The sequence below is a fragment of the Allobosea sp. MMO-172 genome (genome assembly GCF_037147855.1).
Taxonomy (GTDB): domain Bacteria; phylum Pseudomonadota; class Alphaproteobacteria; order Rhizobiales; family Beijerinckiaceae; genus Allobosea.
Window position 1 is genome coordinate 1 of sequence record NZ_JBBCUM010000020.1, and the last position, 57,202, is coordinate 57,202.

The following is a 57,202-nucleotide window of genomic DNA, read 5'->3' on the forward strand; positions in this document are numbered from 1 at the left end:
CCCCTTCAGGACAAGATCAAAGGCCAAATCTCGACGCGGGGTGGAGCAGCCCGGTAGCTCGTCAGGCTCATAACCTGAAGGTCGTCAGTTCAAATCTGGCCCCCGCAACCACTGAGACAGACACTCCCGTGAGCACAGCTCCGGGAGTGTTTGTTTTTGTAGCCTTCCCAACGGCTTGCCTTTCCGTCCACTCCAGGATCGTGCCGAGCTCGCCGTGCAACGTCGCGAAGATCTCGCCACGTGTCGGCCCAGGCGTCAGCACGATCTTCTCGATCAGCATGCGCAGCGCTTCGGCGGCCTCGGGCCGCTCCTCCGGCTGGTTCAGGGCTTCGGTCAACTTCGCGATCTTGCTCGCGTAGATCGTGGCCGCACTCGGAAGAAGGTCGGGCGCGTCGACCGGGGCATCCGCGAGGAGGGCGGTCAGTTCCGCCTTGCGGGCTTCCAGCACGGTCATCTTCTGCTTCATCGACGGATGGTACATGCCGTCGGCGATCGCCTCGACGATTCCCGCGATCTGCTTCTCGACCTTGGCGAGTTCGGAGCGCCAGGCGTCGCCATTGGAGCGCCGCTCCCGGTTCAGCCGGTTGGTCTCCTGCGCATAGACGCGCATCGCCTCTTCGACCACCTCCGGCGACATCATCCGGTCCTTCAGGCCGGCAAGCACGCGCGCCTCGAGGTCGGGGCGGGGGATCGTGCGGCTGTTGTCGCAGGTGGCCTTCCCGACATGGTTGGAGCAGGCGAAACGGTCGGCGCCGCGCAGGGCGTAGGGGCCGCCGCAGCAGCCGCAGGCGATCAGGCCCGACAAGAGCGACTTCGGTCGCCTGGCGCCGTTGAGGCGGTTCTGCCGGTGATGTTCGCGGACGCCTTCCGTGACCTTCGCGAATTTATCCGCGATCTCGTTCTGGCGCGCGCGGGCAGCCTGCCAGAGTTCGTCGTCGAGGATGCGAAGCTCGGGGACGTCTTTGACGATCCAGTCCGTCTCCGGATTGAGCCGGGAGACACGTTTGCCGGTCGAGGGATCCTTGATGTAGCGCAGGCGGTTCCAGATGAGCCGGCCGATATAGAGCTCGTTGTTGACGATGCCAGTGCCGCGCTTCACATGGCCGCGGATGGTCGTGTCGCCCCACGGCTTGCCGCCGGGGCCGGGAACGCCTTCGGTGTTTAGCGTGCGGGCAATCGTGCGGGGCGCGACGCCGGCGGCGAACATCCGAAAGATCATCTGTACGATCCCGGCCTCGCGGGCGTCGATGGTGCGGTCGCCCCGGATCGGCTCGCCGCGCGCGTCGAACTGCTTCACCACCTTGTAACCGTAGCAGAGCCCGCCGCCGGACTTCCCGGCCTCCACGCGCCCGCTCATCCCCCGTCGCGTCTTCTCAGCGATCGCCTTGAGGGTGAGCGCGTTCATCGTGCCCGTCAGGCCGACATGCAGCTCGCTGATCTCGCCCTCGGACAATGTAACGATCGGTACGCCCGCGAACTTCAGGCGCTTGAACAGCGTCGCCACGTCGGCCTGGTCACGCGAGATCCGATCCAGCGCTTCCGCCAGGACGAGGTCGAAGCGACCGGCGGTCGCGTCCTGCAGCAGCGTCTGGATGCCCGGCCGCAGGATCATGCTGGCGCCGGAAATCCCCGCATCCTTGTAGGTGCTAGTGACTTCCCACCCCTCGCGCCCCACACGCTCCCGGCAGATCCGGAACTGGTCCTCGATCGACGCCGCGCGCTGGTTATCGGAGGAGTAACGGGCGTAGAGCGCGACGCGCATCGTCAGGACTCCTTCAAAGGGGGATTTGGGCTCAGCATGAAGCTGTGCCGCTGTTTCGACAAGATCGACATCGTCTGTAGATCATTCAAGGAGCTTCCTTCTTCCGATGGACCCCTGACAGCCTTGTCCCTCGCGCTCAAACCTCTCGCGGGCGATTTGCCGACCGACCAGGCGGGCAAGGCGAAGGATGACCTCTTCTGCCTCTGCCGAAGGCGTTTGTGCCGGGCCGGCGGCGGTCTCTATCTGCGCGGCGTCAACCCCGGCCAGTTGGCCGGGGGCGGCATCGTCTCGATCAGATCTCGGCCTCTTCGCCATGACGGCCTCCAACGGGGAGGCCCTTCAAGTTCACCATATCGGCTACGGTCGGTAGAAGTGAATCTGGGAACGCAGACAGCGACCCTCAGGCAAACAAGGTCGCCTGGAGCGCCCAATCCTCCTGATACCTCAGAAACTCGGAGTCCAAAGTCTTCTTGCCTTGGTCATCGACGACGACCTTGATCAGTCGCCCGCTGCGATGGGGAAAGCCATCGATCACCTCGTCGCAGACCTCATGGATCTTGCGGGAAAAGTCGGCCACATCACCGCAGACCCAGTGCAGCCAATGGAGGATCATGGTCGCCGGACCGGTGAAGTGGTTGATGTGCTCGAAGTTGCGTCGCCGCTGCTCCTCATAGAGCTCCGCCATCCAGACGGCGACATGCGTCGGGCGTCCCGCATCGAGATCGGCGATCGCCATCGACCAGTGCCCGAGGGGCACAGCCCAGCGCATGTCGTGCCAGACGAGAAACGGATTGAAACGCGCGTGCATCGAGAGGATCAGCAGCGGCTCGACGGCGAGATCGGTCAGCGCCTGGAACCGCGGCGAGCCGACGGCCTCGTGCCTGACGCGCTGGACGGTCCGGGTCTCCAACGTTGGATCATGCTTGTCCGGCTTGTGGAATTCGTCATGCGTGTCGAGGCGTTCGATCGACTTGCAGCCGATGCGCCAGTGCCTCGCCCGGAACAGCGCGCGCAGGGTCCATTCCAGCAATTCGAGATAGTGACGGCGCAGCACGTCCTTCTTCTCGGATTCTTTGACGGATTTTGGATTACGTGTCGCGCCGAAGAGAAGTAGCCGTTCAGACAAGGGCGCGTTCCATGACGGTCCCGCTTTCGCAAGGGCGCTTCGCGCCGCGCGCGCATATTCGTGCAACGCGTCGTCGACGAGCGCCTTTTGCTCTGGACATGCGAGCGATACTTCGTCGCCAGGCAACCCTAGGAATTCTCGCATCAGCAAGCGTAGGTCTTCGGTACCGCCCCAACGGCGCAGAAGTCTGGAGTCGTCGTACCATTGACGGGCGTTGTCGCGCTGGTCGTCGCAGAGCGCTTTCAGCAGCTTGGCGAACAGAATCAGCAGGCAGCTTTCCTGATGCCGCGGCGTCGAGGGCCCCGGCTTTGCCGGCTCCGGAAATGCATCGACGAGTCCCCGAGGCTGTAAGGCTCGCGACGCAAGCATCCTATGCGCATAGGCTCGCACCCCGCCGTCGCTCGACAACACGAGTGCATGGGCGCTCGGGTGCGTCATGCGGCCGCCTACGGCGGATCTCGCCTTTTCGACTCTCTTGCTGACGATTGCCATGCCCGGCTGCGTCACCTTCTTATCGATCGTCGCAATGGGAGGCTGAGGTAACGTCGCCATCCCGGAACGCAGTCGGTGCCTGCGCGTCCTAAGACCGATCGCCGGAGACGGACCACCGTTGCCGAGCTGTCGCGCCCAGGACGGCATGCCCCAGAAACGCGCCCGCGTTCTCGAGATGAAGATGACGGGCAGGGAGATGTTCTGGCGTTGGACACGGACGGCGCGTGCCTTGCCGTTGAGGATCTCGCAGGTCTTGGGGTCGAAGCCGTCCGGCTTGTCCCGACCCTCGTACACGACGATCAGCGGCTCGCCGCAGTCGTATAGGGAAAGCTGCGCGGCGTAGGGCCGATACCTGTCGACCTCGGCGCGGTCCATGCTCGCGACCAGCTGACGGGCCGGGACCATGGCCCGACCGATCTGATCGCAGTCTTCGCCGCTATTCAGAGCGCTCTGAATACGGCGACAAAGCCAACTGGTGTTGACGAGCGGTCCCGTACCGCGGTCAAGACGCTTGGTCTCATCCAACAGCGGGATCAGGGGCCTGAATTCAGGCAGGCATTCCTTCTTGATACTCGCTCGGATACGCATTTGATACACTCACATTTGGATATCGCTCGCGATATCGACCCGAATCAACTGTCATTGATTCTGGGTGAGCCTCCAACTTTACGTCAATCCATTCCGAGCGATAATTCCTGCACCGCCCCCGTGTCGCTATCCGACCGGAAACTGCTCCTGCATCTGGTCCTTGAGGACGGCGACGATGCCGTCGGCATCGCCCACCAGGTAGTATTCGTTGGTGATGAGTCCGGCTTCACAGTCGAGGACGGCCGACCACGCGTCGCCGCCCTCCGCTTGCAGCACGCGCGGTCCGTTATCCATCGCGAACACCGGGAGGGATTTCTCCTTCGAGAGCTGTTCAACGTCGTAGACCATCCCGAAGACGAGGACGGCGCGGCACTTGCCGTGGATCGCGCTCGCCACTTCCATCGGCCCAACGGCGGCATAGGGAAGGAGGTGACGGGCGTCGATGACGACGACGTGTTCGGCGCAGTTGCGCCGAAGGAGACGGTTGAGCGTCTGGCGGCCGTCGCTCACCTTGATGATCGTCGCAGGTCCCGCGAACGGCTTGACCTGCGTATAGTCGTACATCAGGGGCAGCTGGCGAGCCATCGGGCCGAACGCGGCACAGAGCTCGATCGTGGTGACGCGCTTCTCATCTGTCTTCGTCTGCATCGTGTGACTCCTGTCTCGAACATGCCGATGTGCATCCGCGAGACAGGCTTCCCGACGGCTCGATCTGACGCTAGCCCGGAATCTGGGAACGCAGTCCGTGCGCCCCAGATCCGCGCAGAACTATCAGATGCGGAAGGTCATCGTGCCGAAGCCTTGCGCCCTCGACTTCCAGGCGAGCGTCGGCGTCGTCTGTGGCAGGACGACGTGATCGTGGATGATGGCTTCGGCCAGGCGCAGAAGCCGATCGGCGTCGCGGCTCTTGGGGCGGAAGAAGTAGAACTCTTCGCCGTCACTGGAACGCTTGAGTTCGCCGAAGCCATAGGCCGTCCCCCGGGCAAGCTCCCTCGGAGCGATGCCCAGCAGTTGGCAGTGGGCTCGGCCCGCCACGGACTTTAGCCAGGGATTGAGGGCGGCATTGGTCATGCGGGCGTGCAGCTGCTTGTCGAACTCACGAACCGAGAGGCTCGCAGGCAGGCGAACCGTGAGGCAGCGATTGCCCATGGCGACCGGCGATCCCGCCAGGGGCGCGCCGTGCGCGAGGATATGCTGCAGCATCCAGTTGTCGTAACCGAGGTCGGAGCAGCAGAACCCGTCGGCACTCGTCGTCAGCGCGCCATACCGATCGGCGTTGAGCTCGCGCAGACGATCGCGGAGCTTGACCTGCGCCGTCACCGAGACCTTGTGGAGCGCAGCACAGAGGCGGCGCGACAGGCCGAGCAGACCCGTGGCCTGCTCCGGGTTCCGGTGATCTTCCCCGCAGCCGGCACAGTAGACGAACACCAGCCGCCCGGGTTCGTAGGCTTCGACGAAGGCGGGCTTCGTGAAGGCGTCGTCCGCCAGCGGGACGATATGGACGCCACCGATCCGCGGCCAACGGGTCGGATACCAGCGCGTCACGGCGCCTGCCGACCCTGCGGGCAGAAGGGGGCTGCCCATCTTCCGTTTGGAGAGAGGCTTCTGGTTGGTGGGCTTGGTCTTGGTCGTCATGGTCAAATTCTTTCGTGCTGGGCTTCCCGGGGGGCATTCCCGATCTCACCTCACTTTCCGCCTACCTCTCTCTCCCTGCTGGGGCGCATGAACCCGATCGGCGTGGGGCTGGCTTCGCGGGACGCGAGGGCATCCGCGGCGCTGATGTCCGCCGACTCGAGGACTTCTCGCCCCTCAGCTGCCGCGAACCCGAGCGCGAGGCGCAGCACGCGGCCGATCCGGCGCGGATTGCGCCGGGCAAGGACAACCAGGATGTCATCGCTCGGCATCGGCAGCCCGAGCGGCGTGAGGATCTTCGTCGCGATCTGCCGCGTCACCGCGATGAGGGCATCGCCGGTCGGCGCGGCGATCGGGATGATCAGGAACCGATCCTGAATGAAACTCGGCAGGACTGAGACATCGTTGGCAGTTCCGATAAAGATCGCGTGCGAGGCATCGAAGCGAACGCGCAGATACTCGTCGAGAAGGGCCTCGGCATTCTCCGGCTCGAGGACGTTGAGCAGGATGTTGAAAGGCTGCTCGTCGCGATGCGTCAGGAATTTGTCGATCGCGTCGAGAAGGAAGACCGGGCTTGCTGAGGACGAGGTCACGAGGGCTTCAGTCAGAAGGCCCATGCGGGCGCCACGCCATGTCGTTGGGTGGCCGGTGATCAGTTGCATCGCGTCGGAGTTCGTCGCGCAGGACCAGGCATGAATCGGGACACCGAGGACCTTGGCCAGAGCCTTCGAATAGTGCGTCTTGCCGGTCCCCGGCGGCCCCACAAGCAAGAGCGGCGGGATCGACAGCGGCGCTTCGGCCAATAGTGAAAGCGCGACAGTCCGATCGACAAGGTCAGTGACCGTGACGAAGGGCGGGCATGTGCTCCGGAGTTCGTCGAGCGCCTCGCGCATCTGAGCAGTGCCGAACAGCAGAGGCTTCCGGGACGGCTCCTCCGTCAGCCAGCAAAGCTTGCTGAAGCGAGCCGCCTCTTCATTCGAAAGATGGGTAGTGTCGCCGTTTTCGATCGCGAGAAGCCGGAGCTGGCGGCCGACGTCGGCATGATGGAAGATGTTCGCGGAGCTGCTACGCCCGCCGCAATCCGGCTCGGGAGGGCGCTGAGCGTCCGGTTCCAAGCTTTCGCTTTTGGGGAGCGCGACACTGTCCGACTCGAGGGGCATGCGCTCCGATCCCTGCATGGCCAGTTGTTCCAGCAGGATCCGCGCTTCGATGTCGTCGTGGCCGGTATCGTCCGGCATCCGGTTCTCAGGCGCATTCATGATCGTGGTCCGCGTGCCGCGGCGCATGCTGCCTTCCGCGGGGTCGACCGCTCCGGTCTCCCGCCCGCGGCAATCCCAACACGAAAAGGCGACGCCGGGTGGCGCCGCCTTCCTGTCGTCGCCATCGGATGATCGGCTCAGACGATCTCGATCCAGTCGACCTCGACCAGCGCCCCGTCGTGAAGACCGAGCCGGCGATGGACCCAGATCGCCTCGTCGACCATGTGCCGGACGATGGCCTGCATGTGGAGCGGGTCCGGGCGGCAGGCGCGATCGTTGATGATCCGCGCGACCGCGCGCTTCTCCTCCAGATCGGCCTTCGACCTCGCCGGCCAGATCAGCGCCTGGCAGGCGTTGATGTAGGCCAGGATCCGCGCGCCCTCCGCCGCGAGCCGCAGCTCGCGGCTCTTGTCACCCTCGTTCGCACGCGCGAGGTCGAACAGCCTCTCGGCGGTCTCGAACATCCTGACGACCCGCTCGCGCAGCCGGCCGAACTTGGGACCGCTGGAAGCGAAGGCGATCCACATATCGGGCGAGGTGGCGAGAACCGGCTCGCCGCCTCGGATCGGCAGGAGATCGCGCAGATCGTAACGCAGTCGCGGCCAGGAAGAGAGGTTGCTATCGGCGAGTCCCGGTGCGGCAGGAGCCGGCGGAACACTCAGCTGGCCGACATCGAACGCCGCCCGCATGATCCGGATCCGCCTGGCGGTCTTCGAGTCGAGCGATGCGATGTAGTCCGGCTCCTGGTCGGTACCGTACGGCCCCCGCCCGTCAGCGAGGGCAAGCTTAGCATCGACCTCGTCGAGGCTGTCGGCCGGCCAGGCGCAGACCAGGCTATCCAGGAGAAGAGCTGCGAGCTCCATGCTGGCGGCGATGGTGGCAGCATGAGGATGGCGATCATCGGCATATGCGACACGATGCGCTTCGTGGTCGAACTGCCGCGACATCCGTGCGGCCTCCTTGAGGTTAGGCCGGCCCTGCCTGAAAGCGATGAGCTCGCCGAGCGTAGGATCGTCAGCGAGGTTCGAGGTCAGCGCTTCCAGCGGGTCGCGGAAGCGCTCGTCCTCGCGAAGCGCGAGGCTGTGTTTCTCGGGCGGCGGCAGCCGGCCCTGGTCGTCGTTACTGGACATGATGTGTTTCCATTGGGGGTTACAGCCATCTCGACTGCGTCCCCTTCCGGTTCCTGGAATCGCAAAGGGGCGTCCCGGACGACGCCCCTTCGCAATCGGCTTCTTCTTACCCGTGGGAGCTCAGCGGCCCTGGACGGACAGGGCGGCGGCCCGAGCCGCATTTGCGAGCTCGCCGATGACGCCGCCGGTCAAGGCGGCGAAGGCGACGATGCTCTGAAGCCTTGCCTTCGCCAGGCGCGGAGCGAGAGCCAGCGCCCGATCCTTGGCGGCGGCGCCCGCCTCGACGAGGTCAGCATAGATGCAGGCGCGGGCGAGATCGGCCGTTGTCAGCAGCATCGCTCCCTGGTGAGCGCGCTCGAGCCTGTCCAGCGCCTCGTGGCCATGATCACCGTCGGCGATCCTGCAAGCGATGCGGTCCGCATCGTCGAGCTGAAGCGCGGCGCGCTCGACAAGGGCGGCGACCTCCGGCAGGTCCTGCATGAAGGCGACCAGGCTGAAGCCCTGCTCGACGCAGAACATGGCGGGTACGCCGGGCCGCATGGTCTCCACGGGGGCGGGCTCGGCGCTCGCCAGCATGAAGGTCCGGCACTGCCGCTCGCCGATGGCGATCGGGAGGGGGCCGATGTCGAAGGCCAGCGCCGCCGCCTCGACCATGGCGGGATCGCCGGACTCACGGAGTTTGGAATCGACGCTCTCGGCGATGAACTCGCGTGCCAGCATGTCCTCTCCGTTCTGAGGCGGCATGATCGCCAAGGCGATGACGCAAGCCGAGTTGAGCACCGTCAGAGCCGTCAGCATGTCGAGGCAGGCGACGACCTGAGGCTTTGCGGAGGTTTCGGCCAGAGCGAGAAAACGCTCTGTCTCCTCCGCGAAGCCGAGCGCGCGGCCGGCGGCGGCACTGATCAGGAATCGCTCGCTCACGAAGCCTGCGTAGGCGGCGTCGCGTTCGCCGGAGAGGGGAAGCTTGCGCGCGATCCCGTCGAGCTCGTCGGTGACGGGGCGGATGATGGCCTCGAACACGATGTCATCGAGCGAGGCGGCTGCGGGGATGTTGGTCTGCATGGACTTTCCAGAAGGTTTTTTGGGGTTACTGCCTCGTGGCAGCGCTTTCCCGTTTTCCTTCCAAACGGCCGGCGTTCTGGAGCGCCGGCCTCTTTCCTCACGCCGCCACTTGCTGGCGGTCGCTGCGCTCGCGCAGCCAGATCTCGATCGCATCGAGCTGGGCATGGCGATCGGCATCCTGCGGATCGAGCCCGGCGCGCAGTTCCGTGACCTCCGACATCGCCTTGGGCAGCGTTAGCCAAGGCACCTCCGCTTCGGTCGTCAGCCGCTCGCGCAGCCAGTCGCGGCCCTTGCGCCAGGATTCCGGCGAGAGGCATTCAGCCGCTTCCAAAAACATCTGCCGATTGGCGAAGGCCTGGAGGCGGATGTCGCCCATGTGCTTCACCAGCGCGCCGCGCTGGTCCCAGGGCAGCTCGTGCCAACGGGCACAGACGCGCGCATCCGCGTCGGACAAGAAGCCGCCGCTGTATAGCGTCGCCTCGTGGAACGGTGATGGCTCGCGATCGGCAAAACGGCCCTTCAGCGCAGCTGCGAGATGGCGCTTGAAAGTCGGGTGCTGGCGGATCTGGCGGGCCCGGTCGTGGTAGACCGCGTCCGGGAGCCGATCGGCCGGGAGCGCATGCTGCGCGTCCTCCCACCCGAACAGAATCGGCTGGGAGTTCGTTTTGACCATCCGTACGGGTCGCGCGCCGGAGCGTGTCAGCAGCTTCGCGATGTCCTCCGCCGCGCCGTCGAGTAGCTCGCCGGGTCGATCGAGAGATCGGCGGCAGCCCACGAGGTTGGAACATCGGGGTTCGGTAGGATGCCGACCGCCGGCACCAGCGCCGAATGTCCTCCGAGGCAGATCAGGTCGCCGCTGGAAAGCAGCCGGATCGGCCCCGACTTATGCGTATTGGCGAGCATGAGCGCGACAGTGCGTGGAGCGCGCTCCCTGAGCAGCCGGAACAGCGCGAGCGTGGCGCGCGCATCGAACAGCGCGTCATGCGCCTCGTCTTCGGCCAACGGGATGTGGTTGGCCCGGCAGACCGCGCCGAGCTTGAGCGAGCGCTTGCCGTCGTCACTGACCGGGATCGTGACCGCGTCGGGCTCGAGCATGATCGCCGCCCGCAGCATGACGAGGAGGTCGGCTCGCTTCAACCCCATTCCCTGGGTCAGATACGGCGGCAGGAGATGGGTGAAGAAGCTGTACCGCAGCACTTCTTCGTCATAACGCAGGGTGTTGTAGCCGAGGACCGTGGCAGGCGCCCAGAACCGGATCGCGCGGGCGATCTGGCCGAGCATGTCGAGGCACGACATCGGCGCCTGGTCGAGCTGCTGCGGCCGGATCCCTGTGGTCAGCAGCGCGCCGGGCGAAGGCACGATATGAGCCGGCAGTGCGCAGCGCAGCGAGAGCTCGCCCAGCGGGCGTAAGCCCTCGTCCGTGTGGATCAGGGCGGCCTGGAGAGGCACGTTCCAGGCCGGTTCGAGACCGGTGGTCTCGAGATCGTAGATGATGAAGGAGGACATCGCGGCGATCCTACTGCACGCCACCGGAGCTGGCTTTGTACGTCTCCTTGCGCAGTTCAATGCCGAGATCGACCCCGTCGAAATGCATTGCCAGCTCGACCATCGACGCCGTGCGCGAGCGATCCATCTCGCCGGGCAGGAAGCTCATCGTCTCGTAGATCTCGATCTTCTGCGCCAGCTCCCGCTCGTTGCGAGCAGGCGTCTCCGCGATCAGCAGCGCGTAGCTCCGCGCGATCGCCCGCGCGCCCTCCGCCATCTGCCGGCCGTTGAGGCCGCCATGGTCTTCATGGACGCGGTCGCCGTCATGATCGAGCAGCAGAGCATGGGCCAGCGCTGCCTGCCAGAGTGGGAACATCTTGCTGTGCCTGATGCTCAGCTGATACCCACGCGCGTAATGCGCAAGGTCGTGCGCGGTGGGGCGAGCATCGTCCTGGGCGCTCTCGGCACCCTCGTTCAAGGTCTTCATAGATCATTCCGTTCCGGTTCCAGGATCCGGGACGGCTCACCTGCTCATTCCCGGGGGTTCCCGACGCTGGGTTCCGGAATTCCTTCTCTTCACGCGCACAATCGGCGGGGATCCGTCTTCGAGCGCTCCCGCTACGAAGGGGCAAAGCTGGCCCATGTCGACATCTGGAACGTCCGCTTCCCGACGCTCCAAAGCAGGAACACGCGGTAGAACCGCAACCGGCGCAAAACGCGGCAGTCACCCAACTCATGTCGCCTGAAGAAACGCGACGACGTCGTCGAGAACAGGCGCTTGCCATTGCAGCAGCCTGGCCAGCGCTGTGGCCGTGCTGGCATGGCCGAGCCCTTGATAGATCTTCAGCGAGACGGATCGCGCGCCCGCCCTTCTGAGCGCGAGCGCAAGCCGCTCGCTGTTGCGCGGAAGGACCGTCGTGTCGCTCGATCCCGTAGCCAGAAAGACCGGTGGCGCGTCGCGCCTTGCAAAGTTGATAGGTTGAGTCTGGGCGGGGTCGCGTGCGTTTCCGAACGCTTGTTTCGTGACGTCGATGTCGAAAGGCAGAAAGTCGTAAGGGCCGGAAAGGCCGACGGTGGAGCGGATCCCGCCGGTATGCATTCCGACGGCGGCGAGGTAACGCCTGTCCAGCGTCAGCATCATCGCGTTATAGGCGCCAGCTGAATGCCCCATCAGGTGGATGGCTCGCGGGGAGCCGCCGAAGCGGGCGATGTTATCTCGCATAAAGCGCAGCGCCAGCGCACCGTCTTCGATGAATACCGGGAAACGGACCTCCGGGACCAGGCGATAATCCGCGATCACCGTGACAAAGCCACGAGCAGCAAGCGCGTCCCCGACGAAGGAATAGGTTTCCTTGGCGCCATTGGCCCATGAGCCGCCATAGATGAAGAAGACAACCGGATTCGGCGCGCTGCCACCGTCGGAAGGCACGTAGATGTCCATTCGCTGCCGGGGATGCAGGCCGTAGGCCACATCACGCGCGCCGTTGGTCAAGGCGCCGGGTCGCAGGACTGAGCAGGCAGGCAAGGCAAGCCCGGCGAGCAGCGGCAGGATCGTGCGTCGGGCAATCCGGAGCGTCATGATCACCTGGGGTCGAGGAGGCATCGTCTCCTATACGCTTAGCCCGCCGGAACGGATTTCCGTGACGAGACAGGATCGCGAGCGGAACTGAACCATGCCGGCTCGCTCGGCGTATCTCCCGCAAGACCAGGGAGATCGCCATGCGCTTCGTTGCCGGTTACATCGCCTTCCTCATCGCATTCGGCATTTGCGACGCCATCTGGCTGAGCACGATGACGGCCAGGCTCTATCGGCCGGTGCTCGGCGACCTGATCGTCGAGCAGGTGCGCTATTGGCCGGCGGCGCTGTTCTATTTCGGTTTCCCGCTCGGGGTCGTTTATTTCGCGCTGATGCCGGCGCTGCGTGACGGTAGCGCGAGTACCGCATTGCTCAATGGCGCGCTTATCGGCCTGCTCGCCTACGCGACCTACGACCTCACCAACTATGCCACGCTGCGGCCCTGGACGCTGACGATCGCGCTCGTCGATCTCGTCTATGGCACGGTCGTCGTCGGCCTGTGCACATGGGTCGCTTTCGTCATCGTCCGCCGCCTTGCTGGTTGGGGCTGGGTCTAGTCCCCAGCCGGCTGATCGTCAGGCTGCCTGCAACCGATAGTGATGGACGCCCCAGGCCTCGCCGCCGGCATGGCCGAACAAGCCGCTCGTCGCGAGAAAGAAGAGCCGCCAGCGCCGGCGCCAGAGTGGCGCTTCCGCGCCATAGGCCTCGCGCAGGATCGGATCGATCGCCGCGAGATTGCGATCGAAATTCGCCAGCCAGTCCTCGGCTGTGGCGCGATAATGCTCGCCGCTCCAGCGCCATTCGGCCTCGACAGTGAAGAGATCGGGGAATTGGTGCGCGAGCGTCGCGCTCGGCATCAGGCCGCCGGTGAAGAAATGCTGCGCGATCCAGTCACCCGTATCCGCCGCATCGAAGCGGTAGCAGCCCTGGCGGTGAGCGAAAACATGGATGAAGAGGCGGCCGTCCGGCTTCAGCCAGCCACGAACCCGCCCGAGGAGTTCGCGCCAGTTCGCCATGTGCTCGAACATTTCGACGGAGACGACACGGTCGAAACGCTCGCCGGTCGCAAACGCGTTCATGTCAGCGGTGACGACGCGGAGATTGCCGAGATGGCGGCGCTGCGCCTGCTCCTCGATATAGGAGCGTTGCGAGGCCGAATTGGAAACCGATACGATCCGCGCCTTCGGGTAGCGCTCCGCCATCCATAACGACAGCGAGCCCCAGCCGCAGCCAAGTTCGAGGATGTCCTGCCCGTCGGCGAGATCGGCATGGTCCGCGGTCAGTTCGAGTGCCTTGTCTTCTGCTGCCGCCAGCGTGTCGCCGGGATCGGCGTAATAGCAGCAGGAATATTTGCGCTGCGCGCCAAGCACCTGATCGAAGAAGGCGGCCGGCATCTCGTAATGCTGGGCGTTGGCGGCGTCGGTATGAACGGCGATCGGAAACGCCGCCATGTCGCGGGCGAAGGCTGCGGCATCAGCCGGCTGCGCCGCAAGCGAACGATCCGTTCGCCCAACCAGCGAGGCGATGACCATGCGACTGACGGCATCGGGAACCGGGAGGCCTTCACCCCAGCTCGAAAGCTTCTGCATGATCGTCATCACGTCGCTCCTTTCGGCGGCAGAGGGATCAGGGCGCTGGTTCGGCTTTGGTAGGCGCGATAGGCGTCGCCGTGCTTGGCGAGCATATGCTGCTCCAAGGGCGGGATGCCGGAGATACGCGTCAGCAGCGCTGTGATGCAGGCCGGCGCCAACAAGGCGAGCCAGTCCCAGGGGTAACCGGCCGCGAGCGCGATCGCCGGATAGGCGCACCAGAGCACGCATTCGAAGAAGTAGTTGGGATGGCGCGACCAGCGCCAGAGGCCACGGTCGCAGATGCCGCCACCGCCGGAGCGGGCAAACGCGCGCAGCTGGCTGTCTGCCAGGGCTCCGCCCACCAGTCCTGTTACGAAAATGGCAATGCCTGCGATATCGCCCCAGCCGAGCGAAGGCGTGGGCTTATGTGCCGCCAAGATGATGCCCAATGCCAACGGAATGCTAGCCAGCGCCTGCATCTGCAGCAGCCTGGCGAGTTGCCGGGGAGCATCGCTGCCCCAGTCGCGCTTGAGCTTCGCATAACGGGGATCCTCAGCGATGCCGCTCGTGCGCTGCGCGATATGCAGGCCGAGGCGGAGCGCCCAAGCCAGCGCGAGCGTGGCCAAGAACAGGCGCCGCGGCATCGGTCCGGCCCCGAAAGGCAGCAACGCACCCGCGATCCCTGTCAGGCCGAGCCCGAAGGTCCAGATCACGTCGATCCAGCCGGAATTGCCGGTGCGGCGCTCCACCATTGTCGCCAAGGCCATGAAGGCCGACATGGCCACGGCCACGAAGGCCAGAGCCACGACGAAGGAGGCGATCGTCAAAACCGCACCAGCGGCTGCAGCAACCTGCCAAGCCATCCCTGCAGCTGCACACTCCCCGTCATCGCGACGATGCAGGTGCAGCCTTCGACAGGATCGACACGCGGCGTGTGATCATGCTCGGCATCGGCCTCGTCGAAATCCCCGGCAGCGTAGCGCCCGTATTCGTGCTCGTAGGCGCCGGCGAGGATCGTCGTCCATTCGAAGCCCGTATGCTTGTGGTGCGGCAAAGCGATGCCGGGGCCGGCACGCAGCATGAAGACGCGCGCATCTGCGCCGGGAACCTCGACGCGTCGCATGGCGATGCGGAGGCCGATGGGGCGCCAAGGGCCGAAGCCATAAGGGCGCAGTACCTTCGGCATCCCGGCCTCGGACATCAGGGCGGTGGCCGATGACGGCTCGGCTGGCGCTGCGGTGGCTGCATGACTTGGGCCGGAAGCCATTGCGACGGGCTCGACCGTATCCAGCAATGCGCCTTGGACGGCCTCGAGCTCGCGCAGGCGCCGCCGGCTCTCCTGATCCGCCTCGATATGGCAGGCGACGACGACCGCCAGACCTTCGTCGAGCTGCCCGGCCGCGAAGGCGGCCAGCGTCTCGTCGGATGGGCGATGCATGATGCTCATCGCAGATCCTCCAGCCGGCCGCGCAGATGCGACAAGGCCAGGCGCAGGCGGGATTTCACAGTGCCCAAGGGAATGGCGAGATGATCGGCGACATGCTGATGGCTAAAGCCTTCGATGAAGGCGAGTTCGACTACGCGGTACTGGTCGGGTGAAAGCTGAGTCATCGCCGCCCGCACGCGCGCATCGCGTTCGGCGCCGGAGAGCGTCGCATCGGGTTGTTCGGGGGCTTCTTCATCGAGAATCTCGTAAACTTGCGACAGCCGCGAACGGGTCTCACGGCGGGCGATGTCGATGCGCAGATTGCGCGCGATCGTTGCAATCCAGGTCGAGGCGCTGGCCTTCGCCGGGTCGAAGAGGGCTGCCTTGCGCCAGACGGCCAGGAGCGTTTCCTGCGCGACTTCCTCGGCCAGCTCCGCCGGGGCGCCGCCACGCATCAGCAACCCTTTCACGCGCGGCGCGAAATGGTCGAACAGCGCGGCGAAAGCGGCTCGGTCCCCCGAGCGCGCAATGGCGGCAATCAGTCTGTCGGGGTCGAACAAGACGATGAAACGACCTCCTTGAGCGCTGGCTCCTGCCTCGCGCATGCCGTCGACAGTCAGGGCGAGTGCGGGGACCATGAACGAGATACGCAGGCAGTGCCGCGCCGGATCACCGGGATAAGATCACTCGCCATCACTCAGCGGCCTTCCAGTTCACGTCGCGGCAGATCAGGCGCCCGACGATGCAACCACGAGTGGTCAGCGCACCGGGCGTCGCGGTGATCGTCATCGCGTAGGTCCAGTCGCGCTTGGGGTCGTAGGCGTTGCCGGAAAAGGTTCCGTCGGGCTGGCGCGCCAGCGTCATGACGAGCTTGTCGCCGGCCGCCTCGCCTTTGCTGGTGTCGCCGATCCAGAGATTGGTGGCGCAGATCTTGTCGCCGCAAGGCGCGATGCGGACACGCGCGTTGCCGTCATCGCGCAGCCATGTGCCGTCAATGTCGCTGGCGGCCGCACCTTCAATCGCAATGGCAGCGAGGGCGAGAGCAAGCAGAAGGCGCGTCATGGCGAAGTCCTCTCGGCGGATGCGTTTCCTCTACGCTCCCCGGACATCGTTGGTTTCATCGGCGCGCGAAATTGTGTCGAGATGCCCGGAGAAGAGCCATCCGATCAGGACCGTCAGGGATGCGGCGCTGAGGAAATTCAGGCGCTGCAGGGCTATGTATTCGCCGGCCTCGTAGAGGTGTATCGGCCCGCCGAGAAGAGCTGCCGGCAGGAGATAGGTGGCGAAGGCGAGCGCCGTGAAGCCGAGCGCAAAGGCACGCTCCAAGCGGCGAAACAGCATCAGCGCCAGCATGAGACAGGGAAGCAGGAAGATTTCGACCCCCGAGCCAGAGCCAAAGGCGGCGCGGCAGAGCAATGTATTGCCGATGCCAGCTGAGAGAAGCAGTGCTCGCCCGAGCAAGGTGCTGCGCCGCATGGCCGCCGGCACGGCTGCGAAGAACGGCGTCGACAGGAAAGTCAGGTAGGACGGCGCGATGACGGGCGAGGCCGCCCAGTCGATATAAAGTGGATAGAATGGCTGGTTCGAGACGATCACCAGCGCGACGGTATTGGCCACGGCGCTCCGGGGATCGGGATGCGCCATATAGGCGCCGAGCGCGGCAGCCATCCGCTTCAGCCTGCTCACGAGCATCATCCCAACCTCTCACGAATTATCCCGGGCTTCCTTCGTCTACGCAGGTGGCCCGGCGTTGGGTCACGCCGTCTGCTCGTTTTTGGTGGCGCCGCGACAAATCCAGTCCGGCTCAGGCCACGTATACCGGTTATGAAAAGCAGGGACGCAACGATGGAGAGGGCGCAGGGCAAGGCGATGAGAGTCGCCGTGATCGGTGCGGGCATCTCCGGCCTGTCGGCCGCGTGGCTGCTGGGTCAGGCGCATGACGTCGTGCTGTTGGAGGCCATGCCCCGACTCGGCGGTCATGCGAACACCGTTCGCGTTGCCGGGGAGACCGCGGTCGATACCGGCTTCATCGTTTACAACGAGGCGACCTATCCGAATTTCATCGCGCTGATGGACCATTTGCGCGTCGCCACGCAGCCGACCGAGATGTCGTTTGCGGTGTCGCTCGACGGCGGGCGCCTTGAATATAGCGGTACCAGCGTCACCGGCTTGTTCGCCCAGCGCAGCAATTTGGTGCGCCCACGCTTCTGGGCGATGCTGCAGGGCATTACCCGCTTCTACCGCGACGCCTCAAGGGACGCGGTTGCAGGCGGTGCGGCCGGCGTCTCGCTCGGCGACTATCTCGCCGCTGGCGGTTACGGTGCGGCCTTCCGGGACGACCATCTCCTGCCGATGGCTGCGGCCATCTGGTCGGCGCCCTGCGCGGAAATCCTGTCCTATCCCGCAGCGGCCTTCCTGCGCTTTCATCACAATCACGGCCTGTTGCAGCTCACGGATAGGCCGGTCTGGCGCACCGTGACCGGTGGCAGCAGCACCTATGTGCAAAAGCTGCGCACCGGCTTCTCGGGCGAGGTGAGGGCCGGCTCGCCGGTGCGGCAGGTTCGGCGCGGAACCAATGCTGTCGATCTGACCGGCGATGGCTGGACCGAAACCTTCGACCAAGTCGTCTTCGCCACCCATGCCGACCAGACGCTGGCGATGCTCGCCGACCCCGGTCCGGGGGAGATCGAAGCCCTCGGTGCGTTCCGCTACAGCCGCAATCGCGCCGTGCTGCATGGCGACACGGCCCTGATGCCGAAACGCCGCCGCGCCTGGGCGAGCTGGAACCATATCGGTCATCGTGCGCAGCCGGATTCCGCCTGTGCTGTCACCTACTGGATGAACCGACTCCAGGGCCTGCCCGACGAGCGGCCTTTCTTCGTCACGCTCAATCCGCCGGATATGCTGCGCGAAGAGACTGTCCTTCACGAGGAAATCTACGAGCACCCGCTCTTCGATGCTGCTGCGCTCGAGGCGCAGGAGCGGCTCTGGTCGCTGCAGGGCGTGCGCCGGAGCTGGTTCTGCGGCGCCTATTTCGGTTCGGGCTTCCACGAAGATGGCTTGCAGGCCGGGCTCGCCGTCGCCGAGGCGCTCGGCGGTGTACGTCGGCCTTGGCAGGTTCGCGATGAATCCGGGCGCATTCCGATTGCTTCTCGGCCGGAGCTGGCCGCATGAATTGGCGATCCGCCCTCTATGTCGGCCGCGTCAGGCATCATCGGTTTCGGCCCCGCCCGCATGCGCTGGCCTATCGCGTGTTCTGGATGTTGCTCGATCTCGACGAGATCGAGCAACTGGCCGCGAAGCTCACGCTGTTCTCACGCAACCGCTTCAATCTCTACGCCTTCTATGACGCGGATTACGGGGATCGCAGCGGTCGGCCTCTACGAACCCGGATCGAAGAAACTCTTGCGAAAGCCGGAATCGCGCATGACGGCGGCCCGATCCGGCTGCTGACCATGCCGCGCATCCTCGGCTATGCCTTCAACCCCCTCAGCACCTATTTCTGCTATCGCCGCGACGGCAGCCTCTGCGCCACCGTCTACGAGGTGCATAACACCTTCGGCGAGATTCACAGCTATGTCGCGCCGGCCCGTGCTTCTGAAGGCGCGTTGAGGCAGGAGGCTGGCAAGGTCTTCCACGTCTCGCCGTTCATGAAGCTCGGCATGAGCTATGACTTCACGGTCGCACCGCCGGGAGAGCGTGTCTCCATTGCCATCGATGGTAGCGATGCCGAAGGGCGCCTGATCACAGCCGCACAGAGCGGCCAGCGATCGGAACTCAGCGATGCGACCCTGCTCCGGCTGCTGGCGACGCATCCGCTCCTCACGCTCAAGGTCACCGCTGCCATTCACTGGCACGCGTTGCGGCTGCTGGCGAAGCGCATTCCCTGGCAACCGCATTCGGTCGCGCCGGAGCCGCCCTTCAGTCGGGGCCGCATCGCCTCGTCCCATGCGAAAGGACAGCTGCAGCCATGAGCCGGCCGGAAACCGAGCATCGCCTTCGCATGTCGGAGCAGGTGTTTGCGCCGTCAAGCGGGATGGGCCTGTCGCGCTGGTTCCTGCGCCGCTTGCTGTCCCGGATCGCGGTTGGCCACTTGACGGTCTTCACGCCAGACGGTGAGCGGATTTGCAGCGCGCCGGGCATGCCGGGGCCTCAGGCGACGATGATCCTGAACAACTGGCGCTCGATGCGCCGGCTTCTGCTCGACGGTGATATCGGCTTGGCCGAAGCCTATCGCGATGGGGACCTTCACACGCCGGACCTCACGGCCCTGATCGAGCTCGGTGCACGCAACGATGCAACGCTGCGCAAGCTGGTTTCAGGTGCCTGGCCTGCGCGGTTGCTCAACCGCTTGCGGCATGTCCTCAACGCCAACACACGTCGGGGCAGCCGCCGGAACATCACGGCGCATTATGATCTTGGCAACGCATTCTACGGCCGCTGGCTTGACGCTAGCATGATGTATTCCTCGGCGCTCTACGAGGCGCCGAGCGAGACGTTAGAGACCGCGCAGCAGCGCCGGCTCGACCGGATCGTCGCGATGCTCGACCTTTCGGGCGGCGAGCATGTCCTGGAGATCGGATGCGGCTGGGGAGCGCTGGCCGAGCGACTGGCTCGCGAAGGCTGCCGCGTCACCGCGATTACCTTGTCGCCGGCTCAGCTCGAAGCTGCACGGCGGCGCATTGCCGAAGCAGGCCTGGCCGAGCGCGTCACTATCGAGCTCCGCGACTATCGCGACATTGCTGGGCAGTTCGACCGCATCGTTTCGATCGAGATGATCGAGGCGGTCGGCCGCGCCTATTGGCCGTCTTACTTCGATACCCTGAGCCGCTCGCTCAAGTCCGGCGGTCGTGCCGTGCTGCAGGCGATCACGATCGGCGATGCGTTGTTCGAGAGCTACCAGCAGGGCACCGATTTCATCCAGCGCTACATCTTTCCCGGAGGCAGTCTGCCGTCGGTTCCAGTGCTGAAGAGCAGTGCCGAAGCTGCCGCCCTCACCGTCGTCGAGCAGCTCGATTTCGGCGACAGCTACGCCTTGACCCTCAAGGAGTGGCGCCGGCGCTTTCTCGAAAGCTGGGCAGACATCGCGCCCTTGGGTTTCGACGTGCCGTTTCGCCGGCTCTGGGAGTTCTATCTCTGCTATTGCGAAGCCGGCTTCCGCGCCCGGACGATCGACGTCAACATGATCGCTTTGCGGGGCCGTTGAGCCGCGAGTCTTCGCTTTCGTACCCGTTGGACAGCCAGGCGCCCAGGGCGTCGAGCATCAGGCCGGTAGCGATGATCTGGCTGAGCGTGGCTTGATGGCGTGGTACTCCAAATCGACCGACGTCCGCTTTGGAGCAAAGCACTAACGTCCGCTTGTGGCGCTCTGCGTTCGCACATTCTGAGGGCTTCGAGACGGTGCCTTCAATAGACATCCGCTTGATAGCGACGGCTCTTCCGCAGGGCCGCGACATAGGCGATCGCGTCTTCCGCTGAACGGCCGCCGTGTTCCGTGACCACATCGACTAGAGCCCGCTCCACGTCCTTTGCCATGCGTTTGGCGTCGCCGCAGACGTAGAAATGCGCGCCCTTTTCGAGCCATGACCAGAGCTCGCTCCCACGCTCGCGCATGCGATCCTGGACATAGACCTTCTCGCCGTCGCGCGACCAGGCCAGCGTCAGGTTCGTCAGGAAGCCCTGGTCCTTCATCGCCTGCAGCTCGTCCTCGTAGAAGAAGTCGCAGATGCGGCGCTGATGACCGAAGAACAGCCAGTTGCGGCCAGGCGCCCTGGTCGCCTGCCGGTCATGAAGGAAGGCGCGGAAGGGCGCGACGCCTGTGCCTGGGCCACACATGATGATCGGCGTGGCCGGATCGGCTGGCAGGCCGAACCCATGGGCGCGCTGGACATAGACCGGCACCTTGCCGCCGGGGGAGACGCGTTCGGCGAGGAAGGTCGAAGCAACGCCCCAGCGCGGACGCGAGCCGATCTTGTAGCGCACGGTGTCGACCGTCAGCGTGATGCGCCCGGGTGTCGCCAGATGCGAGGACGAGATCGAATAGAGCCGCGGCTGGAGCGGATCGAGCGCCTCGACGAACGCTTCGGCCGAGAGGCGTGCCTGCGAGAATTTGTGCAACGCGCCGAGCACATCAAGCCGATCGAGATCGCCGTCCGGGTCTTCGCCGGCGGCAAGGCGTCTGGCCTTGGCGCGGGCCTCGCCTCCGGTCACGTAGGAAATAAGCTGGAACAGCGCGTCCGGGGCGGGGCCGAGCCCGCAGTCCTCCATGAGCTTCCCGCGCAGGGATTTGCTGCCGATCTCGGCATCCGGCCGTGCACCCAGCAGCGCGATCACTGCGTCGACGAGGCGGGTATCGTTCTGCGCGACGATGCCGAAGGCGTCGCCGACGACATAGTCGAGCCCGGATTCGGAGAGGTCGAACTCGACATGCCAGGTCTCTTTTTCGGAACCCTCGCCGTTGAGCTTGCGACGTGACAGGAAAGTCGCGAGCGCCGGGTTCTCGCGGCAGCGACCCTTCGGCCCTAGCTCCGCAGCCGGTGCGGTCTCGGTAAGGACGGCCGGGATGGACGCGCCGGGCTCTTCCATCAGCGTCTTGATCTGGCGCAGCGTCTCCTTGCCACCGGGCGCGCAGAGATTGAGCCGGCCCTCGGCCCCTGATGCGATGGCGGCGGAATAGGTCTCGCAGACATAGCCGCATTGCCCGCAATCCTGCTGCGCCATGGCGGCATAGAGCTTGCGCGGCAGCGGCTTGCCCTGGGCCAATGTCATGCGTTCGGCCATTTCCAGAGATGGGTCATGCCAGGGCGCGCCGTCTTCCGCCTCGGCCATGACGGCGACGTTCTCGGCCGGCGACAAGGCGGTTACGCCGGCATTGTCTAGCGAGAGCAGCCCGGCGAAGAAGCCGTTCAGCCAGGAGCGCTGCTCCTCGCTGAAGGGCGCGGTTTCCGGCAGAACCTGGACGATCGGGCTGGGGCTCTGAACGGTCATGCCGCGTCTCCGATCTGCTCGACCAGGGCTTGCAGGTCTCCGATCTCATGGCGGCGGACGAAGGCGACGAAGCTCTCGTCGGGTGTGGCGCGATGCGTCTGCCAGCTGCGCAGGATCGCCTCGACCAGGACTGGTGCATCCTCAGCCCTGACATTGGTGCGGAATTCGCGGCCCATGCCGCCTTCAACGCCGAAGCCGCCGCCGACGAAGACATGATAGCCGGGCACCGTGTCGCCCTCGTCATTGACCGGAACCTTGGCGCCGATCAGGCCGAGATCGCCGATATAGTGTTGGGCGCAGGAGTTGTGACAGCCGGTGAGGTGGATGTTGACGGCCGTGTCGAGCGTGATGCGCGGCTCGCAATAAGCGGCGATGGCGAGCGCATCCTCCTTGGTATGGGCGCCGGCGAATTTGCAGCCGGTCGCGCCGGTGCAGGCGATCAATCCGGCCCGCAGCACCGAGGTTTCGGCCGAGAGGCCGATGGCCTTGAGATTGGCCAGCACGTCCTCGACCTTCGCGTCCGGCACGCCGGAGATCAGCAGGTTCTGCCAGACAGTGAGGCGGATATCGCCATCACCGCACTGATTGGCGATGGACGCGACGACACGCATCTGCTGCACGGTCAGCTTGCCGACGGGCAGAGCCACGCCGACCCAGTTCAGGCTTGCCTGAGCCTGCGTGTGGACGCCCACATGGGCGAGGCGATCATAGACCGGGCGCGGCTTGACGAAGCTGCCGTCGAGCCGGATCAGGCGGCGGCCGAGCTTCTCCTCGACGGCGGCGAGGAACGTGTCGAAGCCCCAGGCGTCGAGCACGTATTTGAGCCGCGACTTGTTGCGGTCGGTGCGGTTCCCGTTGGCGATGAAAACGCGCACGATCGCATCCGCGACCGCGATCGCGTCGGAGCGGGCGACGATCACGCCGGTGTCGCGGGCAAGGTCCTTGTGGCCGGTGATGCCGCCGAGCGCGAGACGATACCAGATGCCGGGCGCGACCGGCTGACCCTCGAAGGTCGCGCCATCCGCGACATCGATGGCCTGAAAGCCGATGTCGTTGGTGTCCTCCAGCGTCGCGATTGAGCCGGCGCCGTCGAAGGCAACGTTGAACTTGCGCGGCAGCCCGTAGAGCGAGCGATCGTTCAGGATGTGATGATGCCAGGCGCGGGCATGCGGGCGTGTGTCGAGGAGTTCAAGCGGATCGATCCCGGCAGTCGCTGAGCCCGTGACGTTGCGAATGTTATCGGCGCCGGAGCCCTTGGCAGTGAGTCCGAGATCGGCGAGGCCTTCGAGAAAAGCTGGGCCGGCTTCTGCAGGAATTTCCCGCACCTGGAGATTGGCGCGTGTGGTCACGTGCGAATAGCCGCCGCCCAGAGCATCGGCGAGATCGGCGACCCCGGCGAATTGCCAAGCCTTGAGGATGCCGTTCGGGATGCGCAGGCGGCACATGTAGCTGTTCTGCGCCGGTGCCACGTAGAACAGGCCGTGATAGCGCCAGCGGAAATTGTCCTCCGGCTTCGGGTAGGCACCGGAAGCCGCCTGCTCCTTGAAGCGGGCGTAGGCGTCGAAGGGGTGTTCGGCCGCCTTCCATTTCTCCTGATCGACGAGCTTGCCTCCGGCGGCGACCATCCTTGCCTGCGCTTCGGCATGCTCCCGGTCGGGGCCGCTGGGTTTCGCCGGAGCGCCGCCGGGCGCACCGCCGAGCGGCCCCAGGCCCCGCGCCGTGCGGGCCGATTGCATGCCGCTGACGAAGCCTTCGAGATAGCGCTTCTGGTCGGGGGTGAAATCGTCGCTCATGGCAGGCGCCGTCACGCCGCCTCGACGAAGCGATGGCGCTCGTAGAGAAACTTCAGAACCGCCTCGCGCGCGGTGATGTAGATGCGGTCGGAGACCAGATCGAGCCGCTTCCGCGGACGGGGCAGCCGCACGTCCAGCACTTCGCCGATGCTGGCGGAGGGGCCGTTGGTCATCATCACGATCCGGTCCGAGAGCAGGACGGCTTCGTCCACATCATGGGTGATCATGATCATGGTGTTGCCGAGCGCGGCGTGGATCTGCATCACCGAGTCCTGCAGATGCGCGCGGGTCAGCGCATCGAGTGCACCGAAGGGTTCGTCGAGCAGCAGGATCTTCGGTTCCATGGCGAGGCCGCGGGCGATGCCGACGCGCTGCTTCATGCCACCCGAGATCTCGCCCGGTCGCTTGTCCCTCGCATGGGCCATCTGAACGAGGTCGAGATTGTGCATGATCCAGTCATGTCGTTCCGCCTTGCTCTTCCGACGCCCGAAGACCTTGTTCACGGCAAGCGCGACATTGTCGTAGACGGTGAGCCAGGGCAGCAGCGAATGGTTCTGGAAGACCACGGCTCGGTCGGGGCCAGGCGCATTCACCTCCTTGCTTTCGAGCAGGATCGCGCCCGCGCTGACCGGCGTAAGCCCCGCGACGAGATTGAGCAGGGTCGACTTGCCGCAGCCGGAATGCCCGATGATCGAGACGAACTCGCCCTTGTCGATGACGAGCGTGACGTCCTTGAGGACTTCCGTCGTGGCCGCGCCGCGCTGGAAGCGTTTGTCGACATGGTCGATCTTGAGATAGCTCATTGCCTCGCTCCTCAGTTGGTCGCGGTGCCGCGGGTGACGACATGGCCGGCGAGGGCAACGAGGCGGTCGAGAAGGAAGCCGACCACGCCGATGTAGACCAGCGCCACGATGATGTCGGAGAGGCGGGACGAGTTCCACGCGTCCCAGATGAAGAAGCCGATGCCGACGCCGCCGGTCAGCATTTCGGCGGCGACGATGGCGAGCCAGGACAGGCCGACGCCGATCCGGAGGCCCGTGAAGATGTAAGGCGCGGCCGAGGGCACCATGATCTTGAAGAAGAACTCGATCTGGTTCAGCCGCAGCACTTGCGCCACGTTGCGGTAATCCTGCGGGATGTTGCGGATGCCGACGGCCGTGTTGATGATCACCGGCCAGATCGCGGTGATGAAGATCACGAAGATCGCGGAGGGCTGGCTGTCTCGGAAGGCGGCGAGCGAGAGCGGCAGCCAGGCGAGTGGCGGCACGGTGCGCAGCACCTGGAAGACCGGATCGAGCCCACGCGTCGCCCAGACCGACTGGCCGACCAGCGCGCCGAGCAGCACGCCGACCACCGCAGCCAGGCTGAATCCGATCGCGACGCGCTGGAGCGAGACGAGGATGCGCCAACCCAGTCCGATATCCTGCGAGCCCGCCCAGTAGAACGGCTCGGTGATCAGGTCCTTCGCCTCGTCCCAGATCTTGCTCGGCGGCGGCAGCGAGGATTGCGGCCCGGATGCCGCGAGCTGCCAGAACAGCAGGATCAAAGCTATCGTGATCAGCGGCGGCAACAGGTTGACGAGCGCGTTCTTCCCCCAGGGGACGAGCCTTGCCGCGAAAGGCTTCACCGGAGCTGCAGGCAAGGCGACGACCTCAAGCGGCTTGGTGGATAGCGCGACGACGGTCGCGCCGGCCGTCGCGCCTTTCAAGACAGGCTGACCCATGTTCCGCTCTCTCCTCTGACCGAGATTGTCCGTTGCGTTCGTCATGCCGCCTCGCTCGCGCGTGCCTGCGCGCCGATGCGGCGGATTTCGGGAAGGCAGGAGCCGCAATTCGTCCCTGCCTTGAGTTGCTGGCCGATCTCCTCCGCCGTCGCGGCCCCGGTCTCGAAGGCGGCGCGGATGGCGTTGAGGCCGACGCCGAAGCAGGCGCAGACGATCGGGCCGGGATCGGCTCCGCCCGGCACACGGCCCGAGAGCAGGGCGAGCCGGTTGTCCACGGCGGCCGTTGGATCGGCGAAGACGGCCTTGACCGTGTCCCAGAGTGGTGCGCGCCCGGCGGGGGCGAGGAAGAGGGCGGCCTGGAGCTGGCCATCCCGGAGCACGGCACAGCGGTAGCTGCCGCCGTGGCGGTCGATCAGCTCGGTCAGCCCCTCGGCGCCGAAACGATCGCGCATCAGCACTGCCACCGCATCAATGGGCGCGTTTGTGGCGAACAACCGGCCCTCGCCGCCCTGCACGGCAAGCCGCGCCCACCAGCTCTGCTCTGGCAGTGAAAAGGGGTCTCGTGACAGGATGAAGCCCTCGAAACGGTAGGCAACAGGCCCAGCGGAAACCGGTGTCGCCTTCATCTCGGGCTGGCCGGAGAAGGGATCGCAAAGCGGCTGTGTCAGCGCGCCGATCCGCGCATTGGAGGTTGTCTCGCCGGACCAGTGGATCGGCGCGAAGAGTGATCCTTCGGAGGCGCCCGCATCGGCCACGACCTTAAGTACCGCGCTGCCATAAGCGCTGGAGAGACGAGAAAAGCCGCCCTCGACCAGCCCGAAACGGGCGATGTCAGCTGGGTGGGCATAAACCGAGGGCTCGGCGATATGGGCGCTCAGTCGCGGGCTGAGGCCCGTTCGCGTCATCGTGTGCCAGTGGTCGCGGACGCGGCCGGTGTTGAGCAGCAGTGGGAACGCCTCGCTTACCGTCGAGCCGAGTTTCGGCATGGCGAGGGGGCGCATCTGTGCGCGGCCGCCGGGGCCGAAGAAACCGCCGTCACCGAAGAGCCGTGCGGTGCCCTCGGGGCGATGGGCCGGAACAGGCCATTGCACCGGCCGCAGCGCATCATAGGCCGCTTTGCTGAGGCAGGCATGGGCGCCGATGTCGAAATCGCGGGTGCCTTCGTTCTCGAAGGCGGAAAGCGCCGCGTGCTCGCCATAGATCGCTTGTGGGCCGGCGTAAGTAAAAGCTTCGGCGAAGCCGAGGCGCCTCGCGACCTCGCAGATGATCCACCAATCGGGCTTCACGTCGCCCGGCAAAGGCAGGAACGCGCGTTGGCGCGAAATGCGGCGTTCGGAATTGGTGACGGTGCCGTCCTTCTCGCCCCAGGCGGCAGCCGGCAGGATGTAATGCGGCTTCGCTGCCAGCGTGTCGTTCGAGATGACGTTTTCAGAGACGACGAAGAGATCGAGCCCGCCCAAGGCGGTGCGCACCTTATCGGCGTTGGGCAGCGAGACGGCCGGGTTCGTCGCCATCACCCACATCGCGCGGATGCGACGCTCCACGGCCGCTTCCAGCATCTGGACAGCCTTCAGGCCTTCCCGTCGGGCCATGTTCGGCGCAGCCCAGAACCGGCGAACGCGATCGATGTCTTCGGGTGCGTAGCCCATATGGGCGGCGAGCATGTTGGCGAGGCCGCCGACCTCGCGTCCACCCATCGCGTTGGGCTGGCCGGTCAGGGAGAATGGGCCGCAGCCAGGCCGCCCGATCCGGCCGGTCGCGAGGTGGCAATTCAGGATCGCCGCGACCTTGTCGGTGCCCTGCGCCGACTGGTTGACGCCCTGGCTCCAAGCGGTGATGACATGGGGCGTACTGACCCAGAGTTCGTAGAAGGTGGCGATCTGCGCCTCCGGCCGGCCGGTCAATGCGGAAACGGCGGCCAGATGCGGAGCGATCTCACGCGCATTGGCGAGTGCTTCGTCGAAGCCCGTCACATGGCGCGCGACATAGCTGCGGTCGATCAGGCCGCGATCGGCGATATGGGCGAGTAATCCCGCGAAGAGCGCGGAGTCGGAGCCCGGCTTCAGGACCATCGCCATGTCGGCGTCTTCGGCCGTGGCGGTGATACGCGGATCGAGTACGACGAGACGCGCGCCCCGCTCGCGCCGGTTGTCCTGCATCCGCCGGAACAGGACCGGGTGGCACCAGGCCGTGTTCGAACCGACGAGGACGATCAGGTCTGCGCTGTCGAAATCCTCGTAGGATCCAGGCACCGTATCCGAGCCGAAGACCCTACGCTGTGCGGCGACCGTCGACGACATGCACAGCCGCGAATTGGTATCGACATGGGGCGTGCCGATGAAGCCTTTCGCCAGCTTGTTGGCGACATAGTAGTCTTCGGTCAGGAGCTGGCCGGACAGATAGAAGGCAATCGCCTCGGGACCATGCTCGGCGGAAATGCTGCGCAGCCCAACAGCAACCGCATCGAGCGCCTCGCTCCAGCGGACGCGGTCGTAGCCGCCGTCCTGATTGCGCTTCAGCGGGTGCAGGACCCGGCTGCCAAGCCCGAGCGTCTCGCCGAGCGCCGAGCCCTTCGAACACAGCCGTCCACGATTGGCCGGATGCTCCGCATCGCCAGCGATGGTGGCATTGCCTAGTCCGTTCGGCGTCGCGAGAACGCCACATCCGACGCCGCAATAGGGGCATGTCGTATGCGTCGTGGCCGGAGCGAGGGGAGCGTCGTGGCGCATCAGGCGGCCTCGCTGATGCAATAGCTCTCGCCAAAGGGCAGGTCGGCACGAATCGCGCTGATATCCTGCCCCGAGCGGATCAACCCAAGATAGAACAGCGCGCCCTGCGTATCGCCGACGAGCACGCAGCCGGCGAGGCGGTCATCGCGCAGCACGAACTTGCGGTAGATGCCCGCTGACGGATCGCGCAGTACGACGGTCTCGGCGCCATCGCCGGCCTCGAACTCGCCGGCCGAGAAGACACCGACCCCGGAGACCTTGAGATTGGTCGCGAGCAGCGAGCCCCGATAGACCGCCTCTTGTCCGGCAAGCCGCGTGGCAAGCACCCGCGCCTGCTCATAGGCAGGCTCGACCAGTCCATAGGCAAGGCCGCGATGCTCCGCGCATTCGCCGATGGCGAAGATCGCGGGATCATCAGTAGCCAACCCGTCATTGACCAGAATGCCGCGTCCGACGCTCAGCCCCACAGCCCGCGCGAGCCCGGTATTCGGGCGCACACCGATGGCGATGACCACGAGGTCGGCAGGGATCTCTGCCCCGTTGGCAAGCTCGACGGCTTCGACATGCCCTTCGCCGAGGAAGCCCTTCGTCTCCGCACAGAGGCGGATATCGATGCCCCGAGCGACCATGGCTGCGGCGAGCAGGCTGGCGCCTTCATGATCGAGCTGTCGTTCCATCAGGCGATCGACGAGGTGCAGCAGCGTCACCGATGCCCCGGCCCTCGCAAGCCCATAGGCAGCCTCAAGCCCAAGCAGCCCGCCGCCGATGACGACGATGCGGGATCCGCGCCGCGCATAGGTCTGCATCGCGCCGACATCGGCGGTGTCGCGGAAGGTGACCACGCCGGCGAGGTCGCCGCCGGGGAAGGGGGGCCGGAGCGGCGTCGAGCCGGTCGCGAGCACGAGCTTGCCGTAGGGCAGCGTCGCGCCGCCGCGCAGCATGACCGTCTGCGCCGCACGGTCGATGCCGTCGACGGGGCGGCCATAAAAGGTCGAGATGCCGCGTGCGCGCCACCATGCGGCCGGCTTGAGCTCGATCTCGGGCTCGCCGATCTCGCCCGCCAGCAGCGGAGAGAGCAGGACCCGGTTATAGGCGAGCCGCGGCTCGTCCCCGATCACAGCGACGGAATAACGCCCGAGCGCGCGCTGGCTGAGCTCGTCGGCCAGCCGCGTCGCCGCCATCCCGTTGCCGACGATGATCAGGGGCTCGGCCATGGTGTCAGGCCACCCGCTTGATCTTCAGCGCCTTGAGATAGTCCAGCGGCGCTGCGGGATCGAATTTCGTGCCGTCGAAAAAGGTCTCGACGCCGCGGCTATCGGCTGTTGGCGCGCCGGCGGCGCCCAGCGTCTTGGCGGCCTCGCGCCAGAGGTCGGCGCGGTTGGTCTTGTCGACCAGCGCCTTGATGTCGATCGTCGGGTCGAATTTGCCCCAGCGGATATTCTCGGTGACGAACCAGGTGTCGAGGCTCTTCCAGGGGTAGGAACTCGCGCCGCCTTCACCCCAGAACTTCATGTAGAGATTGGTGCCCTTCGCCTCGCGGCCGTTGCCGTAGTTGATGTCGCCGAGCAGGCGCTTGTTGATGTCGCCGACCGGGACGTTGAACCACTGGCGCTTGCCGACGATCTCGGCGAGTTCCTGACGGTTCTCCATCTTGTCCGCCCATTGCTGGGCTTCCATCACGGCCATCAGGATGGCCTGCGTCGCTTTCGGGTTCGCATCGACGAAATCGGCGCGCATCCCGAGAATCTTCTCTGGATGGCGGGCCCAGAGCTCGCCGGTGGTCAGCGCGGTGTAGCCGATGTTCTGGTTGACGAGCTGCTCGTTCCACGGCTCGCCGACGCAGAAGCAATCCATGGTGCCAACCTTCATGTTCGCCACCATCTGCGGCGGCGGCACGACGATCACCTTGATCTCGGTGTCGGGGTCGATGCCGCCGGCGGCCAGCCAGTAGCGGATCCAGAGATCGTGGGTGCCGCCCGGGAAGGTCATGGCGGCGGTCAGTTCCTTGCCCGCGGCTTTCTTGCGCTCGAAGGCCTGCTTCAGCGGCGAAGCATCCTTCTGGACGTTGAGGTCCTTGTACTCGTTGGAAACCGAGATCGCCTGCCCGTCCTCGTTGAGGTTGAGCAGCGTGTACATCGGCAGCGGCTGGCCGTTCTGCATCACCTTGCCGGTCGCATAGAGATGCGTCTTCGGGCGCAGGATGTGGCCGCCGTCGATGCCGTTGTTCTTGAAGCCGAGCGCCATGTTGTCGCGCGTCGCGCCCCAGCTTGCCTGCTTGGCGATGTCTATGTCCGGCAGGCCGTGCTTGGCGAAGAGACCCTTCTCCTTCGCGATGATCAGCGGCGAAGCGTCGGTCAGCGCGATGTAGCCGAGACGCGTGCCCTTGACCTCCGGGCCGGTGCCTTGTGCGAAGGCGCCGGAGGGCAGGGCGGCCTTGGCCGCCGTGAACAGGGCGGCCGTACCGGAGAGCTGGAGGAAATGCCGCCGGCCGGCATCGACCTTCGGAAGGGCGGCCACCTTGGTCCCGTTCTTGAAGCTCTGCGTCATCGATCGCCTCTCGGTTGCTGAAATGCGGCCTGCCTGATCCAGCCCCCCGAATGCAAAAAACGCCGCGCGAAAGACGCCTTGGCAGGCGCATTCGACAGCGACGTTGCTGTATCGTCCGGATCGGGGATGGCGCGGGCAGCGTTGGCCGCGTCGGGTCATTCTTTACAAGGATCGTGCCAACCGCTTCGCGGGAGCCCTAGCCTTGAATTGCAATAGATTCGGGAAAGGGTGGTGCAGCATCGCTGGTTTGATTGCCTTGCTGCGGTGCACAATCAGCTCGTCTTTGCCTAATAGGTGGGCTGCTCTTGGCTTGTGGCAAGAATGCCTGCGAAAGCGGCAGGCAGGAGTACGCCCCGCGCGATTTCGCGCGTCTGCGGGATCACCGCGACTTGCCCGGCCCGCTCCATGCCCGCAAGCACCCAGTCGGCGTCATCGGGATTGGGGCGCAAGGCTTCTCGATCAAAACGGATGAAGCGTTCCACCTTGCGTGTCGGCCGGTCGGCACCTTGGATCAATTCGCCATCCAGAATGCGCTCGATGAGCCCTGCCGGCAGAGCGAGCCGGTCCGGCGCGGAGAGATGATACGCCATGCGCGAAAAATTCTCCGGACGGCAGGCCCAGGTGCTGGCCTTCAGGATCGCGGAGCCGAGCTTCGCAACGGCGGCCGGGCGCTTCTCGACATCATCGGCACGCCAGGCCAGGACCTTGTCATGGCAGTCGCGGCGTAGGTCGACGCTAGCATGGACCATCGCCCCGACGCCTGCCGCCACGGCGGCCGCATTCCAGGGCGCTCCCGCGCAGAAGCCGTCGATCCGCCCGCTGGCGAGTGCCTCGACGGTCTGTGGAGGCGGCACGACCTCGAATCGGATGTCCTCGCCAAGCTTGAGGCCGCCCTTCTCAAGCCATTCGCCGAGCAGATAGATATGCGTCGAAAAGCCGAAGACCGCCGCGAAGGTCAGCGGCGGTAGGCCGGCGGACTTGCGGCGCGCGACCATCGCGGCGAGCGCCCGAGCCGAGACTGCGGTATCTGCCATATCCCCTTCGGCCAGCCGCGCCAGTTCCTCGAAGCGCCTCAGCGAGAGGGTGATCGCGGCCCCGTCAAGATTGAGCGCGAGCGGTGCTGCCATCGGAGCTTTCACGCCACCGACGCCGAGCGTCGCGGCGATAGCGGCCGGGCCGAGCATATGGGCAGCGTCGAACAGGCGCACATTCAGCTTGTCGCGCAGGTTGGACCACGAGACCTCGCGGACCAGCTCCAGATTGAGTCCTTCCGCCTCGGCGAAGCCCTCGTCCTTTGCCAGAACGACCAATGCGCAATCGACCAGCGGCATGAAGCCGACCCGCAGGTGCAGCGTCGTCATTTCAGCATCTCCGCGGCGGTGATGAGGGAGCGGGCGATCTCGACGAGCTTGCGCTTTTCGTTCATCGCGGTGCGGCGCATCAGGGCATAGGCTTCGTCTTCCGAGAGGCCCTTCAGCCGCATGACGATGCTCTTGGCGCGATCGATCGTCTTGCGGTCTTCCAGCTGGGAGCGCGCTTCGTCGAGTTCCTCGCGCAGCTTGCGGAACGCATTGAAGCGGCTGATGCAGGTCTGGAGGATCGGTTGCATCCGCTCCTTCTTCAGCCCGTCGACGATATAGGCGGAGACGCCGGCTTCGACGGCCGCCTCGATCGAAGCGGAATCCGACTGGTCGACGAACATGGTTATTGGCCGGCGGACATGCCGGCTGACGAGGAACATGTCGGCCAGCGCATCGCGGCTGGGGTCTTCAAGGTCGATCACCACGACATCGGGATCATGGGTTTCGATCGCGGCGACGAGGCCGGTCGTTGCCGTCATACGGATGAGCTGATCGTAGCCCGCTTCCCGAAGGCCTTCCTCGATGATCGCGGCCCGAACCTGGTTCGCGTCCACGATGAGGATCCGAAGATTGGGCGCCATGCCTTTCGATCGTTCCTTTGGAGTGATCCGGCATCACTCAATCAGGAATCGTGCCACCGCTACGCTCTAGAGGGCGAGGGTTGGGGAAAGCCAACGAGGCGCCGATCTGCGGGGACGATCGCTGACGAAACGGCCGCATATCGCATTCAGGATCCGGGGAGGCGGGCGACACACAAACGAGAGGTCTGCTTCCCGGCAAGAACTGAATGTCGGTACATGGCACCGCTCGACCACCTTACTCCTCACCTTCCAGCGAGAAGCTCGGGCTGCCATAGGGATAATAGTCCTTTAGCGAGAGGTTCTCGTAGGGCAGCGCATCGAGATGAACGGTGCCCATTAAGGGCTCGGGCGGTTCGGCGAGGATGATGGTCGGCGTGAAGCCGCTGTCGTCGAAGCCGCGGCGGAAATGTACGCGCGACTTGATCGCGATCACATCGTAATCATCGGGCGCGAGGCCGAGCTGCCAGAGCTCCGAGGGCTCGATGATCTGGACGAGATAGGCGCTAACCACCAGCAAGTTGCCCTTGCCGAATTCGACGCAGATCCAGTCCTTGCCTTGGCCGCGCGCGGTCGTCGCCGGCCCGACGGAGCGCAGCGTGCCGGATATCCGGATCGGCGCTCCCGCGGATTCATCGAAGAGGCCGCCGATTTCCGCGTCGAAGGCATCGCCCGGTTTTGCGCCGCTCTCGATCACGGAGCGAACCGCCTCGGGCGAGGCGACCGTCGCGATCAGTGTGCGTTCGAGCTTCTGCGCGACGATCTCCTGGAGCAGCCAGGTGGCGTAGCCCGAGCGATCGCTGTAGTCGGCGAGCAGGACGGGACCTTTGCCTTCGGCGACGGCCTCGCGGGCCAGAGCGACCGCATCCTTAGTCTTGTAGATCTTGACGGTGTCCAGCAAAGCGTCGCGCCGACGCCAGGTCCACTCGGCCATGTCGCGGATGACGCGCTCGGCGAGGCTCGGGTCGTCATTGGTCAGTACCTGCAGCGACATGCCGGCATCGGGCACGTCTGACCAGGGAAAGCCGAAGAAGACGTTGACGAAGACGTCGGGCTCGCGCGCCTCCCAGATGAGCGCGCGCTGGATGAGATCGGACCAGGGCGAGGCGCCGGTCCACATCACCACGGTCGGCGCGATGATCGGGATGCGCAGGGTGCGATGCACCGGCTTGAAACTGCCGCGGATTGCGCGGATCAGCATGCGCGCCGCGCGCTCGCCTTGCAGATGCATGTCGTAATGCGGGAAATACTTCACACAGAACGCCATGTCGGCCTGTTCGAGGAAGGCTTCATCCTCATTGCCATGAGGATCGAAGGTCGCCGTGATGAAGGCCTTGTCGCCGACGACCTCTCTGACGCGCCGGGCGATATCGGTCTCGGGCCTCGGCACGCCGCGAACCGCGAGCGCCCCATGCAGCGCGAGATAGACGCCGTCGAACTGAGGCTGCGCCGTCAGCTCTGCGATCATGATACCGATGAAATGCTCATAGGCGTCCTCGGTGACCCAGCCCGAGCCCGTTCCGGTGCGCGGCCAGAGCGGCGAAGTGATGCCGACGAGCTCGACATCATCGAATTCGCGGGCAACCTGAACGAAGCCACCCATGTAGCCCTTCGGGTCGGTAGCGAGCAGCGCTTCGCCGGAGGCCGGGGAACCGGGATAGATGAAGTCCTCCCGCGTCGTGTCGTTGGGGAGGAATGTCACCGTCTCATGCGCGAACTGGAGAACGGCGATCCGAAGCTTGGAATGTGTCACAGCGGCCTGACGTCGTAGAACTGGGCGAAACCGATCCGCATACCCGAGATCCCGCGATAGGCCGTCTTTTCATAGTAGGCGCCGAGCGGGATATAGGGCACGTCGATGAAGAACTGCTTCTGAATCTCGGCGCAAATGACTTTCTGGGCTGCGAGATCCTTCGCAGCGAACCAGTCGAGCCTGAGTTCTTCGAGGCGCGGCGATTTCGGCCAGCCGAACCAGGCCTGGTCGCCATTGCCACGGATGCCGAGCTGGCTCGCCGGATCGAAATTATTGGTGCCGTTCAGATAGGTGAAGAAGATGCTCCAGCCGCCCTTGTCGACCGGCTGGCGGCTGGCGCGGCGCTGGACGACGGTTCCCCAGTCGGTCGAGACCAGCTCGACATTCACGCCCGATTTCTGCAGGGCATCGGCCGCGACCGCCGCGAGCGCGTGGGTGGAGGGATAGTCGGTCGGGTCGAGCAGCACGACACGCTCGCCCTTGTAACCGGCTTCTGCCAGGGCACGCTTGACGGCGGCGAAATCGCGCTTGCCGACCAGCACCTCGGTCCCGGCTGTCGTCGCCATCGGCGTATCAGGGCTGAAGACGCCGACATGTTCCTTCCAGAGCGAGCGCTCGTCGCCGGCGACCGCGGTCATGCATTCAACCTGATCGATGGCTCCGAGCAGAGCGCGCCGGATCGCTGGATTGTCGAAGGGCGGATGCAGCGCATTAAAGCGCAGGCAGCCGATGCCACCGGCCGGGTCGAGCCCTTCGAGCGTGAGGCCGGACCTGCCCTTGAGCGTGCCTTGCAAGTCCGGAGTGGGGTTCTGCCACCAGTCGACCTCGCCATTGGCAAGGGCATTCGCAGCCGTCTGCGGGTCGGGAATGATGCGCCATTCGATCCGGTCGAAATGGACGTGTTTCGGGCCCGCGGTGAAGGTGGCCGAGCCATCCGCGCGCGGCACGTAGCCGGCGAAGCGCTCGTAGACGGTCAACGCGCCCGGCACGCGTTCATCGGGCCTGAAGCGGAACGGCCCACTGCCGATCATCTCGGTGACCTGCTTGTTCGGGTCGGTGACGGCGAAGCGCTCCGGCATGATGCAGGGCATCGAGGTGCCGGTCTTACCGAGCGCCGCCGGCAGCAGCGGAAACGGGCGCTTCAGCCGGAACTTCACGACACGGTCGGATTCTGCCGAGAGTTCATCGGTCGCGTCGATCAGGGCGCGGCCGAAAGCGTCGCGGGCGGCGAAGCGGCGCACGCTCGGAACGACATCCTGCGCCCGCACCGGCTCGCCGTCATGGAAGCGCAAGCCTTCGCGCAGCGTCAGCCGCCAGAGCTTGCCGTCGTCCTCGACGGTATGGCCGGCGACCATCTGGGGTTCGAAGCCGTAAGCGGCGTTCTGGCCGTAGAGCGTATCGAAAACGAGATAGCCGTGATTGCGCGTCACGGTCGCCGTCGTCCAGACGGGATCGACGATGGCGACATCAGACTCCGGGATGAATTTCAGGACTTTCGCCCGCTGTGCGAGGGCAGGTCTGGCCATTGCGGAAACCGCGGCGCCTGCAGCGGCACCCAGAAACGTCCGACGCTTCATTGCCGTGAACCCTCACGCGAGGAGATGGAAAAGCTGCAAAGGCAGTGCCGCTGCAATTCCAATGCCGCAATCCTAGGATGCTGGAAACGGACTACGCAAGCCGCTCGGTCCCGCTTCGGACGCAGGCTTGTCCCTTCACCGATGGGAAGCAGCTCGTCTTCGGGGCGCTGGCATGTTCCTGCCACTCTATCGCTATTCGCGAGATGATATTCCGCGATGAAACGCGATATGCCAGCCGTGCTTCCGGCTATCCGAATCCTGTCCCGCGTGAGACCTTGACGATCAAAGCACCTTCATCGGCCGCCCATTCGCGCGGCGTCCTGCTCGTTTTCGCTGCGACCGTCGCCTGGAGCGCAAGCGGCATTTATGCGCGCTTGTTGACCACGGACGCGTGGACCGCCGTCGCGTGGCGAGCGCTGTTCGCCGCACTTTTCCTGATCGTCCCCATGGCCATATTCGGTAGCGGAAGGACACGCCGGGACTGGAAGAAGACGTTCGGACCGACCGGTCTGGCGCTGGTCGCGTTCCAGACAATCAGCCAGGCAGCGTTCATCGGCGCTTACTACACGACCAGCGTGGCGAATGTCGCGGTGATCTACGCGACCGCGCCCTTTATCGCCGCCGTGCTCGGTTGGCTGCTCCTCAAGGAGCGCATCGTCCTGAGGACGATGGTCGCAGGGCTCGCCTGCCTCATCGGCGTGGGGATCATCATCTCGACATCGCTCGGAGCAGGGCGGATCATAGGCGATTTGCTCGCCCTGCTGATGACGGTGACATTCGCCTTCGTCATCGTCATCCCGAGGCTTGATCCAGATCTTCCGGCGATGCCACCGATCTTCATCAGCGCGGTGCTCACCTTCCTGATCTTCGCGCCGTTCGGCGCCTCAGGCTCGCTCGACGCGCATAACCTGCTGGTCTTAGCTGCTTTCGGCGCGACGAATTTCTCGGTCGCGCTCGTGCTGTTCATCATGGGCGCACGGCACCTGCCGCCGGCCGAGTCGGCGCTGATCGGCACCACCGAGGTCGTCATGACCCCTGTCTGGGTCTGGATTCTCTTCGTAGAGCGACCGCCCGTCGCGACGATCGTCGGCGGAGCGGTGATCCTGACGGCGGTGGTCTGGTACACGATCTCCGAGCTCCAGCGCGGCAAAGCCTAGCGCGGCCATCTTGAGAGGGGGCAGCGAAACTCGGGCCTGAGGAGAGCAGGAGGCTCTTAGTGCCTGCTGCCGGCTTCGCGACAGGGCGATAGGCTGACCCCACCTTCTTTTCGAACTCTACCGGGCTGATGTCGCCTATAGTCGAGTGCCTGCGAACGGCATTCGTAGAACCCCTCGATACAATCGAATACGTCGTCGCGTGTTCGGTAGGGCCAGTCGCGTGGGTCATGGTCTTCGCGAGTAGGAGGACGGCCGAACTGAGCGTCCGCTTCGCGGCAATGGCCCAATGTCTGGAAGTGGCGCAAAGCTGCGCTACTCCTCGCGTTTTTCACCACGAGGCGTGAGAGACCCGTCCGCATTTGATAGAATTTTCCAGGATGCGGCGTCCCAAGAAGGGGATCTGCCATGGATATCCAGGCGCAGAACCAACAGCCTCGCAATTCGTGGAACCTTGGTCGCATCATCGGACCGAAGCCGCCTCTGAAGCCAAAGCATATCTGGGCGCTGCGAACCCGGCTTCAGCATGAGGGGCGAACCCGCGATCTCGCTATGTTCAATCTTGCGATCGACAGCAAGTTGCGCGGGTGCGATCTCGTTCGCCTTCGCGTCGCCGATGTCATCCTCGGAGGCACCGTTCGCCTGCGAACCGCGATCGTTCAGCAGAAGACGGGGCGGCCGGTACCATTCGAACTGACGGACTCAGTTCGCGAAGCGCTTACTGCCTGGCTTAGAATGCGAGGTTCCCGAGAAGACGACTGGCTTTTTCCGAGCCGTAGCCGGCACGGCGATCACATTACAACGCGCCAGTACGGCCGCCTCCTGGACAGCTGGATAGCGCTAATCGGATTGGATCCAGCGCTCTACGGGACGCACAGTCTCAGGCGAACGAAGGTTGCCCTGATCTATAAGCGCACGGGCAATCTCCGCGCCTGCCAACTTCTTCTAGGCCACACGAAACTGGAAAGCACCGTGCGCTACCTAGGTATCGAGGTCGACGACGCGCTTCTCCTTTCGGAGCAAACGGACCTGTGAGCTTTGGCACGGCGGGCTACCGCCGTGCCCTTCCGTCGTTCGGCCAACGGCAAAGTCGGGCCAATATCTGACCTGCCCAGTTTGAAACCGCCGACCGCTGGTCGCCCATTTGCGGATGCTGGGGAGGTCCGCTTCGGGGCGCTTCAATGAGGAAAACTCATCTGGACTGCGCGCAGTCCAGATGAGTAGGAGCAGGCAAAGCTGGTCAGCATAATACGTGAGATCAAACGGAAAACAAAAATCGTCATGAAGTCGGAATTACGCAAGAAATTCTAAGCAAAAAAGAGCTTGGCTTTCCTTTTGTGCGGACTGGCTGACGCAGGCTCTCGGGGCCCTTCTCCCGATCTGTTGATTTCCGGATCTCCGAGTCCATCAGCAGGAACATGACGGCGCTCAAAGTGTTCGGCTTCTCATCGAGCACATGGAGTCTGACAATGATGCAAGCGTCGAAGGTGTCGGATTGGACGATCGTCGACCATCCGGCAAAAAATCGCTTCGTCATGAGCTTTCCAGGAGGCGAGGCTTTCGCTGTCTACCGTCGGCTCGACGACTATCTGGTTGTCTCGCACACTGAAGTGCCCGCTGCGTTTCGAGGACAGGGCATCGGAGAACGCCTCGTCGAAGGCATCTTTCGTCTGGCGCGGGAGGGCAGCCAGCGTATCGTCCCGGCCTGCAGCTTCGTCGCCGAATGGGCTCATCGGCACACCGATTTTCAGGACGTCCTCGCTTGGCGTTACGAGGAGGAGTGACCACTGCCTCGTTTCAGCCCTGCGCCAGTGCCGGGCCACCGAAACCCCATTCCCCAATCAACGTTTTAAATCCGGCTTGCGCTATGCGGCCACAAATCCGGGGGGATTCCATCATGTCCGCACCGTCTCGGCGCGCGCTTCTCGTCCTTCTTTCCGGGGCTGGTCTATTCACAAGCCGCCTGACAGCGCAGGGTCAAGCGCCCGCGGGAGCTGCAAAGGGTTTCGGCTATCAAGACGTCATCCAGCAGGCGATCGCGCTCGCGAAGCAGCCTTTCGACGCCGAGAGCGCAAAGATTCCAGCGGAGCTTTCAAGCCTGACCTATGACAGCTATCGCGAAATCCGGTTTCGGCGCGACAAGACCTTCTGGCGCGATGGCGGCTCGGATTTCCGCCTGCTGCCCTTCCATCTCGGCTTCCTGCACAACAAGCCCGTTCAGGTTCACATCATAAACCACGGCAACGCGATCCCGATCCCGTTCACGACTGCGCTGTTCGAATACGGCAAGGTCCCCGTTCCCAAGAATCTCTCGCCGGCGCTCGGCTTCGCGGGCTTCACCGTCACCACCAACCTGAACGACCCCAAGGTGCAGGATGAGGTCATCTCGTTCCTGGGCGCGAGCTATTTCCGCTTGCTCGGCCGGGGACACCGTTACGGACTTTCTGCGCGCTCGCTCGCCTTGAATGTCGGCGGTGACGGGCCCGAGGAGTTCCCGTTCATGCGGGCGCTTTGGGTCGAGGAGCCGACGCGCGATACGACCCAGCTCGTCATATACGCCTTGCTCGACTCCCCCTCGGTCGCGGGAGCTTTTCGCTATGTCGTCAGCCCCGGTCGCGACACCCATGTGGACGTCACAGCGACGATCATCCCAAGGCGGGAAATCGAGCGGATCGGCATCGCGCCGCTGACCTCGATGTTTCAGGCTGGAGAGGGAGATCTTGCTCAACGAACTGATTTCCGGCCCGAAATCCACGATTCGGACGGGCTGATGATGCAATCCGGCAGCGGAGAATGGATCTGGCGCCCCATTCGCAATCCCAAGGTGCTGCGCATATCGAGCTTCGGCGACAAGAACCTGCGCGGCTTCGGTCTGATGCAGCGCGACCGCGACTTCGGCAGCTATCAGGATCTGGAAGCGCGCTATGATGCGCGGCCGGGCTACTGGGTCCAACCACAGGGCGACTGGGGCGAAGGCCGGGTCGACCTCATCGAAATTCCGACGGATAACGAGGCCTTCGACAACATCGTCGCTTGCTGGACACCTAATAAGCCACTGCCCAGTGGTCAGGCCGCCGAATTCAGCTACCGCATCTCAGCATTGTCGACGACCTGGCACCTGCATCCTTACGCCCAGGTGCAGCAGAGCTTCAACGGCTCCGACATCGAGGATGGTGTTGCCGAGGGAAGGGGCACGAAACGCTTCATCGTCGATTTCGCTGGCGGCGACCTCGCCTACTATCAGAACGAGCCCGAGCGCCTGGAACTGGTCGCGACCAGCACCGCCGGCTCGATCACTACGAAGATACTGACGTTCAACGCGCCATTGAAGGGCGTGCGCGCCATCGTCGATGCGACGCTGCCGGACGGCCAATCGGCCGAGCTTCGCATGTTTTTGAGAGCGCGAACCCGCACTTTGAGCGAGACTTGGACTGCAACTTGGTCGGTTCCGGCAGGGGACGCGGCACGGCCGCAACCTGCGAGGAATGAACTGCCGCGCAAATGACGAATCTCCCTTCAGCTTCTCATATTCCAGAAGCTCCGAAGATATCCCTTCTTCATAGCCCTCCTCTTGGCTGTTGCCGAAGCGATGGGTGCCTACCCATTGGCGATTTTATGCCGGATGCTTCCGCCATGCGGCGAACCCATTGGATGATCTGAAACTGCTCTCGATTTCCGGTCCCCTGCGGCCTCCGGGTGGCTGGTATTGTAGAACGATCCTGCCCCGGCGCGTTCAAGAGTTTCAGCGTTGGGAGGACGACACCATGATCGATTTCTGGAAGGAGCTGGATCTGCTTCTGCGGCTATTTGCCGGCATGGCGGCGGGCATTGTGGTCGGGTGGGAGCGGACTAACAAGCAGCGAGCAGCGGGGGTTCGCACGTTCGGCCTGGTGGGGCTCGGCACGGCCGCGGCAGCTACGATATTCAGCGGAGCCGACGAGGGCGATGCGGCAAGCCGGGTAGTACAGGGCTTGTTGACCGGCATCGGCTTTCTGGGCGCAGGAGTCATCGTCCTAAAACGAGGAGAAACAACCCCACAGGGTTTGACGACGGCTGCCGCGATCTGGGTCACCGCGGCTCTCGGTTGCGCCGCTGGCCTCGGAGACTTCGCAATCGTGCTGACTGCGACTTTGCTCACCATCGTTCTGCTGATCGTCAACCACTCCGTCGAGAGATTAGCAGGACGCGATAGCTAACGGGCAACAGGCACAGCGAACGGAACACTCGTCAGCCGTTCCTGTTTCACTCCTATTCGGGGGAAATTCTCATGGCAAAGCAACCTGAAGCCTTGGCTACTTTCGCAGCGAGCGCCCGCAACGACGGAAAGAAGCCTCGCGATATCGGCCTCCACGCAACGCACGAAACCAAACCGCTTCACACCGACACCAAACAGAAAGCGGATGCGGCGACAAAGGTCCTGCGAGAGGGGGTGCTCCACAAAAACCAAGGAGCAGATGAAGCTATTGACGCCCTCCCAGATCGAACTCGAGATACCAAGCAGCAACCCTGAAGCGAGTGCGAATATCGCTCTGTGTCAGGGTTTGCGCTGATCTTCGGTTGTAGATGACGGTCGCCTCAGGGTCGGATAGAAACAAGAGTATGCTATCCCGGCAAGCCCACGCATTCATCGGACTGGCCACGCTGATCCTCGTGGCTACGCTTTTCGGGCTCACATATTGGTTCAGCAGAGGACAGACCGATACGGTCGATGTGCGGTTGATCTTCAACGGCAAGATCTCGGGTTTGGGCCGAGGTTCGAGCGTCCTCTTCAATGGCCTGCGGGTAGGCGAGGTCACTGACATCGAGATCGAGCCCAGTGATCCGCGGCAAATCTACGCCATTCTGAAGATCAGCCGGTCGGCTCCCTTGCGCGCCGATACCACTGCCCGCCTAGAAGGACAGGGCTTGGCCGGAATCGTAGCTGTGCAGCTTCGCGGAGGCAGTCCGTATGCCGGTCAACTGACCGCAGCTCCCGGAAAAATGCAGCCGACAATCGTCGTTGAAGACTCGGCGAGCATTTTCGAGAAGGTCGGATCGATCGCGAAGAGCATCGATGAATCTCTTGTCGCGATCGATGGAGCTATCCAGGCAAATGCGGCACCGATAACCGAGAGGATCAAGGAGGTGGAGCGCTTCTCAGCTTCGTTGAACGATAGCTCGTCCTCCGTTGAGAAACTGATGAAAGGCGTTGAGAACGTAGCGGAATTCGTCACGCCGCTGCCGCAGAAACTGAAAACCTTCGGCGACGACTACCTGAATTCCCTGCGCACGGTCGATAAGAACTGGATCGTCTCCATCATTGGAGGTTTCGATCGGCTAACCAGCACTCTGGCCGACGTAGCGCCCGACGTAAGAAACGCCATCAAGACAGCCGCTTCAGTGAGCGAGAAGCTCAACAGAGCCAGTGATAACATTGATGGCGTCTTGAAGGGAGCCGAAGCGTTCCTGAATGCCGCGGTTGATACCAATGGGCGGAGCGCGTTTACAGAGGTTGCTGAAACCGCGAGATCCCTGAGTGCACTTGCCAGCAGTCTGGATCGCAGCTCAGCCGCGGCCACTGTTGAGATTATCCGGCTGACAGGCGCTGGGTTGAAAACCGTCGAAAGCTTTACATCGAATGGGCAGGGTAGCCTCTCTGGGTTTATCCGGAACCTAGAAAGTGTGAACCGCGATCCTCAGAGTCTGCTCTTCGGCAGCAAGAACCGCATCCCCGAATATCGCGGTTCGCGCTAGCTGCCGATATTCAGGTTCATCCGCGTGGTTAGGCGGATTGCGCGGAGCGAGAGAGCTATGTTCGCTGCGCAGTCCGCTATGCGCATGCGCTCGTGCCCAAGCTTAAAGCTTCAGCGTCAGTCCCGTCGAGGCACAGGCACGCGGTATAGATGGGAACACCGGCTTCGTCCCGAACCACGACACGAAGGCCAATATGATCCGAGGTAGATAGCTTCTCGCCGATCATGACCGCCAGGATCGACTTTGCGGCATACTTCGCTGCTTCGGGATCAGGAAAATCTACCCCCTCGTCATCCGTATCAGGGGCAGAACCGTCATCGGTATCAAAGTAAAACCGTGCCATCTCAGCAGAATGCCGCTCGCCCGCTCAAGTTCCTTGTCGAGCCTGAAATCCGCATCACTCGTCGTAGAGCTTCAAATGCAGATAATTCGGATCGAAATCAGCCCGCTGGCACAGACCTTCCCAATCCAGAATACGGATTAAATTCGCGCGTACTTCTACCAGCCTTTCCCGCTTGAGCTCTCGCAATTTCTTGTTGGTGTGAACGGTCGACAACCCGAGCACATCGCCCATTTCAGGCTGGTTGAGCGGCAAGCCGCATGTCACCCCATCCGACAGGCCGATGGCCTTCATTCGCGTCACGTACTCGCAGAGGAAATGCGCGATGCGCGCCGGAGCGCTCCGCTTCCCGAGACTGACTGTCCAGCCTCTTAGAATTGATGCCTCGACCAGCACCTCCAACCAAAATGCCTTTGAAATCGCATAGGATTGCTGGAGCGTATGCTTGATCGCGACATGAGGGATGAAGCCGACCAGTGCTGGCGATAGCGTCCCAACTGTGTGATCCATTGTATCGATATGGATTGACTGAAGGTCAGGGATATCGCCTGGCATATGTAGCGAGAGAATTTGCCTTCCGCCGTCTCGAACGACTTTGTAGCGGCACAGCAAGCCTTCGAGAACGATGCAGCACTGATTGTTATTGCGGCCTTCGAGAATGATGTCTCGTCGCGCTTCGTAGCGCCTTAGCGAGATAGGCAGGCTAAGGAGAATTTTGGTGTCATCTGCGGAAAGCCTTGATCGAGTTTCCAACTTCCTGACCAACGCATCGAGTTGCGACAAGGGCCGCATCAATGCGCATCCGATATCATCGTGTCGGCGTTCGACAGCGGCACAGAAGGACAGAGGTTCAGCAAAGCGATCGAAGGCGTAGTCATTACGCCTTCGTAGTCGGCTCAACCTCGGTAAGAGATGTCATTTGACAGAGCGAACTGGCAAGTTCGCCTAATTTTAGTGCCAGAGGAGTTCACGCTGTGCCCTTGGCCCCTGAGCCCCCAATGTCAGGGACACGGCACGGAGCGCACCGTGGACTTTCGCGCGAATAGTCTTCCGGCTGAACAGCGAACGTTATCGGGCCTGCCTCGACCATGGCCCTTATGGTCGCGGTGTGGGGATGGCACCGAAGGGCGTAGGGTCGCGTTATACGAGGCACGCATTTGAACAGCTCAGGGAACTGGGTAATAAGTCGCGGCGTCGCGCCATCTGATTGGCAGGGAGCGAATGGACAAGCAGCTTTATCTGGAGCGCCTCGTTCTCAAGCTCGAAACCCATATTCCTTTGCCGCCTGCCGAACGGCAGAAATTGCTAGATCTGCCGCTTACCCTGAAGCGCTTCGAAGCCGGCCAGGACATCGTTATCGAAGGCGAGATCACCAAACAGTGCTGTCTGGTCGCCGAAGGACTGGTTTGTCGCTACAAGATCGTCGGCGACGGCGTACGGCAGATCCTATCGCTTCATCTTCCCGGCGACATTCCGGATATCCACTCGCTGCTGATCGAGCGCATGGATCATTGCCTCGGAGCGCTGACGCCCGCAGTCGTCGGCCTGATTTCACATGATGCCGTCCGAGCGCTCACGCGAGCATCCTACCGGATATCCGAGGCATTCTGGCGCGAAACGCTCATCGAAGCGTCGATCTACCGCGAGTGGATGGTAGGTATCGGGCGCCGCTCCGCACCCAGCCGCATCGCTCATCTGCTCTGCGAGTTCATCACCAAGATGACGGCCATCGGCTTGTCGGACGGCGTGACCTGCAATCTGCCTTTGACGCAGCCGGAAATCGCAGATGCGCTCGGGCTGTCCACGGTTCACATGAACAAGAAGCTCAGGGAGATCCGGGAGGCCAAGCTCATCCGGCTCCGCGCCAATCGGCTGACCATTCTGGATTGGAGAGGGCTTTGCGAATTGGCGGATTTCGATCCGGACTATCTGCACCTCCAGCCCGGTGCCGCCAAAATCGCAAGCGCTTGAGGAACAGCTTGGCGCTGGCTGCATTAGGCAGGCATGCCTAGCTATTTCTTCCATACCCGCGACGGAGAGAAGCTCGAATTTGACGAGGAAGGCACAGATTTGCCCGATGATCAAAGCGCGCGAAATGCCGCCAAGGAATTGCTCGCCGCGTTGAACCGCGAGAAACTGCCAAATGGCGACCACATGTCGCTTTCTGTCACCGTACAGAACGCCGAAGGGGCAGAAATCTACATAGCCAGCTTGCGCTTGGATGGCCTGCCGCCGTCGAAGCCAGCCAAAAACGGTTGAAGGTCGTCACCTGCGCGCAGCTTCGCTCGGCTAGCGCCGGTTCGTGACGGTCAGCGGATAGGCTTCTGCGCGATGCACGCAGATGTATCTGCTGCAATGTCATTTGCTGTTGCTCTGCAAGCTTTGATCGGCGCAAAGAGAGAACCCTAACCGGCTGGTTCTCCGCATGCCTATCTCTCAGGCGTTTTTTCAACGCTCGAACGCCCTGCTCCTGGCCATCGGTATCGCCGTACTGGTCATCATCGTCGCCACGTCTCTTTGGTTGACGACGGCAAGCGAGCGCTATTTCGGCGAAGTGACTGCAGCTCGCGCTGTGCGAAGCGCAACGGCTGACTTGCTGTCGCTTGTGCAGGACGCCGAGACGGGCCAGCGTGGCTATCTGCTGACACGGGACGAAAGCTATCTTGCTCCCTACAGCGCAGCGGCCTCCCGACTTCCCGACCAACGCGCTCGGCTTGAACGTGCCGCAGCCAGGCTGCCCGAGGTCACGCCCATCCTGCAGCGGGTCAATAGCGAGCTCGAGCAGAAGATGGGTGAACTCGCAGCCACCGTCGAAGCAACGCGCAGGAGCGATATCGAGACCGCGCTGAACCTCGTCCGTAGCGGGACTGGTAAGCGCCTCATGGACGAATTGCGCACCGATCTGAGCGCTATTCTCGCTGTCTCGGAAAAAGAACTGCGGGAGGCGATCGACGCTCAGGTCACGGCTTCGACAAGATTGCGATGGACCACAATCATCGGCGCGATCATGATCCTCGCCATGGCCGGCGCGGCGAGTTGGACGATCATCAGCTATACGCGCGAACTGGTCGCGGCGCGGCGCGAGGTCGAAACGCTCAATGTCGGACTGGAAGAACGCGTGCGTGAGCGCACGGATGCGCTCGTAAAGGCGAACGAGGAGGTCCAGCGTTTCGCCTACATCGTGACGCATGATCTGCGTGCGCCGTTGGTTAACATCATGGGCTTCACCAGCGAGCTGGAGGCGATGTTCAAGCCGATCGAGGCGTATGTCGGCGCCGGAGCGGCCGCCACGTCGGAGCAGAAGGCGGCGGCCGAAGAGGCGCTGCGCGTCGATGTCGCCGAGGCGATCGGCTTCATCCGGTCGTCGACGCGCAAGATGGATGGGCTCATCAATGCCATCCTCAAGATTTCCCGCGAAGGCCGACGCGAATTGCGTGCCGAGAGCGTCGATCTGACCTCGCTGATCGAAACAGCTGCAGCGGCCGTCCACCATCAGGCGAGCGCGGAGGAAGGCGGCGGGATCGAGATCGACGCGCAGGTCACCCGCATCACGAGCGATCGCCTTTCGCTCGATCAGGTCATGGGCAACCTTCTCGACAATGCGATCAAGTATCGCGCGACCGAGCGTCCGATCCGGATCGCTGTCCGCACACGCCGGGAGCGCCGCGGCTGGGTGAAGATCGAGATCGAAGACAATGGCCGCGGCATCGCGGCGACGGATCACGAGCGCATCTTCGAATTGTTCCGACGCTCCGGCACGCAGAACACGGCGGGCGAAGGCATCGGCCTTGCCCATGTCCGCACGATGGTGCGCAATCTCGGCGGCGATATCGCCGTGCGCTCAGATCTTGGAAAGGGCACGACCTTTACCGTGACCCTGCCCCCCGACCTCACGGCCTACAGACGGAGTGCTGAAGCGTGACCAATGGAAAGCCCGTCTCGATCATTATGATCGAGGACGATGAAGGCCACGCCCGCCTCATCGAGAAGAACATCCGCCGCGCAGGGGTCAGCAATGAGATCATACCCTTCGCCAACGGCACGGATGCACTGAACTATCTGTTCGGCGCAGACGGCTCTGGCGCCGTCAGTGCCGGCCGCCAACTCCTCATCCTCCTCGACCTCAACCTGCCCGACATGGGCGGCGTCGACATCCTCGATAAGGTGAAGGCGAACGTGCATACCAAGCGCTCGCCGGTAGTCGTGCTGACCACGACCGACGACAGCCGCGAGATCCAGCGCTGCTACGATCTCGGCGCCAACGTCTACATCACTAAGCCCGTAGACTATGACGGCTTCGCCAACGCGATCCGCCAACTCGGGCTGTTCTTCTCCGTCATCCAGGTTCCGGAAACGCCATGAACGGCTTGCGCGGCCGCCGCTGATGCCGAACCGGCCCATCAACGTCCTCTATATCGATGACGACGCCACGCTCGGGCGCCTCGTGCAGCGCATGCTCGCGCGCCACAACTATGTCGTGGAGCATGTCGAGACCGCCGAGGCTGGTCTCGCGCGCGCGGCAGCGGACGGGATGGACGTCATCATCCTCGACCACGATCTCGGGACGGCGTCTGGACTCGATGTCCTCGCCGCGCTGTCCAAGGATGCGGCTTCTCCCGCGGTCATCTACGTGACCGCTTCCTCGGAACTGTCGATCGCTGTGACGGCGCTAAAGGCCGGCGCGATGGACTATGTTGTCAAGACGGTCGGCGAGGATTTCGAGGTCTTGCTGCGGGCCGCGCTGGAACATGCCGTCGTTAAAACGCGCCTGACCCGTGCCCGCGAACAGGCCGAGCAGGAAGTACGGGAGGCCCGCGACCGGGCCGTGACGCTGCTGGCGGAAGTGAATCACCGCGTCGCCAACAGCCTGTCGCTGGTCGGCTCGCTCGTCCGGATGCAGGCCAATTCGGTCGAGGACCCCGGTGCCAAGGCCGCGCTGGCCGAGACGCAGGCGCGCATCACGGCGATCGGCAACCTGCATCGCAGCCTCTACACCTCGGACGACGTCCGTGCCGTAGATCTCGCTGGCTATCTCCGCTCGCTGCTCGATGAGTTCGCCCAATCGCTTGCCGGCTCCGGCCAGATGCCCGTGATCCGCTTCGAGGCCGAAACCGTGCTGGCGAAAACCGATAAGGCAATCTCGATCGGGCTGATCGCGACGGAACTGGTCACCAACGCGCTGAAATACGCCTATCCGAACGGCCAGGGCGAAGTCCGGGTCAGCCTCTCCCGCGAGGGCGATGCCGTCACGCTCGCGGTCGCCGATGACGGGATCGGCTGGAGCGGAACCGGCACGATCAGGGGCACCGGCCTTGGCAGCAAGATCGTGCGCGCGATGGCGAAGAGCCTTGCCACCGAATTGCGTTACGCGGATACGGGCGGACGTGGGACGCAGGCCATCATGCAGCTGTCACTCGCCAGCCTGGCACCTCCGGCGACCGAAGCGGCCTGAACCGCGCCGGACGCGGGTGAGCTATGCGATGCCCGGAAGCCTGCGCAGCGCCGCCTCCAGCGAAGCGAGATTGTAGGGCTTGCGCAGCATCGCCGCCTCGGCGACCCCTAGGATCGCAAGGTCGTCATAGCCCGTCGCGAAGAGGAAGGGCACACCAAGCTCGCGCAGGCGATTGCCGATCGGCTCGGAGGTTTCGGAGCCAAGATTGACGTCGAGGATCGCGAGGTCTGGCGCCGTTCGGCTCAGGAACGACAGGGCCTCGGAAACATTAGCGCAGACTTTGACCTGGCTTGCGCCCAGGGTCGACAGCATGTCCTCGCAATCCATAGCGATGATGAACTGGTCTTCGACCAGCAGCACGCGCCTGCCTTCCAATGGCCGGCCGGGCTTCCCCCTGATCGGCATGGGCGCCTCCTCCGGAGACGCCGCATCCTCGGTCCAGCGGGCGAACTTGGCGGGTATACAAAGCCTGACCGTGATGCCCTCCGGCTCAAAGGCAAGATCGCTTCGCCCGCCAAGATCGTAGGGGATGCTGCGATCGATCAGGATGCTGCCAAAGCCCTGCCGCGACGGCGGCCTGACCGGCGGTCCGCCCCGCTCCTGCCAGACGATCTCGCAATCGCCGGCGAGACTTTGCGACCAGTCGACCCTTAGCTCGCCGGCCTTGACGGATAGCGCGCCGTATTTGGCAGCGTTGGTGATCAGCTCATGGATTACCAGAGCGACGACCGAGAAGGCGCGGGCATCGAGCGCGACGGCGGGGCCACTAACCGTGATCGTGCCGCCGCTCGTCCGATAGGGCGAGGCTTCGGCGTTGACGAGATCGAGCAACAGCCCGCCGCCGCTCGCCCGCATGGCCTGGTCATGGGCGATGGCAAGCGCCTCGATCCGCCCCTTCAGCGAGGTGACATAGGCTTCGATCGTGGCGCCTTCCGCGAGCGGATGGGCAACGATCGACTTGATCAGAGCGAGGATGTTCTTGACCCGGTGATTGAGCTCCTGATTGAGCATCTTCTGGCGAATTTCGGCCTTGTTCCGCTCATCGGCCAAGAGCTCGCTCTGGCGCAGGACGACCTCGATCAGGGTCCGGCGCGCGGATTCGGCCAACTCGCGCTCGACCGGCGTCCAGATTTTGGAGTGGCCAGCCACGGTCTCCTTCCAGACGGCGAAGCTCTGCCGTGGCGTGAGGCGGTCGCCGTGGGGGCCGGTGGTGTAGGTCTTGTTAGGGTCACCGCCCCATTCGATCGTGTGCACTAGCTCTTTCCGAAAGAAGAAGAGGTAGTCGCGCGGAATCTGGGATAGCGGGATTGCGAGCATGCCGGCGAATGTATTCGCGTAAATGCGCGCCGACGGCAGTGGCTCAGCCAGCGCCGTCGTCGCCCAGATTCGCCCTTCGCAAACCGAACCGGCGAAGGCTGCCAGTTCCTCTGCGAATTCGGCCGGCGGCGCGCTACCTTCCGCCCGCCAATCGCCATTCACCCAGACGCCGACGCCATCGCTTTCCACGAGATTGCGGAACTCAGCGAGGTGCTGGCCGAGGAAGCTCGAGGCGTCGGTGACATGCGCCGCGGACGAAAGCAGGCCATTGAGAAAATCTCGCGCGTTCTCCGCCGCGAATAGCATCTGCTTCTGTGTCAGGGCACCAAGCTGGAGCGCGAAGAACTCGCCGAAGATCTCCGCCGCGATCCGGCGGTTCATCGAGAGCGAGCGCGGGCTGTAATGATGGCAGGCGATCAGACCCCAGAGCGCGCCGTCGACGATGATCGAGACTGACATCGAGGCCGAAACCCCCATGTTGCGCAGGTACTCGCAATGGATCGGCGAAACGCTGCGCAGATGCGCATAGGACAGGTCGAGCGGCTCGCCCGCTGCATCAAGCACCGGCGTGATCGGGAAGCGCTCACCGCTCGCGTCGGAGACGACGCGGATCGGGTTGAGAAGATAGAGTTGGCGCGCCTGCTGCGGGATGTCGCTCGCCGGGAAATGCTGCCCCATGAAGCTTTCGAGGTCGGGGCGCTTGGCCTCGCTGACGACCTTGCCAGAGCCGTCGGGCGCGAACTGGTAGATCATCACCCGGTCGTACTGGAGAACCGCCCTAAGCAGGCGCGCCGCATTCTTGATCAGCTGGGCCGGTGTCGTGACATCCGAGAGCCGACCGACCAGCGTCCGGGCGAATTCGAGCGGTGAACTTGGCCCAGCCGGGACACTCTCCTCGAACTCAATGATGGCGTTGCCCTTGAAGGCATGGATTGAAATGTCGAACTCGCGTTCGAGCGCAGGAAGGCGATAACGCGGCATCAGGCCGGCCCGGGATGGCACGCCGGAACGCGCGAGCGCATTGCGCATCTCATGCACGACCGGCCCGCCGAGTACCTCTTCGAGCCTGCGTCCGACGAGCTCGAACTCTCCAAGGCCAAGGAAGGTGCTGGCATTGCTGGAATGGCGCCGAATCGTCACCGCCTCGGCATCGCACACGATCATGCAGCCATGGGACTGTACGCTGCCGGGGATATGGATCGGCTCGCGATCGCAGTTCGTCAGATCAACCGTCGTCATGCAGGAGAGAGTTCTTCCGAAGTGAAGGCCTGGATGGCATGCACGAAGACTGCCCTGCTCGCCTGAGCTGCGGCATCCCATGCCTGTCGGTCGAGCCCTTCAAGCGCGACCAACAACGTGCGCCAGCTATCGAGTGAGCCGGCTTGCGCCGAAAGGTAGCGCGCTCCGTATTCAGGCCCGAATCCCAGAACGCCCACTCCCTTCACCAGCACGCGCGCGCCCAAGGCGGAGCCTTCGAGAACATAGGCTGCTCCCAAGAAGGCAGCCATGTCATTTGACAGATGGAAGGCCTCGGCTGCGGGAAGCGGGAGCGCCAGGTCGGCGAGGTCCGCCTCCAGCTCCGGCATAAGCCTGCGCGGCTGCCAGGACGAAGCCCCAACAGCCGTCGCATTCAGCAACGCGGCCTCGACCGGCGCGCGATGGCGGTACGATCCCTGCAGGAAGCGGGCATATGCGGCGCGGTTTGAAAAACCGCCAACAATGGCGTCAAGTTCGCGATGAAGCTTGCTCGTCTCCTCGCGCAGGAAACTTCTGATCTCGATCATTCTACCGGCATCCAGAATCGTTCCGCATCAGCATCGCTATAGCCCAACATCAGCGTAATCGGCGCTGTTTCCATTGCAGATTCCCGTTCGCCCCCGTCCTCTCGCCCGACGGATTGGCTTGAACTCGGCCTTGGGCTAGCCTAGGAACATATAAAGAACAAAAGGAATTGCGATGGCACAGCTCTCGGTCGTGGAGAAGCTCGAAATCCTCAGCGACGCCGCGAAATACGATGCGTCTTGCGCATCGAGCAGCACCACGAAGCGAGATTCGCGCGACGGGAAAGGCCTGGGCTCGACCTCGGGCGCCGGCATCTGCCATTCTTACGCGCCTGACGGCCGCTGCATCTCGCTCCTCAAGATCCTGTTGACGAATTTCTGCAGCTTCGACTGCGTCTTCTGCATCAACCGTTCGTCGAGCAATGTTCGCCGCGCCCGCTTCTCGGTCGAGGAAGTCGTCGCACTGACCCTCAATTTCTACCGCCGCAATTATATCGAAGGCCTTTTCCTGTCCTCAGGCATCATCCGCTCGGCCGATTACACGATGGCCGAGCTTGTGCGTGTCGCCGAAACGCTGCGCCGGCAGCATGGGTTCCGCGGCTATATCCATCTCAAGTTGATCCCCGGCGCGAGCCGCGATCTGATCGAGCGCGCCGGACTTTTCGCCGACCGGGTATCGATCAATGTCGAACTGCCGAGCGAGGCGGCGCTCGCGCGTTTCGCCCCGGAGAAACAGGCAGGCGAGATCAAGAGCGCGATGGGCGGCCTCAAACTGAAGATCGAGGCTGCGCGCGAGGAACGGGAGAAGAGCGCGAAGGCCCCGGCCTTCTCGCCTGCTGGGCAGAGCACGCAGATGATCGTTGGTGCTGATGGCGCAAGCGATTCCGCCATCCTGAAGCGCAGCGCCTGGCTTTATGGAAGCTTCGGCCTGAAGCGGGTTTATTACTCGGCCTTCAGCCCGATCCCGGATGCCTCGCGCCAGTTGCCACTCCAGCCTCCGCCGCTGATGCGCGAGCACCGGCTTTATCAGGCCGACTGGCTGACGCGCTTCTATGGTTTCGAGACTGAGGAAATCCTGGGGCGTAACGAGATGCTCGATCTCGATATCGACCCCAAGCTCGCCTGGGCGCTGCGCGAGCGCGGGCGCTTTCCCGTCGACGTGAACCGAGCCGATCGCGAGGGCCTGTTGCGGGTACCGGGTCTCGGTACGCGAAGTGTCGATCGCATTCTAGCCTCGCGACGGTTCCGCCGGCTCAGGCTAGAAGACGTCGGTCGGCTGACGCGATCGCTCACGACGATCCGACATTTCATCGTGGCAGAGGGCTGGCGACCGGGCAGCGGACTTGACGCTCAGAACCTACAGGCCCGGTTGAAGCCGCAACCGCGACAATTGACGCTCTTCCCGTGATCGCAGCCCGACTGAACGGGCCTGCCGATTTTGCCGGCTGGCGCCGCGAGGCCCGCCGGCTGGCGCTTGCCGGCGTCAAGCCCGAGGCCGTCGCCTGGCTAACGAGCGAGGATGATGCCGGACTGTTCGCAATGGAGAACGTCACTCCGGTCGAGGGCGGAAGTATTGCGCTGATTGTGTCCCGCCGTTTCATCGAGCTTGCCGAAAACGTCGTCTGTCATCGGGATCCCAGCCGTTTCGTCCTACTGCATCGTCTGCTGCTGCGTTTGCAGGACGAGCCGCGCCTGCTCGACAATGCAGCCGACTCTGACATCGCACGCGCCGAGGCGATGGCCCGCTCGGTGCGCCGCGACCTGCACAAGATGACCGCCTTCGTCCGCTTCCGGGCCGTGTCGGGCGCGGGCGAGGAAGGCCCCTTCATTGCCTGGTTCGAGCCGGAGCATTTCATCCTCGAACGGGCCGCTAGCTTCTTCACGGGGCGCTTCGCCGGGATGCTCTGGTCGATCATGACGCCGCAGGGCTCGCTGCACTGGGACGGCAAAGCGCTTCAGCTCGGCCCCGCCGCCAGCAAGGCCGATGCGCCGGACGGCGATGCCATGGAAGTCTATTGGCTCACCTACTACGCCAACATCTTCAATCCGGCCCGCCTGAAGCCGAAGGCGATGAAAAGTGAGATGCCGGTGAAATACTGGCGGAACCTACCCGAGGCCGAATTGATTGTGCCTCTGATCGCAAGCGCCGCCCGGCGAGCAGAGGATATGGTGATGCGCGCTCCGACGCAGCCACCCGAACGACATGCCCGGCAGCTTCGGCATCGCCCCGAAGCACCGAGCGAAAAACTTGCGATCACCTCCTGGCAGGATGCGGCCGCTGCGGCGCAACGGTGCAAGCGCTGTGACCTGCATTGTCATGGCACGCAGACGGTCTTCGGAGAAGGACCGCTGGAAGCGCCGGTCGTCTTCGTGGGCGAGCAGCCAGGCGACCGGGAGGACCTCGCGGGCCGGCCTTTCGTCGGTCCCGCCGGGCAGGTTTTCGACCAGGCGGTGCAGGACGCCGGTCTCGATCGGGCGCGCGCCTATGTCACCAATGCGGTGAAGCACTTCAAATTCGAGCTACGCGGCAAGCGCCGCATTCACGAGAAGCCCAGTGTCGGGGAGATCAATGCCTGCCGCTTCTGGCTCGATCTCGAACTGCAATTCGTGAAGCCTCGGCTTGTCGTTGCCCTCGGCGCCAGCGCCCTGCGATCGCTGACGGGGTACGCCGGCTCGCTCGGCAGCGCGCGGGATTGCGAGCTTGCGCTTGACGACGGCACGCCGCTGTTGGCCACCGTCCATCCTTCGTACCTACTTCGCCTGCCGGACGAGGAGGCGCGCTCTCGCGAATACGCTCGCTTCGTCGCGGATCTCGCCCGCGCGCGACAACGAATATTCCGGCACTAGGCCTTTTGGGTGAGCCGCTTTGCCGTGGCTCGCGGATACCGTACGACCGACCAACCGCTCTGCTTTCTCAGGAAAACGGCTTTGCCCGCCAGCGACGTCAATATCGCCTCGTTCCTTTCCGAGATGTTCGACCAGGCGCCGACTTTCATGGCGCTTTTGCAAGGCCCGGAGCATCGGTTCCAGCTGGCGAATCCGAGCTATCTGGAACTGGTAGATGGCCGCAACGTCATTGGAAAGACCGTGGCCGAAGCGCTTCCCGAAGCGGATGCGCAGGGCTTTGTCCGGATTCTTGATGAAGTTTACCAATCCGGAAAAGCCTACACGGCGTCGGGCGCGCGGTTTGCCATACAAGGGCAGCCCGAAGGTCCGATCTCGGAGCGTTTCCTTGATTTCGTGTACCAACCCCTCATCGGTCCGCAGGGCGGCGTTACCGGCATCTTCGTGCAGGGAAGCGATACCACCGAGCGGAGCCTGGCTGAACGGCGACTGTCCGAGAGCACTGCTCTCTACAAAGGACTGTTCGACGCGATCGACGAAGGCTTCTGCATCATCGAATTCTTCGACGGGCCGCACGGGCCGGACAGCGACTACATTCATATCGAAGCCAATGCGGCCTATGCCCGGCACGCCGGAATCCCGAATGTCGTCGGCCAGAAGCTGCGCGAGATGGTCGGTGCCGAGGCCGACTCATGGGTGGAGCGCTACGGCGCCGTCCTTCGCACGGGCACGCCCATTCGCTTCCAGCAGGAACTCGTCGCCACCGGCCGCTTCCTGGAACTGGCTGCGATCCGTATCGAGCCCGCAAGCAAGCGGCAGGTCGCGGTCCTGTTTCAGGACATCACGGCGCGCCGGCAGGCCGAGCTCGCTCTCGCTAAGCTGAACGAGACGCTCGAACAGATCGTGGCGGAACGCACTCAGAAGCTGCTCGCCGCTGAAGAGGCCTTGCGCCACAGCCAGAAGATGGAGGCGATCGGCCAATTGACCGGCGGGGTCGCACATGACTTCAATAACCTGCTGCAGGTGATCTCGGGCAATCTGCAGCTCCTGGCCAAGGATGTCGCCGGGAACGAGAAGGCCGAGCGCCGCATCGCCAATGCCATGACCGGCGTCGCCCGCGGCTCGAAGCTCGCTTCGCAACTGCTCGCTTTCGGCCGGCGGCAGCCGCTGGAGCCGAAGGTCGTCAATCTCGGTCGCCTGGTTCGCGGCATGGACGACATGTTCAGCCGCACCCTCGGCGAGGGCATCGAGATCGAGACGGTAGTGGGCGGCGGGCTCTGGAATTCCCTGATCGACCCAACGCAGGTCGAGAATGCGCTGCTCAATCTGGCGATCAACGCGCGCGACGCCATGAACGGTTCGGGCAAGCTGACGATCGACCTTGCCAATGCCCATCTCGACGACAGCTATGCCGCTAGGCACAGCGATGTCGTGGCAGGGCAATATGTCATGCTTGCGGTCAGCGACACCGGGTCAGGGATGTCGGCCGATGTGTTGGCGAAGGCCTTCGACCCGTTCTTCTCGACGAAGCCCGAGGGAAAGGGGAGCGGTCTTGGCCTGTCGATGGTCTACGGTTTCGTCAAGCAGTCAGGTGGCCACGTCAAAATCTACTCGGAGCTCGACCACGGAACCACGGTGAAGCTTTATCTGCCTCGCTCCTTCCAGAAGGAAGCTATTGAGACGGCCGTCGACAACAGCCCGATCGCTGGTGGGACCGAAACGATCCTGGTCGTCGAGGACGACGAGCAGGTCCGTGGCACGGTGATCGAGCTTTTGACCGATCTCGGCTATCGCGTTCTGCGAGCCGGCGATGCGACAAGCGCGCTCCATGTCGTCGAAAGCGGCGTCGGCATCGATCTGCTGTTCACCGACGTGGTGATGCCCGGACAGTTGAAGAGCCCCGAGCTTGCCCGGATCGCGCGTGAGCGCCTGCCGCATCTCGCCGTGCTGTTCACCTCGGGCTACACGGAAAACTCCATCGTCCATGGCGGCCGCCTGGACGCGGGCGTCGAGCTCCTGTCCAAGCCCTATACGCGAGAAGCCCTGGCGCGAAAGATCCGGCTGGTGCTCGCGACGCAGAAGGCGCGCTCCCCTCGGAAGGCGGAGCAGGTATTGACGGAAGACCATGGCTCGGGACCGGCTGCGCAAAAACCTGTCACCGTCCTGATTGTCGAGGACGACGCTCTAATCCGCATGAATACCTGCGATATCCTCGAGGATGCCGGTTTTTCCATCATAGAGGCAGGTAGCGCTGAGGAGGCGATGCCGATCTTGCAGCATCACTCGGTCGATGTCCTCGTCACCGATGTGAAGCTTCCTGGGGCCTCGGGTATCGAACTCGTGCGCATGGCGAGGGCGCGCAATAGCTCGCTTTGCGTTGTGTTTGCGACGGGTGACACCTCGGAGATCGACGTCAACGGCGAG

The 57,202-nt window shown here is 63.9% G+C and carries 51 protein-coding genes and 1 tRNA gene (1 of these 52 cut by a window edge); 20 read left to right on the forward strand and 32 right to left on the reverse strand.

All coding sequences use genetic code 11. The features are described from left to right. The first annotated feature begins 34 nt into the window (after positions 1–34). Positions 35–111, forward strand: a tRNA-Met gene (locus tag WFK61_RS22990). Here WFK61_RS22990 and WFK61_RS22995 read toward each other — a convergent pair. From WFK61_RS22995 to WFK61_RS23045, 11 genes are all read right to left on the reverse strand, one after another. Then, positions 68–1,762, reverse strand: a complete 1,695-nt coding sequence (locus WFK61_RS22995) for a recombinase family protein (RefSeq protein ID WP_336814451.1) — start codon at positions 1,760–1,762, stop codon at positions 68–70. The two genes, WFK61_RS22990 and WFK61_RS22995, sit on opposite strands and share 44 nt — an antisense overlap. A gap of 400 nt (positions 1,763–2,162) precedes the next feature. Next, entirely contained in the window at positions 2,163–3,968 is a 1,806-nt protein-coding gene (locus tag WFK61_RS23000; RefSeq protein ID WP_336814387.1) for a hypothetical protein, read from the reverse strand. A gap of 126 nt (positions 3,969–4,094) precedes the next feature. Further along, on the reverse strand, positions 4,095–4,616 hold the full coding sequence (locus WFK61_RS23005) for an RraA family protein (RefSeq protein ID WP_336814388.1): 522 nt from the start codon (positions 4,614–4,616) through the stop codon (positions 4,095–4,097). Positions 4,617–4,739: 123 nt separating this feature from the next. After that, positions 4,740–5,603, reverse strand: coding sequence for a hypothetical protein (locus tag WFK61_RS23010; RefSeq protein ID WP_336814389.1), 864 nt, complete (start codon positions 5,601–5,603; stop codon positions 4,740–4,742). A 50-nt stretch (positions 5,604–5,653) separates the two neighbouring features. Continuing rightward, complete coding sequence (locus WFK61_RS23015) at positions 5,654–6,886, reverse strand: AAA family ATPase (RefSeq protein ID WP_336814390.1); 1,233 nt, start codon at positions 6,884–6,886, stop codon at positions 5,654–5,656. Positions 6,887–6,996: 110 nt separating this feature from the next. Continuing rightward, a complete protein-coding gene (locus WFK61_RS23020) occupies positions 6,997–7,989 on the reverse strand; it encodes a hypothetical protein (RefSeq protein WP_336814391.1) in 993 nt (330 codons plus the stop codon). A gap of 120 nt (positions 7,990–8,109) precedes the next feature. Further along, positions 8,110–9,228, reverse strand: coding sequence for a hypothetical protein (locus tag WFK61_RS23025; RefSeq protein ID WP_336814392.1), 1,119 nt, complete (start codon positions 9,226–9,228; stop codon positions 8,110–8,112). Further along, a complete protein-coding gene (locus tag WFK61_RS23030) occupies positions 9,149–9,826 on the reverse strand; it encodes a hypothetical protein (RefSeq protein ID WP_336814393.1) in 678 nt (225 codons plus the stop codon). Before WFK61_RS23030 ends, WFK61_RS23025 begins: the two co-directional genes overlap by 80 nt. Continuing rightward, positions 9,751–10,557 (reverse strand): exonuclease domain-containing protein, encoded by an 807-nt coding sequence (locus WFK61_RS23035; RefSeq protein WP_336814394.1) that lies wholly within the window; start codon positions 10,555–10,557, stop codon positions 9,751–9,753. The genes WFK61_RS23030 and WFK61_RS23035 overlap by 76 nt, the downstream gene beginning before the upstream one ends. A gap of 10 nt (positions 10,558–10,567) precedes the next feature. Next, positions 10,568–11,014 (reverse strand): hypothetical protein, encoded by a 447-nt coding sequence (locus WFK61_RS23040; RefSeq protein ID WP_336814395.1) that lies wholly within the window; start codon positions 11,012–11,014, stop codon positions 10,568–10,570. 255 nt (positions 11,015–11,269) lie between these two features. Continuing rightward, entirely contained in the window at positions 11,270–12,115 is an 846-nt protein-coding gene (locus WFK61_RS23045; RefSeq protein ID WP_336814452.1) for an alpha/beta hydrolase, read from the reverse strand. Between the two features lie 140 nt (positions 12,116–12,255). Here WFK61_RS23045 and WFK61_RS23050 point away from each other — a divergent pair, with 140 nt between their 5' ends. Then, the gene (locus tag WFK61_RS23050; protein WP_336814396.1) at positions 12,256–12,669 is read left to right on the forward strand and encodes a DUF2177 family protein; all 414 of its coding nucleotides are present in this window, start codon (positions 12,256–12,258) and stop codon (positions 12,667–12,669) included. A gap of 18 nt (positions 12,670–12,687) precedes the next feature. Here WFK61_RS23050 and WFK61_RS23055 read toward each other — a convergent pair whose 3' ends face one another. Genes WFK61_RS23055 through WFK61_RS23080 form a run of 6 tightly spaced genes read right to left on the reverse strand, consistent with a single transcriptional unit; the run spans position 12,688 to position 16,777 of the window. Continuing rightward, the gene (locus WFK61_RS23055) at positions 12,688–13,710 is read right to left on the reverse strand and encodes an SAM-dependent methyltransferase (RefSeq protein ID WP_336814397.1); all 1,023 of its coding nucleotides are present in this window, start codon (positions 13,708–13,710) and stop codon (positions 12,688–12,690) included. Then, positions 13,710–14,510 (reverse strand): DUF1295 domain-containing protein, encoded by an 801-nt coding sequence (locus WFK61_RS23060; protein WP_336814398.1) that lies wholly within the window; start codon positions 14,508–14,510, stop codon positions 13,710–13,712. The genes WFK61_RS23055 and WFK61_RS23060 overlap by 1 nt, the downstream gene beginning before the upstream one ends. Further along, complete coding sequence (locus WFK61_RS23065; RefSeq protein ID WP_336814399.1) at positions 14,507–15,130, reverse strand: ChrR family anti-sigma-E factor; 624 nt, start codon at positions 15,128–15,130, stop codon at positions 14,507–14,509. The genes WFK61_RS23060 and WFK61_RS23065 overlap by 4 nt, the downstream gene beginning before the upstream one ends. Next, positions 15,127–15,747: a sigma-70 family RNA polymerase sigma factor gene (locus WFK61_RS23070; protein ID WP_336814400.1), complete on the reverse strand. Its 621-nt coding sequence runs from the start codon at positions 15,745–15,747 to the stop codon at positions 15,127–15,129. The genes WFK61_RS23065 and WFK61_RS23070 overlap by 4 nt, the downstream gene beginning before the upstream one ends. Before the next feature lie 55 nt (positions 15,748–15,802). Next, a complete protein-coding gene (locus WFK61_RS23075) occupies positions 15,803–16,171 on the reverse strand; it encodes a DUF2147 domain-containing protein (RefSeq protein ID WP_336814401.1) in 369 nt (122 codons plus the stop codon). A gap of 30 nt (positions 16,172–16,201) precedes the next feature. Then, a complete protein-coding gene (locus WFK61_RS23080) occupies positions 16,202–16,777 on the reverse strand; it encodes a hypothetical protein (RefSeq protein WP_336814402.1) in 576 nt (191 codons plus the stop codon). A 177-nt stretch (positions 16,778–16,954) separates the two neighbouring features. Between WFK61_RS23080 and WFK61_RS23085 the strand changes: the two genes are divergently transcribed. The 3 genes from WFK61_RS23085 (at position 16,955) to WFK61_RS23095 (ending at position 20,315) form a co-directional block, all read left to right on the forward strand. Beyond that, the gene (locus WFK61_RS23085; RefSeq protein ID WP_336814453.1) at positions 16,955–18,283 is read left to right on the forward strand and encodes an NAD(P)/FAD-dependent oxidoreductase; all 1,329 of its coding nucleotides are present in this window, start codon (positions 16,955–16,957) and stop codon (positions 18,281–18,283) included. Beyond that, positions 18,280–19,083: a DUF1365 domain-containing protein gene (locus tag WFK61_RS23090; protein WP_336814403.1), complete on the forward strand. Its 804-nt coding sequence runs from the start codon at positions 18,280–18,282 to the stop codon at positions 19,081–19,083. Before WFK61_RS23085 ends, WFK61_RS23090 begins: the two co-directional genes overlap by 4 nt. Positions 19,084–19,250: 167 nt before the next feature. Next, positions 19,251–20,315, forward strand: a complete 1,065-nt coding sequence (locus WFK61_RS23095) for a cyclopropane-fatty-acyl-phospholipid synthase family protein (protein WP_336814404.1) — start codon at positions 19,251–19,253, stop codon at positions 20,313–20,315. 200 nt (positions 20,316–20,515) lie between these two features. On the opposite strand, the gene WFK61_RS23100 is transcribed toward WFK61_RS23095, so the two are convergent. From WFK61_RS23100 to WFK61_RS23150, 11 genes are all read right to left on the reverse strand, one after another. Next, positions 20,516–22,096, reverse strand: a complete 1,581-nt coding sequence (locus tag WFK61_RS23100) for a sulfite reductase subunit alpha (protein WP_336814405.1) — start codon at positions 22,094–22,096, stop codon at positions 20,516–20,518. Then, positions 22,093–23,889: a NirA family protein gene (locus WFK61_RS23105; protein WP_336814406.1), complete on the reverse strand. Its 1,797-nt coding sequence runs from the start codon at positions 23,887–23,889 to the stop codon at positions 22,093–22,095. Before WFK61_RS23105 ends, WFK61_RS23100 begins: the two co-directional genes overlap by 4 nt. Positions 23,890–23,900: 11 nt before the next feature. Next, the gene (locus tag WFK61_RS23110; protein ID WP_336814407.1) at positions 23,901–24,692 is read right to left on the reverse strand and encodes an ABC transporter ATP-binding protein; all 792 of its coding nucleotides are present in this window, start codon (positions 24,690–24,692) and stop codon (positions 23,901–23,903) included. 11 nt (positions 24,693–24,703) lie between these two features. Beyond that, a complete protein-coding gene (gene ntrB, locus WFK61_RS23115) occupies positions 24,704–25,612 on the reverse strand; it encodes a nitrate ABC transporter permease (protein ID WP_336814408.1) in 909 nt (302 codons plus the stop codon). Between the two features lie 41 nt (positions 25,613–25,653). Next, positions 25,654–28,341: a nitrate reductase gene (locus tag WFK61_RS23120; protein ID WP_336814409.1), complete on the reverse strand. Its 2,688-nt coding sequence runs from the start codon at positions 28,339–28,341 to the stop codon at positions 25,654–25,656. Beyond that, positions 28,341–29,555 (reverse strand): NAD(P)/FAD-dependent oxidoreductase, encoded by a 1,215-nt coding sequence (locus tag WFK61_RS23125; RefSeq protein WP_336814410.1) that lies wholly within the window; start codon positions 29,553–29,555, stop codon positions 28,341–28,343. The genes WFK61_RS23120 and WFK61_RS23125 overlap by 1 nt, the downstream gene beginning before the upstream one ends. A gap of 4 nt (positions 29,556–29,559) precedes the next feature. After that, positions 29,560–30,888 carry a CmpA/NrtA family ABC transporter substrate-binding protein gene (locus WFK61_RS23130; RefSeq protein ID WP_336814411.1) on the reverse strand — a complete coding sequence of 443 codons (1,329 nt, stop codon included), beginning with the start codon at positions 30,886–30,888 and terminating at the stop codon, positions 29,560–29,562. Between the two features lie 287 nt (positions 30,889–31,175). After that, positions 31,176–32,249 carry a CmpA/NrtA family ABC transporter substrate-binding protein gene (locus WFK61_RS23135; RefSeq protein ID WP_336814412.1) on the reverse strand — a complete coding sequence of 358 codons (1,074 nt, stop codon included), beginning with the start codon at positions 32,247–32,249 and terminating at the stop codon, positions 31,176–31,178. Further along, entirely contained in the window at positions 32,246–32,830 is a 585-nt protein-coding gene (locus WFK61_RS23140) for an ANTAR domain-containing response regulator (protein WP_336814413.1), read from the reverse strand. The genes WFK61_RS23135 and WFK61_RS23140 overlap by 4 nt, the downstream gene beginning before the upstream one ends. 235 nt (positions 32,831–33,065) lie before the next feature. Continuing rightward, positions 33,066–34,580: a M81 family metallopeptidase gene (locus WFK61_RS23145; RefSeq protein WP_336814414.1), complete on the reverse strand. Its 1,515-nt coding sequence runs from the start codon at positions 34,578–34,580 to the stop codon at positions 33,066–33,068. Continuing rightward, a complete protein-coding gene (locus WFK61_RS23150) occupies positions 34,577–36,157 on the reverse strand; it encodes an ABC transporter substrate-binding protein (RefSeq protein WP_336814415.1) in 1,581 nt (526 codons plus the stop codon). Before WFK61_RS23150 ends, WFK61_RS23145 begins: the two co-directional genes overlap by 4 nt. Positions 36,158–36,432: 275 nt before the next feature. Between WFK61_RS23150 and WFK61_RS23155 the strand changes: the two genes are divergently transcribed. From WFK61_RS23155 to WFK61_RS23185, 7 genes are all read left to right on the forward strand, one after another. Beyond that, complete coding sequence (locus WFK61_RS23155; RefSeq protein WP_336814454.1) at positions 36,433–37,314, forward strand: DMT family transporter; 882 nt, start codon at positions 36,433–36,435, stop codon at positions 37,312–37,314. A gap of 405 nt (positions 37,315–37,719) precedes the next feature. Beyond that, positions 37,720–38,346: a tyrosine-type recombinase/integrase gene (locus WFK61_RS23160; protein WP_336814416.1), complete on the forward strand. Its 627-nt coding sequence runs from the start codon at positions 37,720–37,722 to the stop codon at positions 38,344–38,346. Between the two features lie 383 nt (positions 38,347–38,729). Further along, positions 38,730–39,095, forward strand: coding sequence for a GNAT family N-acetyltransferase (locus WFK61_RS23165; protein ID WP_336814417.1), 366 nt, complete (start codon positions 38,730–38,732; stop codon positions 39,093–39,095). 113 nt (positions 39,096–39,208) lie between these two features. Further along, on the forward strand, positions 39,209–40,816 hold the full coding sequence (locus WFK61_RS23170) for an OpgD/OpgG family glucan biosynthesis protein (RefSeq protein ID WP_336814418.1): 1,608 nt from the start codon (positions 39,209–39,211) through the stop codon (positions 40,814–40,816). A gap of 259 nt (positions 40,817–41,075) precedes the next feature. Then, complete coding sequence (locus WFK61_RS23175) at positions 41,076–41,507, forward strand: MgtC/SapB family protein (protein WP_336814419.1); 432 nt, start codon at positions 41,076–41,078, stop codon at positions 41,505–41,507. A gap of 71 nt (positions 41,508–41,578) precedes the next feature. Next, the gene (locus WFK61_RS23180; protein ID WP_336814420.1) at positions 41,579–41,821 is read left to right on the forward strand and encodes a hypothetical protein; all 243 of its coding nucleotides are present in this window, start codon (positions 41,579–41,581) and stop codon (positions 41,819–41,821) included. Between the two features lie 53 nt (positions 41,822–41,874). After that, positions 41,875–43,044 carry an MlaD family protein gene (locus tag WFK61_RS23185; protein WP_336814421.1) on the forward strand — a complete coding sequence of 390 codons (1,170 nt, stop codon included), beginning with the start codon at positions 41,875–41,877 and terminating at the stop codon, positions 43,042–43,044. 76 nt (positions 43,045–43,120) lie between these two features. Here the strand turns inward: WFK61_RS23185 and WFK61_RS23190 are convergent, their stop codons facing one another. Both WFK61_RS23190 and WFK61_RS23195 read right to left on the reverse strand, forming a co-directional pair. Next, positions 43,121–43,387 carry a DUF6894 family protein gene (locus tag WFK61_RS23190; protein WP_336814422.1) on the reverse strand — a complete coding sequence of 89 codons (267 nt, stop codon included), beginning with the start codon at positions 43,385–43,387 and terminating at the stop codon, positions 43,121–43,123. 54 nt (positions 43,388–43,441) lie between these two features. Further along, a complete protein-coding gene (locus WFK61_RS23195) occupies positions 43,442–44,167 on the reverse strand; it encodes a Crp/Fnr family transcriptional regulator (protein ID WP_336814423.1) in 726 nt (241 codons plus the stop codon). A gap of 438 nt (positions 44,168–44,605) precedes the next feature. Here WFK61_RS23195 and WFK61_RS23200 point away from each other — a divergent pair, with 438 nt between their 5' ends. From WFK61_RS23200 to WFK61_RS23220, 5 genes are all read left to right on the forward strand, one after another. Further along, positions 44,606–45,355 carry a Crp/Fnr family transcriptional regulator gene (locus WFK61_RS23200; RefSeq protein ID WP_336814424.1) on the forward strand — a complete coding sequence of 250 codons (750 nt, stop codon included), beginning with the start codon at positions 44,606–44,608 and terminating at the stop codon, positions 45,353–45,355. A 33-nt stretch (positions 45,356–45,388) separates the two neighbouring features. Beyond that, a complete protein-coding gene (locus WFK61_RS23205; protein WP_336814425.1) occupies positions 45,389–45,643 on the forward strand; it encodes a DUF6894 family protein in 255 nt (84 codons plus the stop codon). 166 nt (positions 45,644–45,809) lie between these two features. Then, a complete protein-coding gene (locus tag WFK61_RS23210; protein WP_336814426.1) occupies positions 45,810–47,306 on the forward strand; it encodes a sensor histidine kinase in 1,497 nt (498 codons plus the stop codon). A gap of 26 nt (positions 47,307–47,332) precedes the next feature. After that, positions 47,333–47,746, forward strand: coding sequence for a response regulator (locus WFK61_RS23215; protein ID WP_336814455.1), 414 nt, complete (start codon positions 47,333–47,335; stop codon positions 47,744–47,746). A 22-nt stretch (positions 47,747–47,768) separates the two neighbouring features. Next, positions 47,769–48,836 (forward strand): histidine kinase dimerization/phosphoacceptor domain -containing protein, encoded by a 1,068-nt coding sequence (locus tag WFK61_RS23220; protein ID WP_336814427.1) that lies wholly within the window; start codon positions 47,769–47,771, stop codon positions 48,834–48,836. Between the two features lie 21 nt (positions 48,837–48,857). Here the strand turns inward: WFK61_RS23220 and WFK61_RS23225 are convergent, their stop codons facing one another. After that, positions 48,858–51,392 carry an HWE histidine kinase domain-containing protein gene (locus WFK61_RS23225; protein ID WP_336814428.1) on the reverse strand — a complete coding sequence of 845 codons (2,535 nt, stop codon included), beginning with the start codon at positions 51,390–51,392 and terminating at the stop codon, positions 48,858–48,860. Beyond that, on the reverse strand, positions 51,389–51,937 hold the full coding sequence (locus tag WFK61_RS23230; RefSeq protein WP_336814429.1) for a biliverdin-producing heme oxygenase: 549 nt from the start codon (positions 51,935–51,937) through the stop codon (positions 51,389–51,391). Before WFK61_RS23230 ends, WFK61_RS23225 begins: the two co-directional genes overlap by 4 nt. A 172-nt stretch (positions 51,938–52,109) precedes the next feature. Between WFK61_RS23230 and WFK61_RS23235 the strand changes: the two genes are divergently transcribed. From WFK61_RS23235 to WFK61_RS23245, 3 genes are all read left to right on the forward strand, one after another. Further along, on the forward strand, positions 52,110–53,342 hold the full coding sequence (locus WFK61_RS23235; protein WP_336814430.1) for a putative DNA modification/repair radical SAM protein: 1,233 nt from the start codon (positions 52,110–52,112) through the stop codon (positions 53,340–53,342). Beyond that, a complete protein-coding gene (locus WFK61_RS23240) occupies positions 53,339–54,781 on the forward strand; it encodes a UdgX family uracil-DNA binding protein (RefSeq protein WP_336814431.1) in 1,443 nt (480 codons plus the stop codon). The genes WFK61_RS23235 and WFK61_RS23240 overlap by 4 nt, the downstream gene beginning before the upstream one ends. 81 nt (positions 54,782–54,862) lie before the next feature. Then, positions 54,863–57,202, forward strand: the 5' portion of a protein-coding gene (locus tag WFK61_RS23245) for a response regulator (RefSeq protein WP_336814432.1). It continues 69 nt past the right edge of the window; the window shows 2,340 of its 2,409 coding nt (coding positions 1–2,340); its start codon is at positions 54,863–54,865; the stop codon falls past the right edge of the window.

Coding starts and splice junctions, on each gene's coding strand:
- WFK61_RS23220 (WP_336814427.1), top strand. CDS start 47,769: ATGCCGAACCGGCCCATCAACGTCCTCTATATCGATGACGACGCCACG.
- WFK61_RS23120 (WP_336814409.1), bottom strand. CDS start 28,341: ATGCGCCACGACGCTCCCCTCGCTCCGGCCACGACGCATACGACATGC.
- WFK61_RS23150 (WP_336814415.1), bottom strand. CDS start 36,157: ATGAAGCGTCGGACGTTTCTGGGTGCCGCTGCAGGCGCCGCGGTTTCC.
- WFK61_RS23085 (WP_336814453.1), top strand. CDS start 16,955: ATGGAGAGGGCGCAGGGCAAGGCGATGAGAGTCGCCGTGATCGGTGCG.
- WFK61_RS23230 (WP_336814429.1), bottom strand. CDS start 51,937: ATGATCGAGATCAGAAGTTTCCTGCGCGAGGAGACGAGCAAGCTTCAT.
- WFK61_RS23185 (WP_336814421.1), top strand. CDS start 41,875: ATGACGGTCGCCTCAGGGTCGGATAGAAACAAGAGTATGCTATCCCGG.
- WFK61_RS23170 (WP_336814418.1), top strand. CDS start 39,209: ATGTCCGCACCGTCTCGGCGCGCGCTTCTCGTCCTTCTTTCCGGGGCT.
- WFK61_RS23135 (WP_336814412.1), bottom strand. CDS start 32,249: ATGACGACGCTGCACCTGCGGGTCGGCTTCATGCCGCTGGTCGATTGC.
- WFK61_RS23015 (WP_336814390.1), bottom strand. CDS start 6,886: ATGCGCCGCGGCACGCGGACCACGATCATGAATGCGCCTGAGAACCGG.
- WFK61_RS23055 (WP_336814397.1), bottom strand. CDS start 13,710: ATGACGATCATGCAGAAGCTTTCGAGCTGGGGTGAAGGCCTCCCGGTT.
- WFK61_RS23050 (WP_336814396.1), top strand. CDS start 12,256: ATGCGCTTCGTTGCCGGTTACATCGCCTTCCTCATCGCATTCGGCATT.
- WFK61_RS23045 (WP_336814452.1), bottom strand. CDS start 12,115: ATGACGCTCCGGATTGCCCGACGCACGATCCTGCCGCTGCTCGCCGGG.
- WFK61_RS23200 (WP_336814424.1), top strand. CDS start 44,606: ATGGACAAGCAGCTTTATCTGGAGCGCCTCGTTCTCAAGCTCGAAACC.
- WFK61_RS23020 (WP_336814391.1), bottom strand. CDS start 7,989: ATGTCCAGTAACGACGACCAGGGCCGGCTGCCGCCGCCCGAGAAACAC.
- WFK61_RS23160 (WP_336814416.1), top strand. CDS start 37,720: ATGGATATCCAGGCGCAGAACCAACAGCCTCGCAATTCGTGGAACCTT.
- WFK61_RS22995 (WP_336814451.1), bottom strand. CDS start 1,762: ATGCGCGTCGCGCTCTACGCCCGTTACTCCTCCGATAACCAGCGCGCG.
- WFK61_RS23110 (WP_336814407.1), bottom strand. CDS start 24,692: ATGAGCTATCTCAAGATCGACCATGTCGACAAACGCTTCCAGCGCGGC.
- WFK61_RS23190 (WP_336814422.1), bottom strand. CDS start 43,387: ATGGCACGGTTTTACTTTGATACCGATGACGGTTCTGCCCCTGATACG.
- WFK61_RS23075 (WP_336814401.1), bottom strand. CDS start 16,171: ATGACGCGCCTTCTGCTTGCTCTCGCCCTCGCTGCCATTGCGATTGAA.
- WFK61_RS23210 (WP_336814426.1), top strand. CDS start 45,810: ATGCCTATCTCTCAGGCGTTTTTTCAACGCTCGAACGCCCTGCTCCTG.
- WFK61_RS23010 (WP_336814389.1), bottom strand. CDS start 5,603: ATGACGACCAAGACCAAGCCCACCAACCAGAAGCCTCTCTCCAAACGG.
- WFK61_RS23125 (WP_336814410.1), bottom strand. CDS start 29,555: ATGGCCGAGCCCCTGATCATCGTCGGCAACGGGATGGCGGCGACGCGG.
- WFK61_RS23005 (WP_336814388.1), bottom strand. CDS start 4,616: ATGCAGACGAAGACAGATGAGAAGCGCGTCACCACGATCGAGCTCTGT.
- WFK61_RS23000 (WP_336814387.1), bottom strand. CDS start 3,968: ATGCGTATCCGAGCGAGTATCAAGAAGGAATGCCTGCCTGAATTCAGG.
- WFK61_RS23025 (WP_336814392.1), bottom strand. CDS start 9,228: ATGCCGATCGCCATGCCCAGCTCGATGCGATCGAGATCTGGCTGCGCG.
- WFK61_RS23180 (WP_336814420.1), top strand. CDS start 41,579: ATGGCAAAGCAACCTGAAGCCTTGGCTACTTTCGCAGCGAGCGCCCGC.
- WFK61_RS23090 (WP_336814403.1), top strand. CDS start 18,280: ATGAATTGGCGATCCGCCCTCTATGTCGGCCGCGTCAGGCATCATCGG.
- WFK61_RS23105 (WP_336814406.1), bottom strand. CDS start 23,889: ATGAGCGACGATTTCACCCCCGACCAGAAGCGCTATCTCGAAGGCTTC.
- WFK61_RS23165 (WP_336814417.1), top strand. CDS start 38,730: ATGACGGCGCTCAAAGTGTTCGGCTTCTCATCGAGCACATGGAGTCTG.
- WFK61_RS23215 (WP_336814455.1), top strand. CDS start 47,333: ATGATCGAGGACGATGAAGGCCACGCCCGCCTCATCGAGAAGAACATC.
- WFK61_RS23205 (WP_336814425.1), top strand. CDS start 45,389: ATGCCTAGCTATTTCTTCCATACCCGCGACGGAGAGAAGCTCGAATTT.
- WFK61_RS23035 (WP_336814394.1), bottom strand. CDS start 10,557: ATGTCCTCCTTCATCATCTACGATCTCGAGACCACCGGTCTCGAACCG.
- WFK61_RS23140 (WP_336814413.1), bottom strand. CDS start 32,830: ATGGCGCCCAATCTTCGGATCCTCATCGTGGACGCGAACCAGGTTCGG.
- WFK61_RS23100 (WP_336814405.1), bottom strand. CDS start 22,096: ATGACCGTTCAGAGCCCCAGCCCGATCGTCCAGGTTCTGCCGGAAACC.
- WFK61_RS23225 (WP_336814428.1), bottom strand. CDS start 51,392: ATGACGACGGTTGATCTGACGAACTGCGATCGCGAGCCGATCCATATC.
- WFK61_RS23065 (WP_336814399.1), bottom strand. CDS start 15,130: ATGAGCATCATGCATCGCCCATCCGACGAGACGCTGGCCGCCTTCGCG.
- WFK61_RS23070 (WP_336814400.1), bottom strand. CDS start 15,747: ATGGTCCCCGCACTCGCCCTGACTGTCGACGGCATGCGCGAGGCAGGA.
- WFK61_RS23235 (WP_336814430.1), top strand. CDS start 52,110: ATGGCACAGCTCTCGGTCGTGGAGAAGCTCGAAATCCTCAGCGACGCC.
- WFK61_RS23175 (WP_336814419.1), top strand. CDS start 41,076: ATGATCGATTTCTGGAAGGAGCTGGATCTGCTTCTGCGGCTATTTGCC.
- WFK61_RS23130 (WP_336814411.1), bottom strand. CDS start 30,888: ATGACGCAGAGCTTCAAGAACGGGACCAAGGTGGCCGCCCTTCCGAAG.
- WFK61_RS23095 (WP_336814404.1), top strand. CDS start 19,251: ATGCCGGGGCCTCAGGCGACGATGATCCTGAACAACTGGCGCTCGATG.
- WFK61_RS23080 (WP_336814402.1), bottom strand. CDS start 16,777: ATGGCTGCCGCGCTCGGCGCCTATATGGCGCATCCCGATCCCCGGAGC.
- ntrB (WP_336814408.1), bottom strand. CDS start 25,612: ATGGGTCAGCCTGTCTTGAAAGGCGCGACGGCCGGCGCGACCGTCGTC.